This is a genomic window from Halolamina salina (genome assembly GCF_054653455.1).
The window spans coordinates 1024782-1081877 of record NZ_BAAIGE010000002.1; the positions used below are offsets into that span (position 1 = coordinate 1024782).

Consider the following 57096-nt stretch of genomic DNA (forward strand, 5'->3'; position numbering starts at 1 on the left):
GGAGCCGACGCGGATGAACGTGTCCGCGCCGACGCGGGCCAGCTCCTCGACGGCGATCGCCGCCGACGGCGAGCCGATCCCGGTGGAGGTGACGGAGATCGGGGCGCCGTCGTAGCTCCCGGTCGCGGTGCGGTACTCGCGGTGGTGGGCGACCTCCTCGTGGTCGTCCCACAGCGGCGTTACCTTGTCGACCCGCTCGGGGTTGCCGGGGAGCAGGACGCTGTCGGCGACGTCGCCGGGTTCGAGTTCGACGTGGTACTGCATCTCGTCTTCGGCGTCGGACATGCTTTCGCGGTTCTCCGCTGTGGGGCGTAAGGCTGTCGTTCGCTGTCGGGTGTCGTCCACACCCGGGCGAGTCCAGTTCGGACTCCAGCGCGCTTGATTCGACCCACGAGTGTCGGTCTTGAACCGTTACCCGCTATATCGATTTGTCACTATCGAGATCGAACACGTCGATGGAGCGATCGAACGCACGAGCCATCTACTCGGCGAAAACCGGCCGAAAAGGTTAGAGCACGCCCATCGTCTCCAGTCGCTCGGGCAGGTACGTGTCCGTCACGAAGTCCAGCCCTCGGGAGGCGAGCGCCTGCTGTTCGGCCTTCTTCCCGATGTCCAGTTGGAGTTCGATCTGCTCCTCCCAGAACTCCGTCTGGAAGCGCGGGTCCTCGAGTTCGGACTCCAGCGCGTTCACGTCCGAGTCCGACAGCGGGTCAGTCGGCAGGTCGTAGTCGACGATGTCCTGCGGGCGGATCCCCACGTACTGGGCCTCCGGCGTCGCGAGGTACTCCGAGAGGTGGGCAGACTTGATCGAGCCGTACGCCACGGAGCCGTAGATCCGGTAGGACCAGGGGTCACCGTCAGTGAACACCACGACCGGCAGGTCCAGTTCGTCGCGGAGCCGCTTGGTGATCCGCCGGGTCGCGCGCGCGGGCTGCCCCTTGAGGTGGACGATCAGGCAGTTGTACTCGTCGTCGAACCCGTTCTCGATCAGGCGGTCCCGCATCCCACCCGTCTCGACACAGAGCACGAAGTCGATGTCGTGGTCGAGGAACTCGATCGTGTCCGGGTTGTTCGGGATCTGGTAGCCGCCCTCGCCCACGTCGAGCTGGCAGTGGATCTCCCGCTCGCCGCGGCGGGTCTGCTCGCGCAGCTTCAGCGGCCCCATCAGGGTCGCGCCGGACTCCTCGGGGCGCATGTGGAAGTCCTCGCGGGTGACGCCCGTGATGATCTCCAGGTCCTCGACGAGGTTGTTCGACTCGTCCTGCCCGTTGAACTGGGCCTCCTCGTTGTCCCACGACTCCGAGAGGTAGTAGAGCTCTCGCAGCGTCGAGGAGCGGTCCTCGTCCAACTGGTTCGCGAGGAACTCGATGGTGTAGGCGGCCTTCAGCAGCTTCCGGGCGCCACTGACGGAGTTGGCCGAACGGGTGGACTTCCGGTCGCCGTACACCCAGACGCTCTTCTCGGGGTCGTACTCGATGTTGCTCTTCGTCCGGGTGGGCAGCTCCATCCGGGGGATCTCGCCGGCCGCGAACTGGTCGTAGAACTCCGCGGCCAGATCGATCAGCCGTTCCCGCGCCTCAGCGTCGCTCAGGTCTTTCGTGCTCATGCGTTCACCGTGAGTTTCTCGTCGTCGACGCCGTCGACGGTCGCGTCGGCGTCGGCGTCAGTCGGCAGGCTGTACTCCAGTTCGACCGTCTCGCCCGAGTCCACGTCGGGGTTCCAGTTCACGAACCACTCCTCGTCCATCTCGATCGCGTCGACGCCGTCGGGCAGCCCCTCGGGCTCGGCGGAGACGATCTCGGTGATCTCCAGACTCTCGTTCCGGTCGGAGTGGTTCTCGACCACCAACGTCACCGTCTCGCCGTCGCGCTCGCGGTCGACGCCGACGTTGTTCATGATCCGGGCCATCGCCCCCTCGATGTCGGGGTGGTCGCGCCCGGTGACTTCGGCGACCTTCTCGGCCATCTGCGGGAGGATGCGCCCGAGCACGTCCTGTTTCTCCCGGCGCTTGGCCATCGAGCGGCGCTTGTTGAGGTAGGACTTCAGCTCGCGGGCGGCCTCCCGGATCGCGAGCTCGATCTCGTCCTCGATCTCGGGCACCGACGCCAGCGCGTCCTTCGACTCGCTGGTGAACGGGACGTTCGTCGACGCGACGTGGATCGAGATGACCGCCGGCCCGGAGGGCATCCCCGAGCCGCCGGGCTGATCCAGCCCGTAGTTCCGCCAGCCGATGCGTTTGACCACGTTCGTCGTCGCACACGCGCCGCGCTGGTAGACGAGCGGCACGCGGTTCGCGAAGCGCAGTAGTTCGACGCTCCCGTCGGCGGGGATGTCGCCGCCGTAGGCGATCCCGGCCTCGACGACGAACGGGTCGCCGCCGTGGACCTCGGCGTCCCGGGTCGAGGCGGCGTAGAAGTCGGCGTCGTACTCCTTCCGGAGGCCGGCCTCGACCAGCTCCTCGGTGATCGGGGCGAGACAGTCCGTCGGCGGCGAGAGGATGTCCGTCTCCCGCATCGCCTCCAGCAGTTCGGAGGCGGTGTCGCGGTCGCCGGCGATCTCGCTCACGTTCGGCGGGTCGTCCGGGACGGTCTGCATCCGGGACCAGAGCGACTCGACGACGTTCTCGCGGGCGGTGTCGCCGAACGTCTCGTCGTCGTACTCCTCGGTGGTGTCGGCGGCCTCGTCGACGAGCGTCTTCAGGTCGCCGAGGGTGAGCCGCATCCGGTTCGGGCCGTCGTCGTCGCCCAGCGCGACGAAGCGTTCGGCCAGCCGCTCCGATAGCCCGTTGACTGCGGCGTCGTCCTTCCGCGTCGAGGTGGCGTCGTCGACCAGTTCGTACAGCGTCGGGGTGAGTCGGTCGAGGTCGTCGCCCTCGTCGTCGGAGCCGAACCGAGTGAGTTCGCTCCACGCCGCTTCGACGGCGTTCTCCCGGACGGTCGAGCCGAACGTCTTGCCCGTCTCGGTGCCGACCTCGTCGGCGACGGTGCCGACGATCTCGACGAGCCCGGAGTAGGTGGTCCGCTCGCGCTCGGTCAGGCTGTTCGCGATTCGCTCGGCGAACACGTCGGTCGCGTCGGCGCCCTTGTTCGAGACGGCCTCGCGGAGGGCGGTCTCGATGTCAGCTTCCACGTCGGCGGTCGGGGCGCCGTTCCGGGCGGGCCAGCCGAGTTCGCGGCCGAAGTGACGGTCGCGGAAGTTGTCGAGGACGCTGTCGGCGGTCTTCTTCCCGACGCGGGTGAACTCCTCCTGCATGAACCCCGAGAGGGAGTAGGAGTCGGTCGCGTCGAGCATCTTGATCAGCGTCCCGAGTTCGACGCCGTGGGGGTGGGGCCGAATCTCCTTCGTCTCCGCGGGGAGCTGATCGGTCGCACGCTCGAACTTCAGCGGCTCGTCCAGTCCCGGCTCCCGGAGCTCGATCCGTGCGTGGGGGTTGACGACCGCGGTGTGTTTGATGTAGTCGTGGAGCTGGCTCCGGGCGCGCATGTTGGCCTCCATCTCCAGTTCGATGCGCGTGCCGTGGCTGCGGTCCCACGAGGTGGTCTCGGCGGTCCCGATCTCCGGCTCGTTGGTGTCGGTGTCGATGATGAGCTCGAAGTACTCCGCCTCGGTGCTGCCCTGCGTGCGGGAGGTGATCTTCGCGGGCTTGCCGGAGGTGAGTTGGGAGTAGAGCACGGCCGCGGAGATTCCGATCCCCTGCTGCCCGCGGCTCTGCTCGCGCTTGTGGAACCGCGAGCCGTACAGCAGCTTCCCGAACACTTTGGGAAGCTGCTCCTTGGTGATCCCGGGCCCGTTGTCCTCGACCACGAGGCGGTAGTAGTCGCCGACCTCGCGGATCTCGACGTAGATGTCGGGCCGGATGCCGGCCTCCTCGGTCGCGTCGAGGGCGTTGTCGACGGCCTCCTTCACGGCCGTCACCAGCCCCCGGGCGCCCGAGTCGAACCCGAGCATGTGTTTGTTCTTCTCGAAGAACTCGGCGATGGAGATCTCGCGTTGCCCCTCGGCCAACTCCTCGGCCGTGGTGGTTCCCTCGCCGAGTGTCGTCTGCTCCGAGGTCATTCTGTACTCCGGGTACCCGTCCCCCACGTAAAGTCCCTTCCGTAGCTCGGTGAAACTGAAACTCCGGGAGAACGACGCGATTTCGGCGGGCCACGCGCGGCCACGGCCGCGCCGCTCGCGCGCGCCGCGAGAGCGGCGGCGATCGGGCCGTTCGCCCCACCCCCGAACTCAGTTTTCGGCTGCGTCGGATCGGTTTGGGAATCCCCGAAGTTCACTACGCCTGCAGCGAGTTTTCGTTCACGCGCCCCCGCGCGCGTGCGGGTCCTTTATCCGGCGGGGGCGCCTCTCAGAGAGTACGCGCTATGTCAGAAGAGAACGCCGACTACGGCGCGGGCCAGATCCAGGTCCTGGAGGGTCTCCAGGCCGTCCGGAAGCGCCCCGCCATGTACATCGGGTCCACCGACGACCGTGGGCTCCACCATCTCGTCTACGAGGTCGTCGACAACGCCATCGACGAGGCGTTGGCGGGTCACTGCGACCGCATCTCGGTGACGATCCACGACGACGGCTCCGTCTCTGTCACCGACGACGGTCGCGGGATCCCCGTCGACACCCACGAGGAGTACGACCGGCCGGCGCTGGAGGTCATCATGACCGTCCTCCACGCCGGCGGGAAGTTCGACAACAAGTCCTACCAGGTCTCCGGCGGCCTCCACGGCGTCGGCGTGAGCGTGGTGAACGCGCTCGCAAAACGCCTGACCGCCGAGGTCAAACGCGACGGCGCCGTCTGGCGCCACGAGTTCGACCGCGGTGAGCCTCAGGGCGACATCGAACGGGTCCGCGACCTCGAGGAGGACGAGGGGACGGGCACCACGATCCGCTTCTGGCCCGACGAGGAGATCTTCGAGACCACCGAGTTCGAGTTCACGACGCTGGAGAGCCGGCTCCGCGAGCTCGCCTTCCTCAACAGCGGCGTCCACATCGAACTCGCCGACGAACGCGACGACGAGGACCACGAACCGCAGTCGGAGACGTTCCTCTACGAGGGCGGGATCCGCGCGTTCGTGCGGTTCCTCAACGAGACCAAGACGCCCATCCACGACGACGTGATCTACTTCGAGGACGAGGAGGAGGGCGTCCAGGTCGAGGTGGCGCTGCAGGCCACCGAGGAGCTACAGGGGTCGATCCACAGCTTCGCGAACAACATCAACACCCGCGAGGGCGGCACCCACCTCACGGGGTTCAAGACGGCGCTCACCCGCGTCGTCAACGACTACGCCAACGAGCAGGGACTCATCGGCGACGTCGACGGCAACCTCAAGGGCGAGGACGTCCGCGAGGGGCTGACCGCCGTCGTCTCGGTCAAACACCCAGACCCGCAGTTCGAGGGCCAGACCAAGACCAAGCTCGGCAACAGCGAGGTCCGCGGGATCACCGAGAGCACGGTCCACGAGGGGCTGGGCACGTATCTCGAGGAGAACCCCGACACCGCGAAGAAGATCGTCGCGAAGGCCGCCGAGGCCGCGAAGGCTCGACAGGCCGCGAAGAAGGCCGAGGAGCTGACCCGCCGGAAGTCGGCGCTGGAGTCGACGGCGCTGCCGGGGAAGCTCGCGGACTGTCAGAGCCGCGACCCCAGCGAGGCCGAGCTGTTCATCGCGGAGGGTGACTCCGCGGGTGGGAGCGCCAAGCAGGCCCGGGACTCCTCGTTCCAGGCCGTGCTCCCGATCAAGGGGAAGATCCTCAACGTCGAGAAACACCGTCTCGACCGCATCCTCGAGAACGACGAGATCCGCGCGATCATCACCGCCGTCGGCACGGGGATCGGCGAGGAGTTCGACATCGAGGACTGCCGCTACGAGAAGATCATCATGGCGACCGACGCCGACGTCGACGGCGCCCACATCCGGACGCTGCTGCTCACGCTGTTCTACCGGCACATGAAGCCGCTGCTGGAGGCGGGCTACGTGTACGCCACCCAGCCGCCGCTGTACCGCATCCGCTACCGCGGCGAGACGTACGACGTGATGAGCGAGGAGGAGCGGGACCGGGTGATCGAGGAGGTCTGTGACGGCAACCCCACGCAGGTCCAGCGGTTCAAGGGGCTGGGTGAGATGAACCCCGACCAGCTCTGGGAGACGACGATGAACCCGGAGAACCGGGTGCTGAAACAGATCACGCTCGACGACGCCGCCGCCGCGGACAAGATGTTCTCGGTGCTGATGGGCGACGCCGTCGACCCGCGGAAACAGTTCATCAAGGAGCACGCGACCGACGCCGAGTGGGTGGACATATGAGCACGGACACGCCCGACGACGGGGACGAGCCGGCCGACCGGGTCGAGCACGTCCGCGTCGAGGACGAGATGGAGCAGAGCTACATCGACTACGCGATGTCGGTCATCGCGGGCCGCGCCCTCCCGGACGTCCGGGACGGCCTGAAGCCGGTCCACCGGCGCATCCTCTACGCGATGCACGAGGACGGGATCACCTCCGGCTCCGGCCACCGGAAGTCCTCCTCCATCGTCGGGACCACCATGGGGGACTACCACCCCCACGGCGACAGCGCGATCTACGACGCGCTCGCCCGGATGGCACAGGACTTCTCGATGCGCGCGCCGCTGGTCGACGGGCAGGGGAACTTCGGCTCGATCGACGGCGACCCGCCGGCCGCGATGCGCTACACGGAGGCGCGCATGGCGCCGATCGCCGAGGAGCTGCTGGACGACATCGGGAAGGACACCGTCGACTTCTCCAGCAACTACGACGACCGGCTCACGGAGCCGGACGTGCTGCCCGCGGCGTTCCCGAACCTGCTCGTCAACGGTAGCTCGGGGATCGCGGTCGGCATGTCGACGAACGTCCCGCCGCACAACCTCCGGGAGGTCGTCGACGCTACGATCGAGCTGATCGAGAACCCCGAGGCGACCGTCGAGGACCTGATGGAGCACGTCGAGGGGCCGGACTTCCCGACGGGCGCGAACATCGTCGGCCGGAACGGCGTCCACCAGGCGTACAAGACCGGTCGCGGCCGGGTCCGCATCCGCGCGAAGTTCGACGTCGACGAGGAGGAGGGCCGCATCGTCGTCACCGAACTCCCGTTCCAGGAGAACAAGGCCCGCCTGATCGAGCGGATCGCCGACGACGTGAACGAGGGGAAGATCGAGGGGATCCGCGACCTGCGCGACGAGTCCGACCGCGACGGCATCCGCATCGTGATCGAACTCAAGCGCGACGCGATGGCGGAGGTCGTCAAGAACCAGCTGCTCGAGTCCCACCTCGAAACGACGTTCGGCGTGATCAACCTCGCGCTGGTCGACGGCCAGCCGAAGGTGCTCACGCTGAAGGAGACCCTCCAGGAGTACATCAAGCACCGCCGCGAGGTCGTGCGTCGGCGCAGCCAGTACGACCTCGCCGAAGCCGAGGACCGCGCCCACATCCTCGAAGGCCGGCTGAAGGCGCTGGAGAACGCCGAGGACGTGGTCGAGGCGATCCAGAACAGCGAGGACCGCGACGCCGCCAAGGCGATGCTGCAGGAGGAGTGGGGGTTCAGCGAGGAGCAGGCCGCCCACGTCGTCCGGATGCAGCTCGGCTCGCTCACCTCGATGGAGCGCACCTCGATCGAGGAGGAGTACGAGGACGTGCAGGCGACGATCGATCGCCTCGAGACCATCCTCGCCAGCGACGAGGAGCTCGACTCGGTGATCGTCGACGAGCTCGAGGCCGTCGCCGAGGAGTACGGCGACGAGCGCCGCACCGGGTTCATCGAGGACACCGGCACGGTCACCCACGAGGACCTGATCCCCGAGTCCGAGCAGGTCGTCGTGATGACCGAGGACGACTACATCAAGCGGATGGAACTGGAGGAGTTCCGCGCCCAGAACCGCGGCGGGAAAGGGATCATCGGCACCGGGCTGAAGGAGGGCGACTCCGTCGCCTCCGTGTTCGTGGCCAACAGCCACGACTACCTGCTCTGTTTCACCAACCACGGGCAGGTGTACAAGCTGAAGACGTACGAGGTGCCGGAGATGTCCCGGACCGCCCGCGGAAAGTCCGCGGTGAACCTGCTCGATCTGAGCGACGACGAGCAGATCGAGGCCGTCGTCAACACCGACGACATCGACACCGAGGGCGACGAGGAGGAACAGCAGTTCCTCACGATGGTGACCCGCGGCGGCTACATCAAGCGCAGCGGCGTCTCGGAGTTCCAGAACATCCTCTCGACGGGGATCCGCGCGATCAACCTCGAGGACGGCGACGCGCTCGCCGACGTGGAGGTCACGGACGGCTCGCAGGACGTCGTGATCGCCACCCGCGAGGGGATGTCGATCCGCTTCGACGAGACGGAGGCCCGCGCGATGGGTCGGACCGCCCGCGGCGTCCGCGGGGTCGACCTCGAGGGCGACGACGAGGTCGCCGCCGTCGCCGGCATCGACGAGGACCGCTCCTCGTGGCTGCTCACCGTGACCGAGAACGGCTACGGCAAGCGCTCGGACCTCGACGCCTACCGCGTCCAGTCCCGCAACGGGAAGGGGCTGATCGACATCAAGACCAACGACCGCAACGGCCGCGTCACCGCGCTGGACGCGGTCGGGCCGGGCGATCACCTCGTGACGATGAGCGAGGACGGGCAGATCATGCGCTGCCCCGTGGAGGACCTCTCGATCGTCGGCCGGAACACGATGGGTGTGACGGTGATGGATCTCGAGGACGGCGACCGCGTGGCCGCCGTCGACGTGATCGACGCCGACCGGATCGCGGACGACGAGTAAGCGCTCCGCGCTCTCCCCGTTTTTCGAACGTTCCGCCGCGTCCAGCGTCTCCAGACATCCCACAATTTGCAGAATCCCTCGACTGCGTGGGCCGTCCGTCGGCCGCGGCGGTCACACAAAGCCTATCTCCCGGCCATCGGAGGGAGAACCATGCCTGGAGCCATCGTCAGTCGGGGCGAACGGGTGTCGCTCCGGACCGTCGAGGAGGAGGACTGCGCGTTCTGTCAGCGCGCGTCGGCCAACCCAGATATTCGGATCCCGATCGGGAACCCCCTGCGGAGCCGGGCCGAGCTCGGCGACGTGGCCGAGTCGGAGGGGGATCAGTTCCTCGTCTGTCTGGACGACGCCGGACCGGGATCGCCTGAGGAGTCGGCGGTCACCCGGCTCGGCTGGGTCGGCGTCGAGGACATGAGCTACCGCCGGCCGGAGCTCTCCTACTGGCTCGCGCCCGAGTACCACGGCGAGGGGTACGGCAGCGAGGCGGTGGGGCTCGCGGTCGACTACACGTTCGCGACGTACGACCACCCGGCCGTGGGCGCGATCGCGTACGACTTCAACGACGCCTCGCGGGGGCTGCTGGAGTCGCTCGGCTTCGAGCAGGAGGGACGCGTCCGCCGGGACCGGTTCATCGACGGCGAGTACGTCGACACGATCCACTACGGGCTGTTGCGGGAGGAGTGGCGGGAGTAGCCAGATTGCAGACGCGAGCGAACGGACGTGAGCGAGCGGGCCGAGGAGCGACCGCAGGGGGTGACGAGGCTTTCGCCAGCGAGGCGCCTTTGGCGCCGAGCGCAGGGGAAGGCCGTCGAGTAAGTTACTTCCCCGCTCCCCCAAAACGCCCGACGTATGGAAACGAGCGAGGGGTTCGACGAGGTCGTCCACGAGCCGGATCGGGAGTTCGTGGAGTCGACCAACGTCTGGCAGTTCATGCAGGCGTACGGCATCGACGACTACGAGGAGCTGATCGAGCGCACCACGACCGAGATCGAGGGCGAGCCGGCGTCGGGCGTCGACTGGTTCTGGGACGAGATGCCCGACTACCTCGACGTGGAGTTCTACGAGGAGTACGACACCGTCCGTGACGACAGCGACGGGCCGCAGTTCACCGACTGGTATCCCGGCGGCGAGATCAACATCGCCCACAACACGCTGGACCGGTACGCCGAGGCCGACGCTCCCGAGCGCAACAAGGTCGCCTGCATCTGGGAGGGCGAGGACGGCGAGGTCGACGAGCGGACGTTCCACGACCTCTACCGGCAGGCAAACCGCGTCGCGAACTACCTCGAGGAGGCCGGGATCGAGACCGGCGACACCGTCGGCCTCTACATGCCGATGGTGCCGGAGGTGATCTCGATTCTCTACGGCTGTTTCAAGGTCGGCGCGATCGCGGTGCCGATCTTCTCCGGCTTCGGCGTCGAGGCGACCGCGACCCGCATCGACGACGCCGAGCCCTCGGTGCTGTTCACCGGCGATGGCTTCTACCGCCGCGGGAACCCCATCCGGCTGAAGGAAGGCGCCGACGAGGCGATCGAGCAGGCCGGCCACATCGAGAACGTGGTCGTGTTCGACCGGCTCGGCGATCGTGAGAACCCCGACGTCGAGGTTCCGTGGAACGACGACCGCGACGAGTGGTGGGGCGACACCGTCGCCGAGCAGGACGGCGAGTACGACACCAAGTCGCTGCCGTCGGATCAGGAGTCGATGCTGCTGTACTCCTCCGGCACCACGGGCGAGCCGAAGGGGATCGTCCACACCCACGCCGGCGTGCTGATCCAATGTGCGAAGGAGATCCACTTCGGCTTCGACCAGAAGGCGTCCGACCGCTTCTTCTGGGTCAGCGACATCGGCTGGATGATGGGACCGTGGACGCTGATCGGGAACCACCACTTCGCGGGCACGACGTTCATGTACGAGGGCGCGCCCGACCACCCGCACCCGGGGCGGTTCTGGGAGATGATCGAGGAACACGGGATCACCACGTTCGGCGTCTCCCCGACCGCGATCCGCGCGCTTCGCAAGCACGGCGACGACGTGGTCGAGCAGTACGATCTCTCCAGTCTCCGACTGCTCGGCTCGACCGGCGAGCCGTGGGACCCCGAGTCGTGGATGTGGTACTACGAGCAGGTCGGCGGCGGCGAGGCGCCGATCATCAACATCTCCGGCGGCACCGAGATCTGTGGCTGTTTCCTGATGCCGCTGCCGATCAACGACCTCAAGCCCGGCACGCTGGGCGGCCCGGGGCTGGGGATGGACATCGACATCGTCGACAACGACGGCAACTCCGTCAAGGAGGACCACGAGCGCGGCTACCTCGTCGCGCGTGACTCCTGTCCGTCGATGACCAAGAGCCTCTGGTCGGGCGACGAGCGCTACCTCGAGGAGTACTGGTCGACGTGGGACGATCTCTGGGACCACGGCGACTTCGCCCAGAAGGACGAGGAGGGGTTCTGGTTCCTCCACGGCCGCGCCGACGACGCGCTCAACGTCGCCGGCCGGAAGGTCGGTCCCGCCGAGATCGAGGGCGTGCTCGTGGAACACGACGACGTGAATCAAGCCGCTGCGGTGGGTGTCCCCGACGACACCACCGGCACCGCGGTCGTGACCTACGTCATCCCCGAGGAGGGCGTCGAGCCGAGCGACGAACTCGCCGAGGAGCTACGGGCGCTGGTGGGCGAGGAGCACGGCAAGCCGTTCCGCCCCCGCGAGGTGCTGTTCGTCGATGAGTTCCCGAAGACGCAGTCCGGCAAGGTGATCCGCCGCGCGATCGAGGCGGCGTACAAAGGGGAGGACCCCGGCGACCTCTCCTCGATGGAGAACCCCGAGGCGTTCGACGAACTGCAAGACGCGTCGTAGCGGCCGACCCGCTCGTTTTCACGGCCAGTCGTCGGTGGCTGTTCGCCTCACCGACACCGTCAGTCGTCGCCGACTGCTCGTCACGGCGACACCGTCAGTCGTCGCCGACTGCTCGTCACGGCGACACCGTCAGTCGTCGCCGACTGCTCGTCACGGCGACACCGTCAGTCGTCGGCGGGTGAGGCACTCGCCCCCTCACCGCCCCAGACGCCGCTCGCGAAGTCGACCGCCCCGTTCCACTTGGCGACGACCGTGGTCACCGCGAGGTCGCCGGAGATGTTGGTCATCGTGCGCAGTCGATCGAGGATCGGGTCGACGCCGGCGACGAACCCGACCACTTCCAGCGGCAGCCCCAACTGGGTCAGCACCAGCGTCAGCATGATCAGCCCCGTCCCCGGGACGCCCGCGGCGCCGATGCTTGCGAGCACTGCGACGACGACGACCGTGAACTGTTCGGGCAGCGTCAGCGAGACGCCGACCAAGTTCGCGGCGAAGATTGCCGCAACTCCTTGGTACAGCGCGGTGCCGTCCATGTTGATCGTCGCGCCCAGCGGGAGCGAGAAGCTGTAGACGCTCTCGTCGATCTTGAGGTTCTCGTCGGCGTCGTTCATCGTCACCGGCAGCGTCCCCGACGAGGAGCGGATCGACAGCGCGGTGATCAGCGCCTCGCGGCCGCCGCGCAGGAACTTGATCGGCGACTGACCGGAGAGCAGCATCACCAGCCCGGCCAGGTGGACGACGGCGATGTGCAGGCTCACGGCGAGCAGCAGCGTCAGGATCAGCAGCGCGAACGGGACGATCGCGTCGACGCCCGCCTGCCCGAACACGGACGCCATCAGCGCGAACACGCCGAGCACGCCGTACTCCATCACACCCCAGACGACCTTGAACATCGCTTCGGCGCCGGCCTCCGCGAGGTTGTAGAAGCTCTCGATCCCCTCGCTGACCTGCTCGGAGACGCCCTCGGACTCCTCGACGACCGCCAGCGCGTAGCCGAACACGATGACGAAGAAGATGACCGGGAGGATGTCGCCCTCGGCCATCGCGCCGATCGGGTTCGAGGGGACGATCCCCAGGATCACTTCGACGATGTCGGGCGCCTCGGCCTCCATCGCCTCGCCGCCGGTCAGTTCGAGGTTCTCGCCGGGGTTGATGAGGTTCGCCACCAGCAGCCCGAAGGCGACGGCGAGCCCGGACGTGACGGCGTACAGTCCCACGACCTGCCCACCGATCCGACCGAGCTTGCTCGGTGTCAGCCGTCTCGCCCCCATCAGCAGCGTGAACACGATGATGGGGACGATCAGCATGCTCAGCATCTGGACGAACAGGTCCCCCAGCGGCTGGAGCCGTGTCGCGGGCTGTCCGACCGCGAGCCCGACGATCGAGCCGAGGAGGAACGCCGCCCCGATGCGATACACGATCGGTACCGACCGATACCGGGACCAGTATCTGCCAACTGTACTCATGTTCCGCCGCTTCTTCCGGGCACCCGGACTTAAACCATCGCCCGGTGGCGACCACGGCCGCTAGCTCCGTCGGGTCGATCCGCCGCCGGTCAGTCCCGGGAAAGCACGATCTCGCTCGGTTCGACGGTCGCCGACTCTGGGGCGTTGCCCGCTGCGACCGCGAGATCGCCGGCTGGCTCTGTTGCCGTCCTCCCCGGCTCGGCGAGCACGACACAGCCGCCGACCAGCAGCGGCGCGAGCACGCCGGCGACGACGGCGGCCGGGTCGGCGAGCGACGCCCGGAGCACCACGCGACTGTCGGCGTCGAGGCCGCGGAGGTCGGCCACCTCCGCGGCGGCCGCGAGCGCGTCGCCGTGGCTCACCGTCCGGTCACCGTCGACGAGCAGCGGCGTCCCGGGATCGATCTCGGTCGGGGGGAATGCGGGGTTCTCGCTCCAGACGGACTCCTCCCAGTCGATCGTTTCGGCGTCGGCCGCCTCGCCGCCGAACACGGCGAGCTTGGTGCCCGGTCCCGGGTCGTAGGCGGCCTCCTCGGCGGCGGGGACGAGCAGCAGTCGGTCGCCGGCGTCGCTGCCGGCGGCGGGGTCGAACCGCGTCGCGGCGCCGAGCTGTGCGGCGCCGAGGAAGGCGAGAAGCGGCGGCAGGTCGGGAACGGGGGCGACGGCGACCGTTCGCCCCTCGCCGACGCCGTGGTAGCGCAGGACGTTGCCCGCCTTGTACGCGTTCGTAATCAGCTCGTGATAGCTCCGCTCGCGCCCGTCGACGACGAGCGCCGGTCGGTCGCTCCGGCGGTCGCGGCCGAGCAGGTCGCCGACTACGTCCATGGTGGGGGGAAGCGGCCCGGAGTGACAAGGCTCCGGCGGTCGACGGCTCGGGACGGGCAGCGTCCCCGTCGCGACGGGGCGAGTCGGCGGCGCTACGGCGCGCCGGCGATCACCATCCGGGAGTCGTCTTCCTCGAACAGGAGCATCCGGGAGTCATCGGCGTCGACGCGGACGGCGTCGCCGGGTTCCATGTCGACGGTGTCGTCCTCGACGGTGAGCTTCGCCGACCCCGCGAGCAGGACGTACACCTCCTCCTGCCCGTCGCTCTCGTGGGCGTGCTCCATCCCCTCCCAGCCGGCGTCGGCCTCGACGACGGTGACGCCGAGGTTCTCGCAGTTGAGCGCGTCCCGGAGGAAGTACATCCCGGGCGCTTTCGGTTCGACGTCGTCGTAGCTGACGGTGTCGTGGCTCATGCGGGTGGATCGTCGGCCGCTGCCGTGAAAAATCGCGCGGCGCTCAGAGCGAGCTCCGGAGCTTCTCGAAGAAGCCGCGGTCCACGTCGACCTCCTCGCCGCCGGCCTCGGCGAACTGTTCGAGCGCTTCGCGCTGCTCCTCGTTGAGTTCCTCGGGCGTGACGATCTGTACGTCGACGTAGAGGTCGCCCTGCCCGCGCCCGCGCAGGCGAGGCATCCCCTTGCCCCGGAGGCGGAACCGCTCGCCGGACTGCGTGCCGGCGGGGATATCGAGTTCGACGGGACCGTCGAGCGTGGGCACCTCGACGGTCGCACCGAAGGTGGCCTGCGGGAACGAGATGGCGTGTCGGTGCTCCAGATCGGCGCCGTCGCGCTCGAACTCGGGATGGTCCTCGACCTCGACCTCGATCAGCAGGTCGCCCTTGGGGCCGCCGTTCTCGCCGGGCGCGCCCTCGCGGTTCATCCGGAGGCTCTGCCCGCTCTGGATGCCGGCGGGCACGTCGACCTGCAGGGTGGCCTCCTGCCGGACGACGCCGTCGCCCGAACAGGTCGCGCAGTCCTCGGAGTACAGTTCGCCCTCGCCGCCACAGCGCCGGCAGGTCTGGGTCTGCTGGACGCGCCCGAGCGGGGTCTGCTGGACCTGCGTGACCTGCCCCTGACCGTTACACTCCGGGCAGGTCTCCACGTCGGCGTCGGCGGGGTGGCCGGCGCCGTCGCAGTCGGGGCACTCCTCGGGGCGCTCGATGGTGAACTCCTTGCTGACGCCCTCGTAGGCCTCTTCGAGCGTGATCGACATGCCGGTGCGGATGTCCCGCCCGGCCTGCGGGCGGTTGCCGCCGCCGCCACGGCCGCCCCCGCGGCCGCCGCCGAAGAACTGCTCGAAGATGTCCTCGAAGCCGCCACCGCCGCCGGCGCCGCCGAACGGGCCGCCGCCCATGCCGCCAGCGCCGCCGGCACCCTGATCGAAGCCGCCGCGCTTCTCGGCCTGCTCGAAGCGCTCGTGGCCCATCCGGTCGTACGCCTGGCGCTTCTCCTCGTCGGTGAGCACCTCCTTGGCCTTCTTCGCCTTGCGGAACTTCTCCTCGGCGTCGGGGTCGTCGCTTACGTCCGGGTGGTACTGGGAAGCCTTCTTGCGGAACGCCTGCTGGATCTCGTCCTCGTCGGCGTCCCGGGAGACTCCCAGCACCTCGTAGAAGTCCTCGCTCATTCGTTATCGGGGATAACTGGCTCGGCCTATTTGAATCGCGTGGCTCGCGGGTCACGGCCGAGCGCGAGCGGGCGTCCCCGGTTACCCACCAGCGCCGAACTGCTCGACTGCGGCGGGGACCGATTCGGGAGCAACGGCGAGGTTCTCGCCGTTCAGTCGCTCGATATCCACCGTTCCCGTTTCGCGGTACGTGTTGCCGACGACGACCTTCGCGGGGATGCCCAGCAGGCCGCTCTCGGCGAACCGCTCGCCGACCGACTGCTTGCCGTCGAACAGGAGGCAGTCCTCACCGATCGCGTCGTGGATCTCGGCGGCAACCTCCTCGACCTCCCCGTCGCCGATGGGGATAACTGCCGCTCGGTAGGGCGCGACCGACCCCCACTCGGTGACGGGCCAGCGACAGGCCGATTCCTCCGAGTCGGCGTCGACGCCGCCGTCGGCGCCGCCCTCCATCACCAGCGTCTGGACGATCCGGCCGACGCCGAGCCCGTAGCTCCCCATCCACACCTGTTGGAGCCGGCCGTCGGCGTCGTCGACGGTGAATCCCATGGAGTCGGAGTAGCGCGTCCCGAGTTCGAACACGTGTCCGACTTCGACGCCGCCGCTGGCGCGGAGTCGGCCGCCGCAGTCGGGGCAGTCGTCGCCGGCAGCGAACTCGCCGTATCGGGGCGACTCGTCGCTCAGGCCGAACCGGCAGTCCTCGGCGGTACAGGCCAGCAGGTCGCAGGTCCCGTCCCGGACGGGCGCGAGGAACTCCTCCGAGCGCTCGCCGCCCATCACGCTGTTCGCGGCGTCGGCGACGACGAACTCGAGGCCGAGGTCGGCGAGGATGCGCTCGTACGCCGCCCGGATCTCGCGGTACCCCTCGCGCAGCGACGCCTCGTCGGCGTGGAACGAGTAGGCGTCCTTCATCGTGAACTCCTTGCAGCGCAGCAGGCCCGCCCGGGCGTGGTCGTCCCGGAACTTCGCGCCGACTTGGTACAGCGTCAGGGGGAGTTCGTCGTAGGAGCGCACCACGCCGTCGAGCAGGTGGACCATCCCCTCCTCGTGGCTGGGTGCGAGACACAGCTCCCGGCCGTCGCGGTCCTCGAGAGTAAACATCTCGCCCTCGAAGGCGCCCCAGCGGCCGCTCTGTGCCCAGCGCTCTCGGCCCTGCAGGCCGGGGAGGGCGACCTCCTGCCCGCCGACGGTACGCATCCCCGCCCGGATTCGGTCGACGACTTTCTCCCGGATGCGCTGTCCGGCGGGCGTGAGCGCCCAGCGGCCGCTACCGAACTCCCGGATCAGCCCCGCACGCACGAGGAGTTCGGTCGCCTCCGTCCCCTCGCCGCGGCGATCGCGGCTCGCGGGGAGAAAGAGGTCACTGCGACGCATGGGCCACCTCGCTCGCTACGGACTGCTGGAGAAATCGCTGTTCGTTACCGCCGTCGCGGAACGCGTCCACGGGCCGTGCTGAACCCGCGGAACTCGCGTGTCGAAGACATCGACTGATCCGTGTGGCGGCCGTGTGAAAAATCTACTTCCCTCGTGCGATTCGGTGACACCCTCCGCGCAGCGATGGATTGATCGCCCCCCGACCGGGCCTCGAACTCTGGTCCGGCGCGCTCGATCCGGAGTCGAATCTCTTCGATGCCCCCGTCCCCCCGTACAGGCCGCACGAGCGCATAACCGACGCGCTCGAACGTGCGGGATCAACTGCATGACCGTGCCGCTGGAGCGTCGGTGAGTGGATAGTCTAGATCGTCGAAAAAGGTCGGTCGGTTTGGTTCAGAAAGCTCCCGTCGGTCGCTTTCTGAAATTACGAGGGACTTCGCTCCGCTCGTCCCTCGAATCGACGACTCAGACTCGTCCTTTCAGTCCTCGTCTTCGTCGTCGACGTCCTCGAAGTCGGCGTCGACGTACTCGTCGTCACCGCCGGGCTCGCCGCCCATGCCGCCGGGGCCGGCGCCGCCCATGCCGCCCGGACCGCCCGCGGCACCCGCACCGGCGCCGCCGGCGCCCGCCTGGGCCTGCTCCTGGTACATCTGCTTGCCGATCTCCTGCAGCTCCTCGCTGAGCTCCTCGGCCGCCTCGTTCAGCTCGTCGGCGGTGGCGTCCTCGTCGTCGAGGACGTCCTGCACGTCGTCGATCGCGGCCTCGATCTCCTCGATCGTCGCGTCGTCGACGTTCTCCTCGTTCTCGTCGATCAGCGTCTCGGCGCGCTGGATCGCGCCCTCGGCCTCGTTGCGGGCCTCGATGCGCTCGCGGCGCTGCTGGTCCTCCTCGGCGTGCTGCTCGGCCTCCTGCTGCATCTGCTCGATCTCCTCGTCGGAGAGGCCGGCGCCGCCCTCGATGGTGATCGACTCGGCGTTGCCCGAGCCCTGATCCTCGGCCTCGACGTTGACGATCCCGTTCTCGTCGATGTTGAACGTCACCTCGATCTGGGGCGTTCCGGCCGGCGCCGGCGGGATGCCGGTCAGCTGGAACTCGCCGAGTAGCTCGTTCTCCTCGGCGATCTCGCGCTCGCCCTGGAACACCCGGACCTGCACGGAGGTCTGGTTGTCAGCGGCGGTGGTGAACACCTTCGACTCCTCGGTCGGGATCGTGGTGTTCTTCTCGATCAGGCGCTCGAACAGGCCGCCCTTGACCTCGATCCCCAGCGAGAGCGGGGTCACGTCGAGCAGTACGAGGTCGTCGACGTCGCCGGAGAGCACGCCGCCCTGGATCGCCGCGCCCAGCGCGACCGCCTCGTCGGGGTTGACGTTCTTTTTGGGCTCCTGCCCGACGAGCTCCTCGACCTGCTCGTGGACCTGCGGCATCCGGGTCGACCCGCCGACGAGGATGACCTCGTCGATGTCGTTCTTGGTGTAGCCGGCGTCTTCGAGCGCCTGCTCGGTCGGCTCGGTGGTCCGCTCGATCAGGTCGTTGGTCAGCGACTCGAACGTCGCGCGCGTGATCGACTGTTCGAGGTGGACGGGGCCGGAGTCGGTCGCGGTGATGAACGGGAGGTTGACCGTGGTCTCCTTCTTGTTCGAGAGCTCGATCTTGGCCTCCTCGGCGGCGTCCTTGAGCCGCTGGAGCGCCTGCCGGTCCTCGCGGAGGTCGATCCCGTGCTCGTTCTCGAACTCGTCGGCGAGGTGGTCCATCAGCGCCTCGTCCCAGTCGTCGCCGCCGAGGTCGTTGTCCCCGTTGGTCGCGACGACCTCGTAGACGCCGCCGCCGAGGTCGAGGATCGACACGTCGAACGTCCCGCCGCCGAGGTCGTAGACGAGCACCGTCTGGTCGGAGTCGTCGTCGAGCCCGTACGCCATCGACGCCGCCGTCGGCTCGTTGACGATTCGTTCGACCTCGAAGCCGGCGATCTCGCCGGCGTCCTTGGTCGCCTGTCGCTGCTTGTCGTTGAAGTACGCGGGGACCGTGATGACCGCCTTCTCGACTTCGTCGCCGAGGTACTCCTCGGCGTCGCGCTTGAGCTTCTGGAGGATCATCGCCGAGATCTGCTCGGGCGTGTACTCCTCGCCGTCGGCCTCGACGGTGTACTCCTCCTCGCCCATGTGGCGCTTGATGGAGGCGATCGTGTCGTCGGGGTTCTGGATCGCCTGGTTCTTGGCGGGCTTGCCGACCAGGCGCTCGCCGTCGTCGGAGAACGCGACGACCGACGGCGTGGTCCGGTCACCCTCGCTGTTGACGATGATCTCGGGGTCACCACCCTCCATGACGGCCATGGCGGAGTTGGTGGTACCGAGGTCGATTCCGAGGATCTTGTTGCTCGCCATTCTTACTCGTGTATTCCGGGCTGAATCGGTTAAAGGTTGCTTTCACGACCGCAGAGTACCCCTACGCTTGCCTGCGGTTCTCTAAGCCGCTGTCGGGGTGTGAAGAAGGATTTATCCCGAAGCGTCGTCCGACCGCTACTCCTCGCTGACCGTGACCTGTGCGGTCCGGATTACCTTCTCGCCCATCTCGTAGCCGGGGCGGTAGAGTTCCTCGATTGTGCCGGCGGGGCGGTCGCTCTCGACGCGCATCAGCACCTCGTGGCGCTCGGGGTCTGGCTCCTCGCCGGGTTCGGGCTCGATCCGCTCGACGCCCTCGTCCGCGAGCACGCTGTCCAGTTCGCGGAGCGTCCCCTCGACGCCCTCGCGGATGCCCGTGTCCTCGTCCTGCTCCAGCGCGCGAGCGAGGTTGTCCCGGACCGGGAGCAGGTCCTCGACCAGGCTCTCGGTCGCGCGGGCCTGCTGCTGTTCGAGCTTCTTCTGCTGGCGCTTTTTGAAGTTCTGGAAGTCGGCCTGCTTCCGGGTCAGCTTCCCCTCCAAGTCGTCGATGCGCTCCTCGTAGTCGGCGCGGTCCTCCCGGAGTTCCTCGGCCAGTTCCTCGTCGTACTCGGCGACGCGCTCGATCAGCGACCGGTCGAGCTCCTCGCCGGTCTCCTCCGGCGCGTCAGCCTCGCTCTCTCCGTCGGCGTCGGTCGGCTCCTCGGCTGCCGCGTCGGCCTCGTCGGTCATACCCGGAGGAAGCGCCGCCGTGGGTTTAAGCGTTGCAAAAGCGCCCCGCGATCCCGTGTCGCTCCCCCGATCAGTCGCCGCCGGTGAGTTCGTCGAGCATGAACACCGCCTCGGGCTTCGAGAGCGGGTCGTTCGCGTTGCCACAGTGGGGCGACTGCACGCAGGACGGGCAGCCGTCGGCGCAGTCGCAGTCGTCGATCAGACGGGCGGTCCGGGCCATCAGTTCCTCGATCCGGTCGTAGCCCCGACGGGTCAGGCCGACGCCGCCCGGGTGGCCGTCGTAGACGAAGATCGTCGGCTGATCAGTGTGGCCGTGGTACGGCGTCGACAGCCCGCCGATGTCTGCCCGGTCACAGAGCAGGTACAGCGGGAACAGCGAGATGACGCCGTGTTCGGCGGCGTGGATGCCGCCGTTGAAGCCGTACTCGGGATCGCCGTCCTCGGCGGCCATCGCGCGCATCTCGACCTCCACGTCCTCCGGAACCGTCCAGTAGAGCGCTTTCGTCCGGAGCGTCGTCTCCGGGAGGTCGAGCGACTCCCGACCCATCGTTTCGCCGGATGCGGCGTCCCGACGCTCGAAGCCGGTGATCCGCTCGGTGACGGAGACGTCCGCGAACCGGACCGCCGTGTCGGGCCGGGCCGACAGCGACTTCTCCCGCAGGTCCTCGTGGACGGTCACGTCCTTCTCGGTCAGGACCTGCGTGTGGTAGTCCGCCCACGTCGGCTGGAGGCGGGCGGTGTCACGGTCGAGATCCAACTCCGTGACCTCGTAGCGCTGACCCTGGTGGTGGTAGATCGCCCCCGGGTGTGCGTCCCGGAGCGCGTCCGAGAACGACAGGGAGGCGATCACGTCGCCCGAGCGGGAGTCCCGGAGGTCGACCTCGCGGTCGTCGATCGTCCGGAGGTTCATGCTGTGCTGGGGGCTCTCGTCGCCGTCGTGAGTCCAGCGGAGCCCGTTCCCCGTCTCGCGGCGCTCTAACACGCCGGCCTCCTCCAGGTCGCCGACCACGTCGGGGAATGGCTCGCCGAAGTGTCGCCGGTCGTCCCGGGAGAGCCAGTTCTCGGCGGCCGCCGAGGCGACGTGGTCGGGCATGATCGCCTCGTTCTCGGGGTCGCTGATGGCGTCCTCCGGCTCGCCCTCGAAGAACGTCTCGGGGTTGCCCATCAGGTACTGGTCCAACTGGTCCTCGCCGGCGACCATCACCACGAGCGCGGGGTCGTCACCCCGGCCCGCCCGCCCGGCCTGCTGGAACGCCGCCATCCGGGTGCCCGGGTAGCCGTCGATTATCACCGCGTCCAGCCCGCCCACGTCGACGCCGAGTTCGAGCGCGTTCGTGCTCCACACCCCGCGGAGGTCGCCGCTATGGAGTCGGTTCTCCAACTCCCGCCGGCGGTCGTCGGTCAGCGACCCCTGGTACGCCTGTACCTTCCCGGCGAGCTCTGTCGACCCGCGGCTCCGGAGTTCCTTCGCGGACTCCGCTGCGTAGCGCTCGGCGGTCTGGCGGCTCCGCGTGAACACGAGCGTCTGCTGGCCCGCCTCCACGAGGTCGGTGAACAGTCGCATTGATTCGACGTGGCTGGAGCGCCGCCGCCCGGTGTCGCGGTCCTGTTCGTACTCGGGGGGGTTCCAGAGCACCCAGTCCCGCGGCCCCGTCGCCGAGGCGTCGTCGTCGACGAGCGTGAACCCCGAGGGATCGCGCCCGGTGACCGTCGCCGCGTGTTCGACGGGGTTACCGATCGTCGCCGAACAGCAGACGTAGGTGGGGTCGGCGTCGTACCGTTCACAGATCCGGTTCAGCCGTCGGAGCAGCAGCGCGACCTGCGAGCCGAACACGCCGCGGTAGCTGTGGACCTCGTCGATCACGACCAACTCGAGCGAGGAGAAGAACCACTCCCAGAGCCGGTGGGCGTGGGGGAGCAGCGCGTAGTGGACCATGTCGGGGTTCGAGAGCAGCACTGTGGGCCGCCGGTCCCGGACGTCGCGCTTCTCGGACTTCGAGAGCCGGCCGGTGTACTGATCGACGGAGACACGGGAACCGAAGCCGAGATCGCGGGCCAGCTCCGAGAGCGTCTCCAGCTGGTCCGACACGAGCGCGTTCTGCGGGCCGAGGTAGAGCGTTCGGCCGCCGTGGTCCATCGCGCGCTCGAACGCGGGGACGGTGTACGCGAGGCTCTTCCCGCTGGCGGTCTCGGTCGCGATCGCGGCGTCGTTGCCGTTCCTGACCGCCTCGATCGCGTCGCGCTGGTGCCGGAACGGTCGCTCGATCCCCCGGTCGGCGAGCGCGCTCTCGAGGCGCGGTTCGAGGTCGAGATCCGCGAACGTGGGCTCCCGGGCCGACACCCGCCGATGGGCGGCCACCTGCTCGGCGTAGTACGGGCGCTCCCGGAGCCAGTCGAGCGGGTCGTGCACGCGCCCGCTCGGCGCCCGCGAGCCATGACGGTTCTGGTCCCGGTCGCTTTTGACCGCCGGCGCCGATGTGGGTGTATGGACGGCGGCACGTACACGCTCGTCTTCTCGCTGCCGAGCGCCGCCGATATCGAGGTCGGCGCGCTCGGCGAACACCGCTTCCCGGCGGGCGGCTACTGCTACACCGGGAGCGCGCTGGGAAGCGGCGGCTTCTCCCGGATCGACCGCCACCGTCGCGTCGCCGCCGGCGAGCACGACGTGCACCACTGGCACGTCGACTACTTCGGCGGCCACCCGGAGACGGAACTGGTCGCCGTCGAGCGTACGCGCGGGCGGGACTGCGAATGTGCGGTCGCGCGAACGCTCGGGAACGGGCCTGTTCCCGGCTTCGGTGCCTCCGACTGCGACTGTGAGACACATCTTGCGCGGTTCGAGAGTCCCAAGACCGCGGTCAATCGGGCCGAGGCCGTCCACGATCGCGACTGACCCGCGACGACGAGAGGTGGTGACGCTTAATCCCCCACGGCACCACTGGCTGAGCATGTTCGAACCGATGCCCTACCTGGAGTGGATCGCGGGCCGGCCGGAGGCGGCCGACCACGATCTCGGATCGAGCGACCTCCGGACGTACCGGTCCGACGGATCGGTGACCCCGGCGCCGCTCGCGGGGCTTCCGGATCCGGAGGATCCGCCGCCGCTGTCGGCCTCGATCGCCGCGGAGTACGGCGTCGACGAATCGTCGGTGCTCGTGACCGCAGGCGCGACCCACGCCAACTTCCTCGCCGCCGCCTCGGCGCTGTCGCTGGCCGAGGGCGACCGGATCGTCGTCGAGGATCCCGGCTACGACCCGCTCGTCCACACGCCGGCCGGCATCGGCGGGACGGTTGAACGCTTCGAGCGACCCGCCCGATCGGGCTACCCGCTGCTCCCGAGCGAGATCGCGTCGGCCGTCTCCGGGCAGACGGCGTTGGTCACCGTCACGAACCGCCACAACCCCACGGGTCGGCTCACTCCGCGGGAGGAACTGGCGTCGGTCGCGGCGGCCGTCACCGACGCGAACAGCCGGCTGCTCGTCGACGAGGTCTACGGCCCGTACACTGCCGAGAACGACGCCGAAGGAGCGTTCGGCGGCGTCACGGCGGCGGGGCTTCCCAACACGATCGTGACAGGCTCGTTCACGAAGTTCCACGGGCTCGGCGGGCTCCAAGTCGGCTGGCTGATCGCCGACGAGTCGTTCGTCGAGCGCGCCCGGGAGGTGTTCATGCACGTCCCTTCGGTCGCGGAACCGAGCCGCGCGCTCGCTCGTCGCTTCTTCGCCCACCGGGACGAGCTGGTCGCGGAGTCCCGCGAACATCTCCGCCGGAATCACGAGCTACTCTCGTCGTTCATCGAGGATCGGTCGGATCTCGACGGCGAGATCGCCGCCGGCTGCACGTACGGCTTCGTCAAACACGAGCGCGCCGACGGCGACGAGCTCGCCGAGGCGGCGTGGGACGCCGGGGTACTGGTCGTGCCGGGGCGGTTCTTCGACGCGCCGTCGGGGGTCCGGATCTCGGCCGGTCGGAGTCCCGAGGCGATCGAAGCGGGGCTGGACACGCTCGGCGAGGTGCTCGACGAGCTCTGAGGGATCTCGCCGACGCTGGCGAACAGGTGGCAGTTCGTCGGCGAGGCAGGTGCCACGCTCCCGCTGCTGCCCCGCCGCGGTGGTCAGGTCACGGGGAGCGTGGTCCCGTTCTCGTACTTGAACGTCGGGGTCAGTCGGCGTCGACAGCCGCCGCGAGCGTCTCGATCGGGTGGGGCGGCTCCGAATCGGCGCCCGGTCGATCCTCGAGCTGGGTTCGACAGGACGCCCCCGGCGCGACGACTTCGTCGCCGTCGGCGGCGTCGATCTGGTCGAACAGAATCCGGCCGATCGCTTTGCTCATCGAGAAGTGTTCGGCCTCGTAGCCGAAGCTGCCGGCCATCCCACAGCAGGTGGAGTCCAGCGGGTCGACCTCGAAGCCGGCACGTCGGAGCACGCCAACCGCGTGGTGATCCTTCTTGCTCGCTTTCTGGTGGCAGTGGCCGTGGTAGACGAGCGATCCCCCGCCAGCCGCGTCGAGGCCGTCGTCGAGCCGGAACGCGTCGAGATACTCGAAGACGCCGTAGGTGGCGTTCGAGACGGTCGCCACGTCGTCCCCGGCCAACAGATCGTGGTAGTCCGACTGGAGCATCACCGCGTCGGAGGGCTCGACCACGACCACGTCCCAGCCGTCGGCGACTCTCGGGGCGAGCGCGTCGACGTTCTCGCGGGCGCGCTCCCGGGCCTCGTCGACGAACCCCTTCGAGAGCGGCGGCCGACCGCTGGCGCCCGCCTCCTCGGCCAGTTCGACGTGGACGCCGGCCGCTTCGAGCACTCGAACCGCCGCCTTCCCCTGTTCGGGAGCGTTGTAGTTCGTGTGCGTGTCCGGAAGAATCAGCGCCCGGTGTTCGGCCTCGCTTTCGGGGACCGTTGGCTCTCGGTCGGCCATCCAGTCCGCGAAGCTCTCGCGGTGGAACGTCGGCAGGCTCCGCTCGGCCGCGATACCGACGGTCTTCTCCAGCGCCCAGCGGGCGCCCGGGAGTTTCGTGGCGACGTTCGACAGCGGCGCGAGCCGGCTGCCGATCCGCGAGAGGGCGTCGACGTTGGCGAACAGCTTCTCACGCAGGCCGGCGCCCTCGCGCTCGTGCCGGGCGTGCTCGATCTCGGTCTTCATCTTCGCCATGTCCACCTCGCTCGGGCAGTCCTTCGAACAGCCCTTACAGCCGATACAGAGGTCGAGCACCTCGTTCTCGAACTCCTCGGTGAAGATCTCCTCCTCGGGGAGCTCGCCGCTCATCGCCTGCCGGAGCAGGTTCGCCCGGCCGCGGGTGGCCTGTATCTCCTCGTCGGCCGCGCGGTAGGTCGGGCACATCACCCCGCCGGTGGTCTCCTGCCCGCCGCGACAGCCGCCGCAGCCGTGACAGAGCTCCGCCATCCCCTGAAACCCGTTGTCGTTCTCCCAGCGGAGTTCGGGGTCGAAGCCGGCGTCGAACTCGTACTCGGGATCGAACCGGAGATTTTCGGTCATCTCGACGGCGTCGGCGCGTTCGGGCAGTGATCCGGGCCGTTGCTCGTCGGGCGCGTAGCCACAGACCTGTCCCGGGTTCAGCAGCCAGTCGGGATCGAACGCCGCCTTGAGGTCGCGGAACGCCTCCCAGAGATCCTGCCCGTACAGCTTCCGGTTCCACTGCGTTCTGGCGCGGCCGTCGCCGTGTTCGCCGGAGACGCTGCCGCCGAGATCGACGACGATGTCGCTGACCGCGTCGGCGATGGACTCGAAGCGCTCGACGCCCGCCTCGGTCTTGGTGCCGATCAGCGGCCGGACGTGGAGCACGCCCGGGCCGGCGTGGGCGTAGAACGAGGCGAACGTGTCGTGGTCCGCGAGCACCTGCTGGAACCGCCGGGTGTACTCGGGGAGCTTCTCGGGCGGCACCGCACAGTCCTCGATGAACGAGAGGTGTTTCTCGTCGGTCGTCCTGGAGAGCAGGATCGGCATCCCCGCCTTGCGCATCTTCCAGAACCGCTCCCGGGTGGCCTCGTCGTGGGCCTCCATCGCCGCGTGAGCACGGACGGGGTCGCCGGCGCTCAGCGGCTGCTCGTTCGGCTCCGCCGCGGTGTCAGTCCCTGGCCGGCGGTCGGCGAGCAGGTCGGCGACCTTCCGCCGCCCCTCGTCGTCGCTCCCGGCGTAGAACTCCACGAGCAGCGCCGAGTCGGTCCCCTCGGGCAGCATCCCCACCACGTCGCCGAACTCCTGTGTGTCCCGTGCGAGGTCGAGCAGCGTGTCGTCCATCACCTCGACGGCCGCGGGGTCGTGTTCGAGCACCGAGCTCACGTCTTCCATCGCCGAGAGCAGGTCGTCGTACGCCAGCAGCGCGACGGCTTTCGTCTCGGGGATCGGTTCGAGCGAGACGGTCGCTTCCGTGACGATCGCGAGCGTCCCCTCGCTGCCCGCGAGCAGGCGCGCGAGGTTGACCGTCGCGTCCTCGTCGACCTCGCCGTCTACCGTCGCTTCCTCGACCAGCACGTCGAGGTTGTACCCCGAGACGTTCCGCTTGAGTTCGGGGTAGCGCTCGCGCACCTCGTCGGCGTGGTCGTCGAGCACGTCGACGACGCCCGCCGCGATGCGGGCCTCGACGTCACCGTCGGGGTCCGCTCGCTGCCGCAGGTCGCCGACGCGCTCCTCGCCGAGTTCGGTCACGGTGCCGTCGGCGAGCACGGCCTCGCAGGACTCGACGTACGCGTCGGTCTTGCCGTACTTCAGCGAGTGGGAGCCGGTGGAGTTGTTGCCGATCGCGCCGCCGAGGGCGGACTTGTCGCGCCACGCGGGGTCGGGCGCGAACTTCAGCCCGTGCGGTTCGCAGGCGGCGTTGAGTTCGGCGACGATCGCGCCGGATTCGGCGGTCGCGGTCGCCGCCTCGGGGTCGATATCGTTGATCGCGTCCATCTCGGCGGTGAAGTCGAGCACGACCGCCTCGTTGACGGTCTGCCCGGCGAGGCTGGTGCCGCCGCCCCGAGGGAGGACGGGGATCCCGCGTTCGCTACAGTACTCGACGACGGCGGCCACGTCCGCGGTCGACTCGGGAAACACGACCCCGATCGGCGTGACCTCGTACGCCGAGGCGTCGGTCGCGTAGAGCTGTCGGGAGTAGCTGTCGAAGCGCACGTCGCCGTCGACGAGCGACTCCAGATCGTCGACCAGCCCCGGCCGGGCCACCTCGCCGCCGCGGTAGTCGAAGTCGCCGTCTGCCGCCGGATCCGGGTCCGCTGCCATGGGACGATGTTACGCGAGTATCGGGAAAAGTACACCTCCTCCGGTGGACGTTGCGGGTGACGCGGTACGGGGGCCGGAAAAGGTTTCACGCACGCGAGTGATTCACGTACCGATGTCCGAGTCAAAAGCCACGTTCGAACTGTACGAGGACGACGCCGGGCAGTACCGCTGGCGGCTCCGCCACGACAACGGCAACATCGTCGCCGACAGCGGCGAGGGGTACGCGAGCAAGCAGAAGGCCCGACAGGGGATCGAGAGCGTGAAGGACAACGCGGTCGACGCCGACATCGAGGTCCAGGACTGAGTCCGGATCGGTGCCCCTTTTTTCGCTGCCACGCGAGGTCGGCGTATGAGCTACGAGACCACCGTCGGCGTGCGTTTCCGTGACATCGACGCGATGGGCCACGTCAACAACGCGGTGTACGCCAGCTACGCCGAGCAGGCTCGGGTCGACTACTTCGCGGACGTGCTCGACACCGACCTCTCGGCGGTCTCCTCGGTGCTCGCCCGGATCGAGATCGACTACCACCGCCCGATCGAACTCGACGACGGTCCCGTCACCGTCGCGGTCGACGTGCCCAGCCTCGGCGAGTCCAGCCTCCCGATGAGCTACGAGATCAGCGACGCCGACGGGAACCTCGCGGCGAGCGTCGAGAGCGTGCAGGTGGCGTACGACCGCGACGCCGAGGAGTCGATCCCGCTCCCCGAGGCGTGGCGCGAGGCGATCGAGTCCTACCACGACCTGTAGGCCGACGGTTTATCGGGCCGGCCCCCGATTGACGACCGTGTACAGCGCCCGTGACCGCGTCGAACAGGAGGAGTGGCTCGCGGAGATGAACCGCGCAGCCGACAGCCTCGAACTCGGCGCCGACGCCAAGTCGACCGCCGAGGACCTGTTCCTGAGCAACGTCCCCGAGAGCGAGCGCTCCAAGCCCGCGGTCGCGGCCGCCGCGCTCTACGCGGCCGCGCTGCTGTCCGGCGAGGAACGAGCACAGACCGAGGTCGCCGACGCGATGGACGTCTCGCGGCTCTCGGTCCAGCAGCGCTGGAAACCGCTGTTGGAGGAAGCGGGCTTCCGCCCGCCGACGTGGTAGCTACTCGGCGTCGCCGGTCGAGGCGGACTCGGCGTCGCAGGTAGAAGCCGACTCGACGCCTTCGGGCGGGAACTTCCCGCGGCCCTCGCGCTCGGGCGTGAGGTTGCCGTGGCGGTCGATCTCGCCGCTGACGATCCGCGTCGAGGAGATGCGATCGCCGTCCTCCGCGGTGACGTGGTCGACGACCTCGATGTCCAGCGGCTCGTGACCCCGCTCTCCGCGGATCTCGTTGATCCGCTCGCCGCCCTCTCGGGTCTCCGGCGAGACGATCAGGACGTCGAACTGCGGTTCGGTCGCGATGCCGGTCGGCTCCTCTAACTCCCGGATCTCGAACTCGCGGTCGTACTCCTCGGCCAGCGGCTCGAGCTCTTCCTCGAGGTCTTCCTTCCGCTCCGACCAGGGACGGACGTACCGATCGACGTGGCGTGTCTCCGGGGCGAGCGCGTCCGACGTGAGGCCGACGGTCAGATCGCCGAGTTCGAACGCTCGGCGAAACAGCTTCCGGTGACCGTCGTGAACGGGGTCGAACGTCCCCCCGATGGCGACCTGCATACCCCGGGGGTCGGGCCGCCGACGGTTAAAGCGCGGTCATTCGCTCTCGGCGGCGTCGGCCGAGTCGCTCGCGTCCGCGTCGCTGACGCCGCCGGTCGTCCCGTCGTCGGCGTCGCTGACCGAGATCGTCACGGGGCCGTCGTCGTCGCCAGTCTCGCCGCGGTCGAGCCGCTCGTCGAGGTTGAACACGGCGTTGAGCTGGCTCTGGACCTGCCCGACCGCGCCGGAGACGAGCTCGCTGGGCGAGATCGCCTCGTACTCGTAGGGGTTGTTGCCGGCGCCCTCGCTCTCCCGTTTCCCGCGGGAGACCGTCTCCTCCTCGTGGAGTTCGGCGAGCGCCTCGCGGACGGTACTCGGATAGAGTCCGGTCCCCTCGGCGACCTCCTCGCTGGTGCTGCCGGGGTGCTGTCGCAGGTAGACGTAGATCCGGGCTCGCGTCTCGGTGTCGAGCAGCCACGCCAGCAGATCGACGACGCCCTGATCGAACTCGCCGATCGCCTTGTCGGCGCCCTCCTCGATCCGTTCCCGCGCCGAGCTGATCTCGCCGTCGTCGGTTTCGGAGTCCTGGGGCATGTGTGTTCACTCGAAGGTCAGAACTCTGCGCCCAAAAACGTTTGCTGCGGGACGCGGTACCGGGTCGGCGTCGACTGGGACCGACGGGGTTGAAAAGATGCCGCGAACGGGGATTACTCCAACTCGACTTCGATCTCGTTTTCGGTCACGTGGAGGTAGGCGATGTACTTCCGCCCGTCCGTGTCGTAGTCGATGACGCCCGTGGAGGCCGTCTTGTCGAGCTGTGAGCCCGAACTCTTCAGGTCGGCGCTGAGGGTAAAATCGTCGCCCATCAGTGCGACGTAGTGGTTCGAGAGCTGGTCGATCGTGGTCGAGTCGCCGGTCTCGAACGTTCGCGGCTCGTTGGGGGCGTCGTCGTGGCCGAACGTGACGTTCTGGCTCCCCTGGTACTCCAGACTCTGGCTGGAGGTGAAGTCGAGCACGAGCGTCCCGTCGTCGCCGTTACAGTCCAGCCGGATCGGCCCGCTCGATCCGGGGACGCTCGAGTTCTTCCACTCCTGACTCGCGGAGCTGTTCGCGTAGGTGACCGTCACCGACAGCGGGCCGACGCCCTGCTTGCAGCCTTTCGAGGTCACGATGTTGTACGTGAGCGTCTTCGAGCCCGACGTGACGGTGAAATCGACCTCCTGATTGTTGAACGAGTTCCCGTTCCCCTCCGTCTCCAGCGTCACGTTGAAGTCCGAGAGCGTGTGTCCCGGGGCTTTCCCGCGGGCGGTGACCCCGTCCTCGCCGAGCACTTCGAGCATCTCGAACTTCCCGATCGTGTCGGGGGTGACCAGCTCGACGGTCGCGCGCTGGCTGTCGTGGTCGACGGTCACCTCGCCGCTGGTCCGGCTCCGGAAGAACTCGGCCCAGCCCTCGTAGAACCGGCTCTGGACGGTGACGGTGACGTTCCCGGCCGTGATCGGGTTGTCGTACGCCGTCCCGTCGGGGTACGACGCGGAGCTGTTGGGGAACACCCGCCGGGAGTCGTTCGCCTGCGTGACGACGCCGGTCGTCCGACCCGACGCCTGCCCCTCGGTGGTCACCCTGATCGCGGGCAGCGTGAGCGTCGCGCGCCGGTAGTTGAACTCCGGCGGGGAGCGCATCACGCTGCCGTTGCCGCGGCGCTCCCAGACGCCGCCACCCTGATAGGCGATCTCCGTGTCGCCGTTCCGGTAGCTCACGGAGCCGAGCGAAGCGTTGTAGATCTGCTCCTCGTTCCCGGAGCCGGTGGCGTTGTGGTGGACGACCCGGATCCAGCCCGAGTCGTTCTCGGCGACGAACTCGCCGTCGCCGGAGGGGCCGAGATCGACGCGCTGGGAGCTGCTCTCCCCGAGAGCGACGATCGCGGCCTTGGAGTCGAACTGCGTGAGCGCGTGGCCGGCCTGTGAGGTCGTCGCCGTCCGCTCGGCGTCGGCGAACGCCTGCGAGCCGATGCCGACGACGGCGCCGGTGCCGATGATGGTGATACCGAGCAGCAACACCACCCCGACGACGCTCGAAACCCCACGGTCGGTCTCCGATACCATCACTGTCGACTACAACCTCCACGGGGATATGTCCTCCTCCCACGGGAAACGTGGCTGACAGGTCCAGTCATGCGACTCCATCCTCCTCCGTGACTTCGATCGGGTTCCCGTCGGGACCGTAGATCGTCCCGGTGGCGCCGCTGAGGGTGACGTACCGGAGCGTCCCGTCGCTGCCGTCGACGTACACCACTTCCAGCCTGTCGTCGCCGACGAAGTCGATAGCGGCGACGAACGTCGGCGCCGCGCCGCCCGTCAGGGCGGTCACCGTGCTGCTGCCATCGGTGTGGCGCAGTAGTTTGACGTTGTCGCTCCCGCCGACGAACGGGACGCGGTCGGGCTCGCCGTTGGCGAACTGCCTCGGCGCCCCGACGCCGATCCCGACGGCCGTACCGACGTTCGTTCCGGTGTCGACGGTGGTGTTGTCGTCGATGTACCTGATCCGTTGGGACGTCCCGACGTACACGAGGTCGGCGTCGCCGTCGTCGTTGATGTCGCCCACGCCGGCGATGGCGTTGGCCTCGACGCCACTGCCGCCGACGGTCACCTTCTCCGGACCGCTGCCGGGGCTGACACGGTAGATCGTCGCTTCGTCGTTGCCGCCGGTGTCCGAGCGGTTCATGTAGAACACGCTCGTCTCGCCGCGCCACTCACCCACCCCGACCACCGTGCCGTAGCTGTTCTGCTGCGGGCTGTACGCCGCGTCCCCGCCGGTCAGCGTCTGGACCTGGCCGTTCGAGTCGACCAGCTTGAGCTCGTTCGAGGCGGTGACGTAGGGGACCTCCTCGACGCCGTCGTCGTCGAAATCGACCTGTTTCGGGCCGATGGCGTTGGCCTCGACCCCGTAGTCGGTGATCTCGCCGTCGGGGTGCACCGTCGACAGGTTCCCCGTGTCGGCGTCGACGTAGACCACCGCTTCGGGGGTTCTCGGTCCCTCGATCTCCCGTTTCCCGCCCACGACGAGCTCGCGGTCCTCGTCGCCGTCGGTGTCGTGGTAGCTGACGGTCACCGGGCCGCCGGGGACGGTCCGGTTCGCGACCCGGTGTTCGGTCCGGAAGCTGACGTTCCTGCTCACATCGACGTTCTCCGCGGTGACGACGATCGTGGCCAGCGCGGGCTGGTCGTCCGGGGTCGGGCGGTTCACCACCCTGATCGAGTACCCCCCGCCAGCGCCCACGTCGCTGGGGAGCCAGACGCTCAGGCGGACGGTCCCGTTTCGCATCGTCCCGGCGAGCCGGTCGGCATCCTCGAACCCGGCAGCGAGCTGTTGGCCGGTCACGGTCAGTTCGTCGGTGACGACCGCGCGCTGTTGGTTCTCGACCAGCGTCCCGCCGGCGGTCAACAGCCCCGCGATCAGGACCGCCGTGATCGACAGCGTGAGCGTGTAGCCGAGCGCCGTCGAGACGCCGCGGCGGTCCGCGGCGATCGAGGCGTCAGGCTCCGGCGCCGGGGCGTCCTCACGCATCGGCCTCACCCGGCGCGACCCGGAACTCCGACTGGTAATAGACGTTCGACGTCCGGTACGTCACCTCGAGTTCGGCGCTGTACAGCGTCCGCGTGGCGGTCGGTTCGCCGGTGCCGTCGGCGCCGGTCTCGAGGCGGTCCAGCGGTCGGTCGACCACGACGGCGTAGGTGCCGACGACCTGTTCGTTCCCGTCGGCGTCGAGCGCGTCGACGTAGCTGATCGTGTACGCCCCGGAGAGGTTACCGAAGAAGCGCAGTTCGGGGCAGTCCTCACCACCGAGCGTGCCGGCTGTGAGGTCGACCACCGCCCGGTCGTCGGCACCGGGGGCGACCGTACAACTGTTCGTGTTGCCGGCGGGATCTTCGACGGTGACCGACACGTTGTTGGAGCCGCTCTGGTGGAGGTAGGCGGCCCACTCGTCGCTGCTGTCGTTGAACGTCACCCGGAAGGAGTCGTTGACGACGGGCGTGTCCGTCGACGCGAGCGAGTCCTGCGTGACGTTCAGGCGGAACGCCCGGGCTCGGCTGTCGTTCGCGACCGTCCACGTCGTCGCGTTGCCGTCGCTCGTGAAGTTCCGGTCGCTGGACTGGGCGATCCGGGTTCCGCGCGTCGAGTCGCGCAGGTCCAGGCTTCCGTCGGCCAGCGACACCACCGCGTGGGTGCTGGCGGCTTGGCTCCAGTCGCCGACAGTGTCGCTGAAGTTCTCGCGGAGCTGCGTGTACGTGGCGCTTCCGCCGCCGTCGATATCCCCGACGGTCGTCCGCGCCATCGCGGTCGCCTCGTTCTCGTACTCGATCGCCTCGCCCGTGCCCGGGCCGGGGTCGCGGGTGGCGACGTTGCCGGTGTAGATGGCGGCGTTGAGCAGCACCGCGAGCGTCACGAATATGATCGCGAGGGCGAGCGCGCCGACGAGCATCAGTTGCCCGCGGTCGTCTACATCCGCCATACGACCACCTCCACCTCCAGCACGTTGTACACCGGGCCGTCCGGGTCGGCGTCGTACCCCAGATACGTGCTGTTCGACATCGACGTGTTCTCCAGCGTCGTGGCCGCGGGCTCGGCCCGCTGGGCCGACTCGTTGATGCGGTGGAGCACGTCGTCGTCGTACACCGTGAACGACCGGGTGGCCGTCGAGGCGTGATCCGAGGGCGAGCCCAGATCGACCAGTAGCTCGGAGTCGCGGCTGCCCTCGCCCGTGAGGTAGAACACCTTCACGTTGAACGCGATGTTGCGCTCGCGGAGCGTCCGGTTGAGCGCCACCCCGAACCCCGTCGGCGGGCCACCCCCGTGGAACCCTCCCGCTTCGGCGCCGTCGAAGTGACCGTCCTCGTCCCAGCTGAGCAGCGTCGGCACGACCGAGCCCGTCTCGGCTTCGGCCGCCAGTATCCCCTCCGCGAGCTTTGCCTGTTGGTTCTCGATGTGCTGGCTGGACGTGCTGCCGGTGAGCGGGGTGACCGCCGTGACCTGCAGCGCGAACACGATGCTGGCCAACAGCAACATCCCCGCGGTGATCGCCTCCAGCGTGCGGGCCTGTCCGCGGTCGCTCACCACGCACGCACCTCCAGCCAGTAGTTCTCGCCGTCGATGGAGACGATCCGCCGGGCGGTCGTGACCGAGACGCTGCGCGGCGGGTCGCGCCCGGCTTGGTGCGTCCCGAGCGCCGCGGTGTCGGTCGTGTTCTCGATCCGGATCTGGACCGACTGCCCGGAGTCGAGACCGAACATCCCCTGTAGCGTGGTCGCGTTCGTGTCGAACCGACAGCCGTCGGCCGCCGGATCGGTGCCGTTCAGCTGCTCGAAGAACGCGACCGTACAGTCGCGGTCGAGCACGTACGGCTCCTCGGGCGTCCCCAGACGCTCGGTCGCCAGCGAGGTGGCGACCCGGTCGGCGACCTGCGTGTCGCCGGCGCCGAGAAACGGCGAGAACATCCCCGGGATCGTGGCCACGACGAACGTGACCGCCACGAGGAAGATCCCCACGCCGATGGCGTAGTCGAGCACGGTCTGGCCACGCCCGTCGTCGACGAACTCCCGGCGGCTCATACGACCACCACCCAGACCGCCAGCGCCAGCGTCTGCAGGATCACGACGAACTTCACTCCCGAGATGATCTGGGCGTCGCGGATGTACCCCGAGATGATCCCCGAGAGGACCGCCTGCAGCGTCACCGCGTGGAAGAACAGCAGCGAGAGCAGCTGGGTGTCGATGCTGGCGCCGAAGCTTATCCCGCTGCCGCCCGCGGAGCCGCCACCGCCGCTCCCACCCATCGACGCCATCGTGTCGAGGAACTGGACCTTCAGGATCGCCATCACCGCGAGCAGGGTGAGGTAGGTCATCAGGATGATCGCGACCTGCATCCGGGTGCGGGACTTGCGCTCGCGCTCGATGTCGTCCTGGTTCTCGGAGGACTGGGCCGCGGTCGACAGCACGTCGGTGATCTGACTCGACGCCTCCTGTGCCTCGGAAATCAGCTTGATCGTCCGGGCCAGCCGCGGGATGTGGTACTTGTTGTTGAACTCGACCATCGCCTCCCGCAGGCTCATCCCGTAGTTCACCTTCGCGTACATCACCTCGAACTCGTCGGCCAGCTTGCCCGTCGACGTGTCCGAGACCGTCTGGATCGACTCCAGCAGCGTCTGCCCGGTGTCGTTGGCCGAGGAGAGCTTCCGGAGGTTCTCCGAGAGCTTCCCGGTGATCGATCGCCGGGTGAGCCCGTTCCACTCGTAGAACACCGACAGCGGGAGGAGCACCATGTACGAGGGGATGTAGTACCACGCGAACGTCCCCCAGATCGGGTTCGAGATCATCCCGTCCCACGCCGTCGGCACCGCGCCGTTGATGAACAGGACGCCCACCACCGCGGCCGCCGTCGGCAGCGTGAGCGCCAGCGTGAACAGGGGGTTGTCCCGGAAGAAGATGTGCGGCGCCGACAGTAGCTGTCTCGTCTTGTAGTTCCCCTCGCGGGACTTGATGCGGTTGAACACGCTGAACCGTCCCGTGAACGCCTCGATCAGGCCGAGGTGGATCAGCCCCTCCCGCTGGCTGGCTTCGAGGCGCTCGCTCCCGTCCTGCGGCGAGAGGTAGCCGTCGCCGGGTTCGTCCTGTTTCACCGTCGAGATCATCACGAGGAACCCGACCCCCGTCAGCGGGATCAGCGCGTAGACGGTGCCGTAGATGAGCATCTCTCGGCCGCTGCCCATCATGCTCATGACCACGAGAATGATGATCAGCAAAAGCGGGAACAGCGACAGCGTCATGTACATCTCGCCGAACAGCTCCAGGGTCTCCAGCGTGGTCTCCTGCTCCTGTTTGGCGGTGCGCATGTGCTTCTCCTTCTTGTCGTAGAGGAACTGCTCCATGTCACCCCCGGAGTTGATGATCGAGAGCATGTCCGTGAGGAACTGCGAGAGTTCGTCGCTGGGGGTCTCCATCGACTGCTTGCGCACCGCGTTCCGGTAGTCGGTGCCGAAGTACTCCGTCTCGTTGACGATGCTCTGGAACTCCTTTGCGACCTCGCCGTACGTGTCGTCGGCCTCGGCCATCGACTCGAGGATCTCCAGTTGGTTCAGCCCCCCGACCGACAGCGCGTACATGTAGGAGACGGAGTCGGAGAGCAGCATGTTGATCTCCCGCTTGCGTCCGGACGCTCGGGAGTAGGGGATCGCCGCCAGCGTCCCGAACCCCATCCCGAACCCGATGCTCCCGAACACGAGTCCCGACAGCAGGATCGCGATCGGGACCGTCGCGGACTTGAGCATCGCGGCGGTTTGGGCGCTCCCGACGGGGATGCCGAGGCTGAGCGACTCCGGGGTCACCAGCCCGAACTCGAAGATCGCCCAGCCGAGCAGGCTGCCGAAGCCCCAGAGCAGGCCGCCGACGAGCACCCCGACCGCGAGCGCCCGGGAGAGGTAGAGCTCGACCGCCTGATTCATCCGGGCCTCGGTCAGCTTCTCCTCGACGTTGCCGACGAAGTCCCCCTCCGTGTCGAACAGGAGGCGGTACAGCGGGTAGAACGCGTCCGCCAGCGTTCCCCAGTCTTCGTCGCGGCCGTCGCCGAGTTCCAGACTCATCTACTCCTCTCCCTCCTCGTCGTCGGAGCTTTTGAACAGGTCGTCCGGGTCGTCGTCCGACGAGGTCTGGAACAGGTCGCTCGGGTCGTCTCCATCGGACGGGCTTTTGAACAGGTCGTCGATGTCGTCGGGTTCGTCGTCCTGATCTTCGTCGTCCTGATCGTCGTCATCCCGTTCGTCGTCGTTGTCGTTCGATTCGTCGTCCAACTCACCGAGGTCGTCGTCCGACTCCTCGGGCTCGTCGAGACCGGCACCCAGACCGTCGGGGTCGTCACCCAGATTGTCAGGCTCGTCGTCCAAACTGTCCGAGCGGCCGTCCGGACCCCCATTCAGACCGTCGGAGTCGTCGGTCAGTTCGTCGTCCGGACTGTCGGGGTCGTCCTCCGGATCGTCATTCTGACCGCCGAGGCCGTCGTCCAACTCACGGGGGCCGTCGAACTCGTCGCCCGGATTCTCGTCCAGATCGTCGCTCCCGTCGTCTTGACCGTCGCCCAGTTCGACGGGTTCGTCGTCTCGACCCTCGTCGGGTTCGTCGAACCCGCCGTCCAGATCCTCATCCGGCTCACCGGGTTCGTCGTCCAGCCCGCCGAGCCCGTCGTCTCGACCCTCGTCCAGTTCGTCGGGTTCGTCGGGTTCATCGGTGAGTTCGCCGGCTTCGTCGTCCAGACCGTCGTCGACCTTACCGGATCCGTCGTCGGAGGAGCCGAACGGCTCCGGCTCCGGACGGACGGTCAGATCGCTCGGGTCGTCCCATCCGGCGTCGTCCTCGTCCCACTGGATCGGCGGCTCGTCGTCCTCCTTGTCGGGATCGTCGTCGAGATCGTCGTCAAGGTCGTCGGGATCTTCGCCCCACTGGATTGCCGGCTCGTCGTCCTCGTCATCGGGATCGTCGCCGTCCTCGTCGCCGTCCTCGTCCCACTGGATCGGCGGCTCCTCGGGACCCTCGATCCCGCCGCCCTCGGGCTGATCGCCGGCTGGTTCGCTCGCGCCGGTCGGCGCTTCGTCGCTCCCGCCCCCGGCGTCCCGCTCGTCGCCGGGCTCTCGGTCGATCCGAGCAGGCTCGGAGTCGCCTCCGGCGGCGTCGGCGGTCTCGTCGTCGCCCGGTTCGAGCTCCGGCGTCGGGTCGTCGTCCGCTTCCTCCGCTTCCCCGTCCACGTCGTCCAGCGCCGCCCGCCCTTCGGGCTCGTCGAGTTCGACTCCCCCCTCCACCCCCGGCAGTTCGCCGGCGGCGTCCGGCGTCGCTTCCACGTTGCCCTGTGGCTGGCTCTCGACCAGCGCGTCGGCGACGGCGTCGGGGTTCTCACCGCGGTACTTCTCGAACAGCCGGTCCTCGGCCTCCTCGAGGATCCCCGCGGTCTCTTCGAGGATCTCGTCGTTGGGGTCCGGGCGGGGGACCATCTCCTCCTTCTCGGGATCGATGTCGATCAGCACGGACTCCATCTCCCGGAGGTCTTCGAGGGAGGCCTCGAGCTGGTCGTTTGCCATCAGCGAGAGGATCGTCTCGGGGTCGTTGATGAACGCCTGGAACGTCGCCGCCACCTGCGTGTACGTGTTGAGTCCCTCGTGGATCAGGTAGGCCAGCACCGTCTGCCGCTTGAAGATTTCGTCGTCGAGCCGCTGGCGGTCCCACCCGCGGTCGAACATGATCTCGTCCAGCGTGTTCGAGTCGCCCATCTTCAGGAACTCGTCCGTCTCGGCCTGCCACTGGTAGACGTCCTGAACGTTGATCTCGTCGTTCTCGGCGTCGTAGTGGTTGATCTCCGTGAGGGACTTGTTCCGGCGGACCTTGTGGCCCTGCACCCGGGTGGAGGTCTGGATCGAGACGAGGTCCAGCGCCGTGAACATCGTCTTCGAGACGTTGATCGGCTCGGTGGTGAACCGCTTGAGCACCTCGCCCACGTTGTCGGCGTGGAACGTCGTGTACGTGGTGTGGCCCGTGGACATGACCTGGAACAGCGTTCGCCCCTCCTCCCCGCGGATCTCGCCCATCACGATGTAGTCGGGGCGCTGGCGGAGCGCGGCCTCCAGCAGGTCGAACTCGTCGACGTCGCCCTTGTCGTCGTCGGAGAACGAGGGGCGCGTGACCGAGGCGATCCAGTTGCGCTGGGGAAGCTCGACCTCGCGGGTGTCCTCGATCGAGACAATCTTCGTGTTCGACGGAATGAACAGCGAGACGGCGTTCAGGCTGGTGGTCTTCCCGGAGGCCGTCCCGCCGGCGAAGATCAGCGACTTGTGGTTCTCGATACATAGCCAGAGGAACGCCATCTGGTCGAGGCTGAACGTCTGCCAGTTGATGAGGTCCACCGGCGTGAACGGCACGTCCTTGAACTGGCGGATGGTGTAGTTGGTCCCGTGGTCGGAGACCTCCCTCCCCAGCGTGAGCTGGGCACGGGAGCCGTCCGGGAGCGTCGCGTCGACCTGCGGGCGGCGCTTGGAGATACCCTTCCCCGAGCGCTGTGCCAGCTTCACGACGAAGTCGTCGAGCTCGTCCTCGCCGTGGTAGACGTTGGTGATGATCTGCTCGTAGTCGGAGTGATAGACGAAGACGGGGGAGTTGTAGCCGTCACACGAGATGTCCTCGACGTTGATGTCGTGTTTGATCCCGTCGATGCGCTCGTAGCCGATGAAGTCCCGTTCGAGGAAGTACAGCAGCTTCTCGACCTGATACTCGTTGAGCGTGTCCTCGTCCTCCTCGAGCAGCGCGGGCTCGGGTCGGACCTCGATCCCCTCCAGCTGCCGGACGCCCTCGACCGGCTCCTCGTAGCCCAGCAGGTCGACGACGCGGCCGGAGATGCCGCGGCTCGGGTCGAGGCCGAACGCGTCGGCGACGCGGTTGCCAAGCCCGCCGCGCTCGCCCGGCTCGTCCGGATCATCGTAGAGGTCGTAGCGCTTGAGCAGCTCCCGCGTCCGGCTCTCGATCACCGACCGCCGGTGGTCCTCGTCGCCCGCGGTGCCGCCCTCGTCCTCGTACTTGATCGACGCCCGGAGCTTGTCGGTCAGGTAGTCGCTGAGCTCGTCCTCGATCTGGGTGAGGTGAGGCTCGACTACGTAGTATTTGATCTCGTTCTCCTTCGTGGAGTGGAAGATCACCACGTAGGAGTAGGGTTTGTTCACCCAGTAGCGGTCCCGCTCCCGAAAGTGCTGTTTCTTCGCCAGCGGGACGGTCTTCTCCAAGTCGTAGCGGTTGGCGACGGTCGTCCGTCCCTGCGTGTCCGAGAAGAACGCGTCCTCGTCGATCTCCTCGTCCACGTCGACGGTGCGCTCGTCGACCAACTCCTTGAGCTCCTCGCCCGCCCGCTTACAGTCGGCCATCGTCTGGTCGATGGTCTCGGCGGGGAAGCCAAGCGCCGTCCCGGGGTCGAACTCGACCGGCTCACCGTCGCTGTCGGTCGGCGCCTCCCCCTCATCGTCGTAGAAATACTCGCGCTTGTAGTCCTCCCAGCCGTAGATGTCCTTGATGACCGGCGTCTCGTCGTAGCCGATCAGCTCCGAGTAGTCGGTGATGTCCGCCGCGACCCGGCCGGCGGCGCCGATCCGGGCCTCGATCTCCCACGGCGGGAACCCCAGATACTCCTCGGGGTCCACGTCGGTCCGTTCCCAGTCCTCGGGCGTGAGTTCCCGCTCCTCTTCGCCCCAGCGCTCGCTGCCCGGCGTCTCGTCGAACCGCCGGTAGAGCGCTCTCGCCGCCTCGCTCTCACCGTGCTCCCGAAGGAAATCGTCCCACGTGTACGAGCCGACGACGGCGTCCGGAGCCGTCCCGGTCCCCTCCCCGGGTTCGACCCCGTCGTCCACGTCTCCATCGAGTGGGCTCGGGGTCGAGTCCCCCTCGTCGGTAGCCATTGACTACTTGGACAACAAACTCCGCACGCAAAAACTCTCCCCCCGGAGTATCAACACGGAGAACTGCAACGACGAAGCTCTTTGGGGTTCCGGTCCCCCACTCCGCCCATGCGCGACCTCGACGAGACGGACCTGCGGATCATCGAACTGCTGGCCGCGGACGCCCGCCGGCCGTACAGCGAGATCGGCGACGACGTGGGACTCTCGGGACCGGCGGTGTCCGACCGCGTCCAGCGACTGCGGGACTCCGGCGTGCTGGAGCGGTTCACGGTCGACGTGGACCGCTCGCAGCTCCGGGCCGGCGTGCCGGTGTTCGTCCGCCTCGTCGTCGACGACGGGCTGGCCGAACTCCGGGAGCGCGTCTCGGCGGCGAGCGCGGTCGAGCACCTGTTCGTCACCGCCGACGAGGAGCTGCTGTTCTCCGCCCGCGCGGAGGCAAACGGCGTGCGCGACTGGCTGACCGATCTCGTCGGCGACGCCGACGTGCGCGACCGCGAGGTGCGCGTGCTCGACGAGATGGAGTGGAGTCCCGCGCTGGGCGGTGTCGAGTTCGCGCTGACGTGTGACGAGTGCGGCAACACCGTCGACAGCGAGGGGGAGACCGAGCGCCTCGGCGGCGACGTGTACCACTTCTGCTGTCCCTCCTGTCGCTCGCGGTTCGTGGAGCGCTACGAACGGATGGAGGAAGGGGCGGAGTGATCGTGGTTGGGTCGTTGATTAGGTGATTTTCGGCTTTTCGTGGTTCGGAGTTACTGTAACAGCGACAGCGCCTCGATCGTTGGCACCTTGTGACCGCACCGCCCCGCACCGCCCTCACTGCTCGCGGCTCAATTCGTTCGCCGCTCGCTTCGAGCCGATTTGCATCGCCTTCGGCGAGTTTTTCCCGCCTCGCTTCCTCCCCAGCCGGCTCGCTCCCGTCGGTCGCTCGTCCTCCGAGAGAGCAAGCTCTCTCGTAGCACTCCCGTTCGCCAATAGAAAATCGCCGATTTCTGATGCCGGATCTCGTGTCCGACACACTGCGGTCGCAAGCGGCCTACGGACGAGATACTCACCGAACATCTTCTCGGTAGGGATCAGCCGGATACCGGCAGCACTAATTGCCAGAGGCCGACCAACAAACAGCATGATCATACGCATCTGGCACGGATGGACGACGCCCGAGAACGCTGAGGAGTACGAACGGCTCGTCGTCGAAGAGAACTACGAAACTATCGCCGAACGAACCGGCGACGGATACCGTGGGTTCGAGATAGCTCGCCGTGAACAGGACGGCGACGAAATCAAGTACGTCACCATTACGCGGTTCGACTCGTGGGAGGCCGTCGAAGAGTTCGGCGGTGAGAACCCCGAAGAAGCATACGTCCCGCCGAAAGCTCGGGAACTGCTCACCGATTACGACGAACGAGTGGAGCACTACGAGGTGCGGGACGGCGAAGAAATCTGAGGGGCTGACTGCGAACCGCCGAATCAGTTCCGGGTGAGGGCGATATAGCCGACAGACTCGCGGTGTGTTCGACGAGAGAGTCGACACCGCTGAGACCCACGGCGAGGGTGACCACCTCCAACTCTCCGACGAACGCGCGGGGTTCGGCACCGTCTCCGTCGGGTTCGAAGGAAACCGCACCGTCGTAGTCCCCGATCTATCGGGCCGCGAGACCGTGTTGCGGGTGGCTTTCGATCCCGGAATAGTTGCCCGCGGTGACCGAGTCGTGGTCGGAGAGAAACGCAGCAATCTTCGTTGCGGTGCGCTCGGTGTCGGTCCAGCTACCGGCCTACTTCCCGAACTCCTCCGGCTGAATGCGGGAGAGCCGCATCGCGTTCCCCGTCACGCCCAGCGTCATCCCGGCGTCGCCGATCAGCACCGCGGCCCAGATCGGCACCAGCCCGAACGGGACCGCCAGCGCGAGCCCCGCCTTCACCGCGAGACTGGTCCAGATGTTCTGCCGGATCACGCCGTTGGCGTCGCCCGAGAGCTCGTAGAGGTACGGCAGCCGCGAGAGGTCGTCGCCCATCAGCGCGATGTCGGCGGTCTCGATCGCGGTGTCTGTCCCCGCCGCGCCCATCGCGACGCCGACGGTCGCCGTCGCGAGCGCGGGCGCGTCGTTGATCCCGTCGCCGACCATCGCGACGCCGCCGTACGCCTCGTCGAGCTCCTGTACCGCGTCGACCTTGTCCTCCGGGAGCAGTTCGGCGCGGTACTCGTCGACGCCCACCTTCTCGGCGATCGCGCGGGCGGTCCGTTCGTTGTCGCCAGTCAGCATCACGACGTGCTCGATGCCCAGTTCGTGCAGCCGGGCGACCGCGCGCTGTGCCTCCGGCCGCACATCGTCGGCGACGGCGATCACGCCCTCGATCTCCTCGTCGGTCCCGACGAGTACGACGGTCTTTCCCTCCGACTGGAGGTCGGGGACGACCGTCTCCAGCAGGTCTACGCAGTCGTTGCGCTCACAGAGCTGCTGGCTCTTCTTGGTGACCATCCCCCCGTCGGTCGCGGCGTGGACGTGGTTCAGGTCGAAGCCCAGTTCCTCGAACAGCCCCGGCTTTCCGGCGTAGTGGGTCCGGCCGTCGAGATCCGCCCGGACGCCCTTCCCGGTGATGCTCTCGAACTCCTCGACCCGGCGGTCGTCGACGCCGCGCTCGTCGGCGCGCTCGACGATCGCCTCGCCGATGGGGTGTTCCGACCGGGACTCCAGCCCCTTCGCACACCGAAGTACGTCAGCCTCGGTGTGGTCCCCGAGCGGGACCACGTCGGTGACGCGCAGTTCGCCGACCGTGAGCGTCCCCGTCTTGTCCAGCGCGACGGCGTCGACCGCGCCCATCGCTTCGAGGTGGTTCCCGCCCTTGATCAGCACGCCGTTTTTCGCGCCACTTGTGATCCCCGAGACCACGGAGACGGGCGTGGAGATGACGAACGCGCAGGGACAGGCGAGCACCAGCAACGTCAGCCCGTAGACGATCGCCTGCGTCGTGGAGACGCCGAGCAGCGAGGGCGACGCCAGCGTCACCAGCACCGCGAAGACGACCACGACCGGCGTGTAGTAGCCCGCGAAGCGCTCGACGAACTGCTCGCGTTCGGTCTTGTTCGACTGGGCGTCCTCCACCATCTCGATGATCCGGGAGAGCGTGTTGTCGCCGGCCGCGGAGGTGACCTGTACCTCCAGATACCCCTGTTCGTTGACCGTCCCGGCGTACACCTCGTCGCCGGGCGTCTTGTCGACGGGCACGCTCTCGCCGGTGATCGGCGCCTGATTCACGGCGCTCTCGCCGTCGATCACCTCGCCGTCGAGGGGGATCTTCTCCCCCGGCTTCACGACGACCACGTCGCCGACCTCGACCTCGTCGACCGGGACGGTCACTGTCTCGCCGTCGCGTCGGACCGTCGCCTCGTCGGGCGAGAGATCCATCAGCTCCTGCAGCGAGCTCCGCGCCTTGTCCATCGAGTACCGCTCCAGCAGTTCGGCGACGCTGAACAGGAACGCCAGCGTCGCGGCCTCCATGTACAGCGCCTCGCCGAAGCCGAGGCTGACGGCGACGGCGCCGCCGATCGCGAGGCTCATCAGCAGATCGATGTCGAGGTTGCGGTTCCGCAGCGAGTAGTAGCCGCCGCGGACGATCTCCTGCCCGCCGGCGACGACTGCGGCGAGGAACAGGACGTCCGCGGCCGACAGCGTCACTCCCCCGGCGGCGAGGAGTTCGGGGTTCACTCCCGGGAGGAGGAACTCCAGCAGCAGGCCGAGCGCGGTGAACACGCCGCTGATCCACGTCTTGATCGCCCGGCGGCTCCGCCAGACGCTTCCGACCTCGGCGACGCCGCCGTCGTCGCCGTCGGCGGTCGACTCCGTCACCTCGTAGCCGGCGTTCTCGACCGCCCGCGTGATCGCCTCGGCGGTAGTCTGCTCCCGGTTGAAGGTGACGGTGATCTTCCCCGTCGTGGGCTGGGTCTGATAGGCGGTGACGCCGTCGACGGCGCCGACCGCGTTCTCGACCTTGCCGGCACAGGAGGCACAGTCCATCTCCGGGGCGGTGAACGTCTCCGTCGTCTCGCCGACGCCGGACTCGACCGCGTAGCCCGCCTGCTCGATCCGGTCGGCCACGTCCTCGGGACTCGTCTTCTCGGGGTCGTAATTCACGGTAACCGTGCCGGTGGTGATCTGCGGGTCCACGCCGTCGACGGCGTCGAGTTCGCGGACGCTACTCTCGACTTTCCCGGCACAGGACGGGCAGTCCATCTCCGGGACGTCGAGTTCGAGTGACTCCCCGCCGTCGGGCGGCGCCCGCGGGTCGTCTGAGTCGTCGGCGGTCATATCCGAGCGTAGTCGCTCGTCGGTTAATAATCCCGCTGCTAAATAGACGGGTCAGTATGCGCTACTTTGGTAAATGGCCTCCTTTGGGTTATTAAGAATCGGTCGGCGTGGCGGTCGCGACGGCTCGGCGATGTCTATCGAGGTTGGCGTCGACACCGGCGGTGAACATAGTGGGATTCGAACCACGGTCGGACGTGCTCGCTCGCGGTCGCTCGTTCCGCGCGACCTCCCTGTTTCGGAACCCCACCGAGCCGTTTTCACGGCTCACTTCGTTCGCCGGAAAACGGGCGTGGTGGGATTCGAACCCACGATCGAGGAGTTAGGAACCCCTCGCCTTGTCCGCTAGGCCACACGCCCTACTGGCCGCTACCGGCCCGGGGGGCAAAAGAACCCGCTTCGGCGTTAGTTGCTGGACGTCTCTGTCTCGGTCGCCGTCTCCTCCTCGTCCTCGGTGTCCGAGGTCGTCGAGGAGGTGGTGTCGTCCGAGTCCGGCCCTTCCTTCATCTCTTCGAGCTCCTGGTTCAGCTCCTGTCGGCCCTTCTGGAACTCACCCATCGCCTGCCCGGTCGACCGAGCCAGCTTCGGGATCTTGTTCGCCCCGAACAGGAGCACGAGCACGAGGAGGATGATGACGAGTTCGGGCCCCCCGGGGATCGGTACTTGAAGCGGCGCAGTCTGGAACATCTCTATGCGGATGTACCCCACTCCCGACTATAGGCCTTTTGGAAATCGGGGGGAGCGCTTTTCCCGACGAGGGCGTACGGTACTCCATGGACGACACCACCCCGCCGGCGGTCGGCGACGACGCGCCGGGGTTCACCGCGCCCGTCGCCGACGGCGACGGCATCACGCCCCGATCGCTCGATGCGTACCTCGACGGAACGCCGACCGTACTGGCCTTCTTCCCCGCTGCGTTCTCCGGCACCTGCACCGAGGAGTTCTGTACGTTCCGGGACCGACTCGGCCCGCTGGCCAGCGACGCGGCGACGGTGCTCGGGATCAGTACCGACCTCCCGTGGGCGCTCGCCGAGTTCCGCGATGCAGAGTCGTTGCCGTTCCCGCTCGTCGCCGACAACGACGGCGTGATCTGTGCCGACTACGGCGTCCGGACGCGCTACGAACGTCTCGGCATCGACGGCGTCGCCCGCCGATCGGTGTTCGTCCTCGACGCCGACGGCGTCGTCACGTACCGCTGGCTCGCCGACGAACCCGGGAACGAACCGGACTACGCGGCGGTCGAGGAGGCAGTCCGGGACGCCGCGGAGGGCTGACCACCCGACGACCTTTTTCCGTCGGCTCCGTGAGACGAAGCGTATGGCCACGGATGTCTCCGATCACGAGTACGACCCGCAGGAGGAGCACGCCTTCCCGGACGACCGACTCAACGAGGTGCTCCCGGCGCTGGTCGAGGACCCCGAGGTCGTCGCCTACCTCGAGGCCCAGAACGTCAACGCGGTCACGCGGAAGGGGTACAACGACCACGGCAGCAAGCACATCGAGATCGTCCGGAACCGCGCGCTCCGGCTGTACGACCTGCTGAAGGCCGGCGGCGTGGAGTTCAACGGCGCCAGCGATCAGGGGCTAGACGAGGCCGACGAGCCGGTGATCGTCGCACTCGCGGCGACGCTGCACGACGTTGGCCACGTCGTCCACCGCGACGAGCACGCCTACTACTCGATCCCGCTGGCGGCGGACTTACTCGACCGCTTCCTCGACCAGTTCTACGACACGCCCGAGAAGGTGCGCGTGAAGGCGGAGGTGCTCCACGCGATCCTCTGTCACCATACCGCGGAGACGCCGCTGACACGGGAGGCGGGCGTGATTCGGGTCGCCGACGCGCTCGACATGGAGCGCGGCCGCTCGCGCATCCCCTACGAGGAGGGCGGCCGGGGGATCAACACCCTCTCCAGTCAGGCGATCCGGGAAGTGACGCTCCAGCCGGGCAACGGGACGCCGGTGCTCGTCGAGATCGAGATGATCAACGCCGCCGGGGTCTACCAGGTCGACAACCTCCTCAAGGACAAGCTCCGCGACTCGATGCTCGAGGACGACGTCCGCATCGTCGCCGTCAACACCAAGGGCGACGACGATCTGGTCGAGCGGATCGAACTGTAGGCGGCTCAGTCGTCAGAGGTGGTGCCCGCCGACTGGCGCTGTTGCTGGACCGACGGTCCCGTCGGCGTCGACCGTTCGCTCTCCTCGTTGTCGCTCTCGGTGAGGATCGGGAACTCGCGCTCGAACTCGATCAGCATCCCGAGCATCGCGACCGCACACAGCACCGCTGTCGGGAGTCCGACGAGGATCGTGAACGACTGGAGCACGGGCATGCCGCCGGCGAGGCTGAGCGCGATGGTGAGCAGCACCATCATCAGCCCCCAGACCAGCCGATTGATCGTCGACGGCGACTCCTCGCCGCCGGCGGCCATCATCGCGATGCTCAGCGTCGAGGAGTCGAGCGTGGTGATGAGGAAGCTCACCACCAGCAGCAGCAAGGCCGCCGAGAACACGGCCGGGTAGGGGAGTAGCTGCTCGAACAGCGCGAAGCCGACGGCCTCCAGCCCCGAGGACTCGTAGACGCCCAGCAGGTCCGCGGCGCCGGACGTCTGGAGCAGCAGCGCGGAGCCGCCGGTGGCGGCGTACCACGGCACCGTCAGCGCGAACGAGCCGAACAGCCCGGCGAACACCAACTCACGCAGGGTTCGCCCCTTCGAGATCCGCGCCATGAAGATGCCGATCATCGGCGCGAACGTGAGCCACCACGGCCAGAAAAAGAGCGTCCACGAGCCGAGCCAGGCCGTGGCCTCACCGTTGGGCGCGAAGAAGAGGCTCATCCCGACGAAGTCGGTCGCGTAGCCCGTGAGCGCCTGCGTCGTGAGGTTGACCAGCGTCGTCGCCTGCCCGAACGCGAACATCGCCGCCATCAGCCCGATCAGCAGGACGACGTTGAGGTCGGCGAACCGCTTGATCCCCTTCTGGATGCCGGCGATCACCGACAGCAGGAACAGCACCCCCACGAGGAGGATCAGCCCGATCCGGCCGAGTTGGCCAAGGCCGACCCCCCACTTGAACGAGAGGCCGGACGCGAACTGGCTGATCCCCAGCCCGAAGGAGACGGTGATCCCGCTGACGGTGACGACGACCGCCAACGCGTCGACCAGTTTCCCGAGCGGGCCGTCGACGTTGTCGACGCCGACGAACGGCGCGAGGATCACCGCCGGCCGGAACGGCGCGCCCTTCCGGTAGACGTAGTAGGAGATGGCGACCGCGAACACGAGATACGTGGCCCACGCGGACAGCCCGTAGTGGTAGATGGCGTACTGCAGCGCGTCGGCCATCCGCGCCCAGGTGCCGGCCGAGGCGTCGAAGTACGGCGGGCGCGTGCCGTAGTGGATCAGCGGCTCGACCGGTCCCCAGAACTCCAGCCCGCCCGAGGAGAGCCCCGCGGTGAACGTCATCACGAGGTACTGCCAGAACGTGAACTCCGGCTCCGTGTCGGGACCGCCCAACTTGATCCGCCCCCACGGGCCGATCATCACGTAGACGACGAAGACGAAGGCGAGGAACACGACCCAGAGGTAGAGCCACCCCAGGTTCCCGACGATGAACTCGTTCGCCGTCGCCAGCGCCGCGGCGACCGTGTCGGCGAACGCGACGACGGCGACGATGATCCCCAGCAGCGCGGCCACCGACAGCGAGAAGACGGCCACGTCGGATTTCTCCCGGAACGATTCGACTGCACCGACGACTTGCGACGGTACACTCACGAGTGTGGAAGGAGGGTCCGAACCACAGCCTGTCGTTCGACACCGTTCGCCGACGCGATCGTCTCAGATTCGTGCGAATTCACGCGGATTGCGTGCATCCGGCCGGTGTCCAGTGAAGTGAGAGGGATGTATCTGTTGAAGCGGGACAATCTCCTCGGAAATCTGATCGATCCGTGCGTCGCCCGTTCCTCCCGGAAAAGGCTGCGGCGATGGATTCCTTTATGCGTCGGTGTCGTGTTCGGTCCGACGAAACGTGGCCCGTTTCGGCAACTCCGTCGCACTGCTCCGGAACCGGGAGTTCCTCTCGCTCGCCGGCACCGCGTTCGCCCGGAGTCAGGCGTACTCGACCATCATCATCGCGCTCGCGCTGTACGCCGACGCGTTCGGCACCTCCGGGTTCATCGAGGGGCTGTGGGGGACCGCGTTCGCGTCGGTCCAACTGCTGATCGTCCTCCCGCTGGGGCGGAAGATCGACACCGGGAACGCCAAACACTGGCTGCTCGGCGGCCTGCTGATCAACGTCCTGGTGTTCGTGGGGTACATGTTCATCGGCGACCCGATCAACGCCGAGATCGTCGCCCTTCTCGAGAGCGTCGGCGCCGGCGCGCTCTGGACGACCAACGGCTCGCTTCAGGTCGTCCTCGTCCGGATGCTGCAGGGGATCGGCGCCAGCATCCTCTGGATCACTGGCTCGACGGTCGTCGGGCAGATCTCCCCCGACGACGAGAGCGGCCGCTGGCTCGGTTCGTACAATCAGGTCGCGGCGTTCTCCTCGCTGGCGGGCGATCTGGTCGGCGGCCTGCTGCTCTCGATGTACGACCCGCTCCAGTCGCGGGTCGTGTTCATCGTGCTCGCGGCGGTCACGATGGTCGCGTTCGTCCTCGTCTACGCCGAACTGCGTGACAACCCCGGCGGCGGCGTCGACAACCCCGAGGCGCAGTCGGGGATCGGAACGATCAAGAAGCTGCTGAAGCTGCCGATGCTGCGCTCGCTGGTGCTGTTCCGACTCTCCTTCTCGGTCGGGAAGATGGCGGTGATCATCTTCCTCCCCATCCTCGCCCGCACGGAGTTCGGGATCGACGCGTTCGCGATCGGCTGGATCCTCGCCGGCGGGAAGCTCACCAAGTCGCTCTTCCAGGGGTACGTCGGCGACCTCACCGACCAGATCGGCGACCGCGCGAAGTTCGTCGCCGCCGGCGCGCTGGTGTACGGCTTCGGGATCGCGCTGATCCCCCTGTCGCTGCCCGCCGAGGAGACGATGGGGCGGTTCTACCTCGGCTACTTCGGCCACGGACAGGAGCTCGGCGGCGGCTTCGTCGTGCTGTTTCTGGCCTACGCGATACTGGGCATCGGCGACTCGATACGCCTGCCGGCGAGTATGGCGCTGTTCGTCGAGGAGGGCGAGAAGTACGACTCGGTCGCGAGCGCGATGTCGCTGCGCTCGATCTCTTGGAAAATCGGCCAGACAGCCGGCCCGCTCGGCGTCGGACTGATCAAGGACTTCCTCGGCACCGTGCAGGCGTTCCTCACCGCGTCGGCGTTCGTGGTGTTCGCGACGGGCGTGTTCTGGTTCACCCACACGATGTCGGGAGACACCGAGAGCGTGGTTGAGGGAAGCTAACTATCGGCCTCTATAGGTCCGAAAGCTCGTCCTCGATCGATTCCAGCACATCCGAATCCTCCTCGTTCGGTTCATCGTTTCCGTCATCCCCGTCGTTACTCCTCGTCGACAATCCCTCCTCGAGGACCTCTACTTTGAACTCGTTGCGCTCGGCGGCCAGCCGGAACGTCGGCACCGTCCGGTACTCCACCTCGACCACGTTCTTCCGGCGGAGGCTCCCCAGCGCGTCCCGCACCTCCTCGACATCGGGATCGATACCGAACTCCTCCCGGAGCTTCCCGAGTACGCTCACGACGCTCTCGGAGCGCTCCTCGGGTCCCGCGAGCACGTCGAGCACCTGCGCGTGGAGTTCGGGAACCCTGATCCGGTCCGGAACCCCGCCCTCCTCCTCGGGGGGGACGCTGGGCTCGACGTCGACGAGATCGACGCCCTCGGCGGTCGCCCGGATTAGGCTGTCGTCGTCGCGGTAGTAGTAGTCGCTCAGCTCCGATTCGAGGTACTGGTGGACGTCGCTCCCCGACTCCATCCCCCAGCGGTCCTGTAACTCTTTGTTCTTGGTCGGCTGGAGGGTCACGATGTCGGCGAGGCGCTCTCTGGCCTCGTCGCTCAGACTCATCGGCCGTGGCTGGGGGGCGGGGGCGTATGGCTATTCCGGTCCCGGCGGGGCGCGAGCCGGAACCGCGCCAGCTAAGCCCGCGAGCCCGCTACGGACGGCCGTGCGAAACGTCACCGACCGGGTGTCAAACCCCTTCGGGATGGAGCCGCCCTGTGACCGCTTCGTCCCCGGCTACGGCGACGCAAACGCCGACTTCCACGTGATCGGCGACCATCCCGGCGTCCACGGCGGCGCCGACACCGGCGTCCCGTTCACGGGTACGGCGGCGGCCGAACGCCTCCAAGACGCCCTCCGAGAGGCGGGGCTGCTCCACACCGTCGGCGGCGAACCCGAGATCGATCGGACGTTCCTCTCGTACCTCCACATGTGCGTCCCGGCGGACGACGCCACACCGACCGAGACCGAGTACACGGAGATGGAGCGGTACTTCGACGCCGAACTCCGCGCGATCGCCGCCCACGTCCTGCTGCCGGTCGGCGAACGCGCGACCCGCCACGTCGTCGAGACGTTCACCGCCCGCGCCCACCGGACCGAGATCGAGATGGAGAACCTCCACGGGCAGGAGATCCTGGGCAGCGGCTGGCTGGTGCTCCCGATCGAGGACCCGGCCGATTGGGAGGGAGACGAGGCCGAACGGCTCGTCGAAGCGCTCGGAGAACTCCAGTCGACCGATTACCGGCGAGAGAGCGACCTCGGGCGGTTCCTCCCCGGCGGGGAGAGCTACTACGTCCGATAGCGCGACTCACCGCGTCGCGAGCAGGTACCGCCCCACGTCGACGAGGAATCCACCGGCGCTGAACAGCGGCAGCACGATCAGGCCCAGCAGCGCCCCCCACGTCGGGATCGCGACGACGGGCCAGACTGCGAGACAGAGCGCCGGCGCGATCGAGGGAACGGCGTACACCCACGCGGCGCCGCGCCCGAACCGCCCGACGGTCGTCAGCACGACCAGCGGGAGCAGCACCGTCCCGGCGAGGAGCATAAGCCCAAGCGTCGGCGTGCCGGCGGTCGCCGTCCGCACCGCCCCGAGGACGTACTCGGTGGGGGAGTCCAGCGGGAACGTCCCGAGGAGCGTCGTGACCGGGGACGCCGCCACGTCGCCGAGGAACGACCGCATCGCCGCCCGGCGCGGGAGCGCGTACGCGCCGAGGCCGCCCACATAGAGGAGGAGCGAGAGCACGACGACGCCGTACCACCGCTTCAGCCCCCGCCGGCGACGGACCCCCTCCGGCACCGAGGCGTCGGCCGTCGCCGTCCGCGTCGAGCTGGCGGCGGCATCCCAACTGTCCCGATCCGTCCCGGCGCCCTCCTCGCTGCGACCGGTCGAGGACTGCTCTGTCGTCGTTTCGGTAGCCGACGAACTGCCGTCGGTCGTCGACGTGCCGCTTCCCGTACTGCCGTAGCCACCGGTCGATTCAGTCGAGGCGGTCGAGCCGCGGGATCGCTCGCTCGTGGCGGTGTCGGTCGACGTATCCGCGGCGCTGCCCGTCGTCGACTTCGCCGCCCCGTCCATCGGTTCGGAGGTGGCCGGACCGCTATCCGTCGATCCGTCGTCAGTAGTTGTATCGTCGGGGAGGTCCTCGTCGGGGAACACTGACACCGGCGGGAGACTGTCGAGGTGTTTCTCGACGTACTCGTGGTGGCCGAGCCGGTCGTACGTCTTGCGCTCGGCAGGGTCCGAGAGCACGTCGTGGGCCGTCTTGACGAGTTTAAACTGCGCCTCGCCTTCGGGGTGTTCGTTCACGTCCGGGTGATACTTTCGGACACGCTCCCGGTACGCGCGCTTCAGTTCCTCGGCGGCGGCGTCGTCGGGGACGCCGAGAACGTCGTAGAGGTCCGCCGGCATGGCTCCCGATACGCCCAGTCCGTGTTTGAATCTACCGCCCTCCGTTCGCCACGGTCGCGGACGCCGCCGTAGGAAGTGGGAACCCTCTTTGGTGACGGCTGAACAGTTCCGCTATGGAACGGATCCGTCTCGGGAACACCGTCTTCGAAGGGGAGAACAACGTCTACCTCCTGCAGGGCGAGGAGACCGTGCTCGTCGACGCCGGGGTCGCCACCGAGCCGACGCGTGAGGAGTTCGTGGACGGGCTGGCGTCGTTCGGGGTCACGCCCGCGGACGTCGACCGCGTGTTCCTGACCCACTGGCACTACGACCACGCCGGGCTGGCGGGGATGATTCAGGACGCTGGCGGGGCGACCGTCCACGCCCACGAGGCGGACGCCGGACTGATTTCGGGGGAGGAGCCGTCCCTGATGGAGGACCGATCCCTCCAACAGGAGACGTTCGAGGCGTGGCAGATCCCGGACGGCCCGCGCGAGGAGCTGATCTCCTTCCTCGGCGGCCACGCCGAACTCGCCGGCGACGACGTCGACGTGACGCCGTTCACGGGCGGCGATCGGTTCGACGTGAACGGGATCGAACTCGAGGCGGTCCACCTCCCCGGCCACTCGGCCGGGCTCTCCGCGTTCGCGTTCGAGGAGAACGGCGAGCGACAGGCGTTCGTCGGGGACGCGATCCTCCCGAAGTACACGCCGAACGTCGGCGGCGCCGACGTGCGGGTGGAGGCGCCGCTCGCGAAGTACGTCGAGAGCCTCGTCGAGATCGTCGATCGGGACTGGGACCGTGCGCTCCCCGGCCACCGTGACCCGATCGAGGACCCGGTAGGACGCGCGCGAGAAATCCTCGGCCACCACCGCGAGCGGACGGAGAACGTGATCGACGTGCTCGACCGCCACGGCGCGTGTGACGCCTGGACCGTGAGCCACCACCTGTTCGGCGAACTGGAGACTATCCACATCCTCCACGGGCCGGGCGAGGCGTTCGCGCACCTCGACCACCTCGAACGCCACGGGATCGTCGAACAGGAGGCGACCGACTACCGTCTCGTGGTCGACGAGCCGAACGTCGAGGAGCTATTCCCCGAGCAGTAGCTCGCGGCCGGCGCCGGCCGCTCCCGAGCGCGGCTTCCCGCCCGCCGCGCACACGAGTGGTGCCCTTTTCAGTCCGACGCCCCGAGTACGTCTATGAGCGAATCCGACTATCAGGTCGCCGTCGTCGGCGGCGGCCCGGCGGGGTTGACGACCGCCCTCTACACGACACGGCTCGGCCACGATACGGTGTTGATCGACCGCGGCGGCGGCCGCGCGGCGATGATGCAGGACACCCACAACGTCATCGGGATCACCGAGGAAACCTCCGGGAACGAACTGCTGCAGACCGCGAAGGCGCAGGTCGAGTCCTACGGCGCCGACACCGTCCGGGGGATGGTCTCCGACATCGACGGCTCGGCAGGCAGCTTCGAACTCGCCGTCGGCGAGGAGATGTACACCGCCGAGCGGGTGGTGCTCGCGACGGGGTTCGCCGACGAGCGCCCGGAGCCGCCGCTCCCCCGGACGGGGCGGGGCCTCCACTACTGTCTGCACTGTGACGCCTACATGTTCGTCGACGAACCGGTGTACGTGATGGGGACCGGCGAGAGCGCGGCCCACGTCGCGATGATCATGCTCAACTTCACCGACGAGGTGGACCTGCTGCTCCGCGGGGACGAGCCGGAGTGGAGCGAGGAGACCGACCGCCAGCTCCGGGCCCACCCGGTCGACGTGGTCGAGACCGACATCTCGGGGATGAACACCGGCGAGGACGGCTGGCTGGAGTCGTTCGAGTTCGAGGACGGCACCGTCCGGGAGTACCGCGGCGGCTTCCCGATGTACGGCTCGGACTACAACGCCGACCTCGCGGACGCGCTGGGGCTGGAGCGCACCGACGACGGTAACGTCGCGGTCGACGACCACGGCCGAAGCTCCGTCGACGGCGTGTTCGCGGTGGGCGACCTCACGCCCGGCCACAACCAAGTCCCCGTCGCGATGGGCGAGGGCGCGAAGGCGGGCATCGCGCTGCACTACGAGCTCCGGACGTTCCCCAAGTCGCTCGACGAGATCGACGGCGAGCAGGTCGATCCGGCGTCGACGCCGGCGATCTCCGACGAACTCCGCGAGGCTGCCCGACGCCGCGAGGCGGTCGAGCCGACGGCTGCCGACGACTAGCTGACAGGCGGTGCTGGGCGTCGCCGACGGACACACCGCGCTCCCGCTCCCCCGTCGGCGTCGACGGTCAGCGCACGGGCCGGGTGGTCCTGGCATCGTACTTGAAGGATCGGGCCGAAGGGGAACGCCCTTATTTCTGCGTGTGGTTACTCCGACTGCGCACCGATGGTCTAGTGGCAGGACCTGAGCCTTCCAAGCTCATGGCCCGGGTTCAAATCCCGGTCGGTGCATACCGAACGTTCTCCTGCGGTTTCTCTGGTTCGCGCGGAGACTCGGGCGTCGCTGTCAACTCTGCGGACCCGTCTGTCGATCGACGAGAGCAGCTCTACGGCAGTTCACGTGAACGAAAACGGGTAGCTCACCGCCAATCCCCGTGAAGGGGACGAATCATCGCTGCAGGGCCGCCCCGGCAGCCGCGCCGACGAACAAGCCGGCGGCAGCCGTCGGGAACGTGGCCGCGAACATCACGGCCAGCGGCAGGGCGGCAAGCAGCAGCGTCGTTTCGAACGTTGGCGGGCGGCGATGCGTCGGATACTCCTGGGTCTGCGTCGGTGGGTGCATAGTCTGTGGAGGGTCGAGTCGGCGTCAGTAGAGCGATACGAGCCACGTCGCCGTGTCCGAGCGCACGAAAGCGGGATTCGGAATCGGGACGGGGCCGTCGGGGACGAACTGCGTCAGATCGTCCGCGGGACGGCGGGAACGACGACGCGGGAAACCCCGGCTCGGAGGCCGAGGCCACCGACCGGCAACCGGTCGAGCGGTCGGCCCCCCTTGGCCGGGAGAAGCGTGTTCACGGGAGTGAGTAGTTGCACGTCGTCGTCACCTCGACTGTGAGTAGCGTATCCAGCGGTAAAAGCCTCTTCAGGGTGTGATAGCGTACAGCACGTTCGTATCCCTTGTACCGGCGCTGGGCAGCAGCCGGCCCCGGACTGGCACGGCGGAAACGGTGGACCGGGAGGTACAGGTCCGTAGAGTTCCTGAGAGGCTGTATGACCAAGACCGTCGACGAGCTACGCAACGAGATCCGCGTTGAAGTCGGCCGACACGAACGGCTCGTCTCCTCCGGGTTCACGAAGGAAGCCTTGGCTGCCATCTGTGACTCGCTGGACGCGGACGTGGAGACGGACGACATCCCCGGGAAGGACGTGATGCGGCGGGCGATCAGCGAGACAGTCGACGGAGTCGACGAAAGCCGCGACCAGAGCACCGGGTTCCGGAAGTCGGAACTCGAAGCCATCGCCGGCGAACTCGACGGCCGGTGAGCGGTCCCGTTCGCGTCCACTGATTCGCTCCGTTCGACAGTCAGTGCCGGCCGCTGGCACAGGATGCGACAGCCGAAGAACTAACTCGCCGCCGCGTCACCACACGTCCGATGGAGGGGAAGAACCGCTTCGTCCAGGACACCGAGGTCCTGATCTACCGGCTCAACCACGGCAACGTCGACGAAGCGAAGCGGCTCGTCGAACAGATCTGCCTCGTCGCCGAGTCCTTGGCGCAGGATCTGGAGGACGGCGAGCACAAGCAGTTCCTGCGCGGGACGAGCGAACTGATGGCCCGGTTCCGGAAGCAGATAATCGACCTCGAAGACGAGGGGGCCTCCGACGCGGAGATCGCCGAGACCGTCCTCGAGGCGATGGACGAGCACTTCAGCCGCGACGTGACCGAGTTCTCGCTCGAACTCGGAACCGACGACGACGCCGTCGACGCCGAGAGCACGATCGACCGGCTCGTCGAGGAGAACGAGTGGCTCAGAGAGGAACTGGAGCGGGCCGAGGCGGACTACATGGAGCTGTACGACCAGATCGCGGCCGATCCCGAGCGGCAGCGGTGACGCCTCCGTGGTTCTGCGAGCGCCGCGAGCGTGAACCTTAGCGCTCCCGGGCGCGCTCGCGTCGGCGTTCCAGAAGCTGCTGCACGCCCTGCCCCGGCCCGCCGTCGATCGGCCAGCCGTTCGTCCGCCACTGCGGCGGCTCCGGCTCGAACGAACCACAGCGGCGCCCACACTCCGCCTCGCTCTGGCAGCGACCCTTCGCGGCACAGGTCGGCACTGTCCCGCGGCCGGCGCGTGCGAGCTCGAACCACCGGCAGTCGGGCCGGGTCGTCTCGGCGAACGAGCGCCAGCCCTTACCGTAGGCTCGCTCCGCGATCAGCCGTCGTCGCCGCGCCTTCTCGGCGGCGTCGAATCGCCCGCTGTCGCTCTCCGGGTCGAGCGTCGACGGGAGCCAGTCCACCGTCGCTGCGTCGCCGTGGGTGCCGTCCGAGAAGTCGAACGTGAGCACGCCCGCCTCGACGGGGAACTGTCGCAGCAGCGCCGGCTCCACCCGTTCGCCCGTCCGACCCGTCGCCAGCCACACCTCGTCGGCCAGCGCGGTGTCCACGTCGTGTTCGAGTTGGTC

Annotated in this window: 45 protein-coding genes, 2 tRNA genes and 3 pseudogenes (2 of these 50 running past the window's edge); 20 read left to right on the top strand and 30 right to left on the bottom strand. The window is 68.0% G+C overall.

Going from position 1 to position 57096, the window contains the following annotated elements; genetic code table 11:
- The 3 genes from ACYQZ5_RS05875 to ACYQZ5_RS05885 form a co-directional block, all read right to left on the bottom strand.
- Positions 1-285 carry the beginning of a nucleoside phosphorylase gene (locus tag ACYQZ5_RS05875; RefSeq protein ID WP_379730773.1) on the bottom strand. Its footprint begins 525 nt before the window's first position, so 285 of the gene's 810 nt are visible here — the first part of the coding sequence; the start codon lies at positions 283-285; its stop codon lies off the left edge, out of view.
- Positions 286-508: 223 nt separating this feature from the next.
- Complete coding sequence (locus ACYQZ5_RS05880) at positions 509-1606, bottom strand: DNA topoisomerase IV subunit A (RefSeq protein ID WP_379730774.1); 1098 nt, start codon at positions 1604-1606, stop codon at positions 509-511.
- Complete coding sequence (locus tag ACYQZ5_RS05885; protein ID WP_379730775.1) at positions 1603-4056, bottom strand: DNA topoisomerase VI subunit B; 2454 nt, start codon at positions 4054-4056, stop codon at positions 1603-1605. The genes ACYQZ5_RS05880 and ACYQZ5_RS05885 overlap by 4 nt, the downstream gene beginning before the upstream one ends.
- A gap of 302 nt (positions 4057-4358) precedes the next feature.
- Here ACYQZ5_RS05885 and gyrB point away from each other — a divergent pair, with 302 nt between their 5' ends.
- The 4 genes from gyrB (at position 4359) to ACYQZ5_RS05905 (ending at position 11617) form a co-directional block, all read left to right on the top strand.
- The gene (gyrB, locus tag ACYQZ5_RS05890; protein ID WP_379730776.1) at positions 4359-6290 is read left to right on the top strand and encodes a DNA topoisomerase (ATP-hydrolyzing) subunit B; all 1932 of its coding nucleotides are present in this window, start codon (positions 4359-4361) and stop codon (positions 6288-6290) included.
- On the top strand, positions 6287-8764 hold the full coding sequence (gene gyrA / locus ACYQZ5_RS05895; RefSeq protein ID WP_379730777.1) for a DNA gyrase subunit A: 2478 nt from the start codon (positions 6287-6289) through the stop codon (positions 8762-8764). Before gyrB ends, gyrA begins: the two co-directional genes overlap by 4 nt.
- A 150-nt stretch (positions 8765-8914) precedes the next feature.
- On the top strand, positions 8915-9454 hold the full coding sequence (locus tag ACYQZ5_RS05900; RefSeq protein WP_379730778.1) for a GNAT family N-acetyltransferase: 540 nt from the start codon (positions 8915-8917) through the stop codon (positions 9452-9454).
- Between the two features lie 156 nt (positions 9455-9610).
- Entirely contained in the window at positions 9611-11617 is a 2007-nt protein-coding gene (locus ACYQZ5_RS05905) for an AMP-binding protein (RefSeq protein ID WP_379730779.1), read from the top strand.
- A gap of 164 nt (positions 11618-11781) precedes the next feature.
- Here the strand turns inward: ACYQZ5_RS05905 and ACYQZ5_RS05910 are convergent, their stop codons facing one another.
- The 8 genes from ACYQZ5_RS05910 to ACYQZ5_RS05945 all read right to left on the bottom strand — a co-directional run bounded on the left by ACYQZ5_RS05910 (position 11782) and on the right by ACYQZ5_RS05945 (position 22418).
- A complete protein-coding gene (locus ACYQZ5_RS05910; RefSeq protein WP_379817982.1) occupies positions 11782-13083 on the bottom strand; it encodes a dicarboxylate/amino acid:cation symporter in 1302 nt (433 codons plus the stop codon).
- Positions 13084-13172: 89 nt separating this feature from the next.
- Positions 13173-13907 carry a hypothetical protein gene (locus ACYQZ5_RS05915; protein ID WP_459845483.1) on the bottom strand — a complete coding sequence of 245 codons (735 nt, stop codon included), beginning with the start codon at positions 13905-13907 and terminating at the stop codon, positions 13173-13175.
- 92 nt (positions 13908-13999) lie between these two features.
- Entirely contained in the window at positions 14000-14320 is a 321-nt protein-coding gene (locus ACYQZ5_RS05920; RefSeq protein WP_379732777.1) for a cupin domain-containing protein, read from the bottom strand.
- Between the two features lie 43 nt (positions 14321-14363).
- Positions 14364-15527 (bottom strand): molecular chaperone DnaJ, encoded by a 1164-nt coding sequence (gene dnaJ, locus ACYQZ5_RS05925; RefSeq protein WP_459845485.1) that lies wholly within the window; start codon positions 15525-15527, stop codon positions 14364-14366.
- 81 nt (positions 15528-15608) lie between these two features.
- Positions 15609-16901: an aminoacyl--tRNA ligase-related protein gene (locus ACYQZ5_RS05930; RefSeq protein WP_379732528.1), complete on the bottom strand. Its 1293-nt coding sequence runs from the start codon at positions 16899-16901 to the stop codon at positions 15609-15611.
- Positions 16902-17380: 479 nt separating this feature from the next.
- Positions 17381-19282 carry a molecular chaperone DnaK gene (dnaK, locus tag ACYQZ5_RS05935; protein ID WP_459845487.1) on the bottom strand — a complete coding sequence of 634 codons (1902 nt, stop codon included), beginning with the start codon at positions 19280-19282 and terminating at the stop codon, positions 17381-17383.
- A 135-nt stretch (positions 19283-19417) separates the two neighbouring features.
- A complete protein-coding gene (locus ACYQZ5_RS05940; RefSeq protein WP_379730713.1) occupies positions 19418-20008 on the bottom strand; it encodes a nucleotide exchange factor GrpE in 591 nt (196 codons plus the stop codon).
- A 70-nt stretch (positions 20009-20078) separates the two neighbouring features.
- Positions 20079-22418 (bottom strand): DEAD/DEAH box helicase, encoded by a 2340-nt coding sequence (locus ACYQZ5_RS05945; protein ID WP_459845490.1) that lies wholly within the window; start codon positions 22416-22418, stop codon positions 20079-20081.
- Between the two features lie 24 nt (positions 22419-22442).
- Here ACYQZ5_RS05945 and ACYQZ5_RS05950 point away from each other — a divergent pair, with 24 nt between their 5' ends.
- A complete protein-coding gene (locus ACYQZ5_RS05950) occupies positions 22443-22901 on the top strand; it encodes a GIY-YIG nuclease family protein (protein ID WP_379730699.1) in 459 nt (152 codons plus the stop codon).
- Between the two features lie 55 nt (positions 22902-22956).
- The gene (locus tag ACYQZ5_RS05955) at positions 22957-24039 is read left to right on the top strand and encodes a pyridoxal phosphate-dependent aminotransferase (protein ID WP_459845492.1); all 1083 of its coding nucleotides are present in this window, start codon (positions 22957-22959) and stop codon (positions 24037-24039) included.
- A gap of 130 nt (positions 24040-24169) precedes the next feature.
- Here ACYQZ5_RS05955 and ACYQZ5_RS05960 read toward each other — a convergent pair whose 3' ends face one another.
- Positions 24170-27247 carry an FAD-binding and (Fe-S)-binding domain-containing protein gene (locus ACYQZ5_RS05960; RefSeq protein WP_379730697.1) on the bottom strand — a complete coding sequence of 1026 codons (3078 nt, stop codon included), beginning with the start codon at positions 27245-27247 and terminating at the stop codon, positions 24170-24172.
- A 112-nt stretch (positions 27248-27359) separates the two neighbouring features.
- Here ACYQZ5_RS05960 and ACYQZ5_RS05965 point away from each other — a divergent pair.
- The 3 genes and pseudogenes from ACYQZ5_RS05965 to ACYQZ5_RS05975 form a co-directional block, all read left to right on the top strand.
- Positions 27360-27551, top strand: a pseudogene (locus tag ACYQZ5_RS05965) (HVO_2922 family protein); the annotation flags it as partial.
- Positions 27552-27596: 45 nt separating this feature from the next.
- The gene (locus tag ACYQZ5_RS05970) at positions 27597-27995 is read left to right on the top strand and encodes an acyl-CoA thioesterase (RefSeq protein WP_379730696.1); all 399 of its coding nucleotides are present in this window, start codon (positions 27597-27599) and stop codon (positions 27993-27995) included.
- 37 nt (positions 27996-28032) lie between these two features.
- Positions 28033-28341, top strand: a complete 309-nt coding sequence (locus tag ACYQZ5_RS05975) for a transcription initiation factor IIB family protein (RefSeq protein WP_379730695.1) — start codon at positions 28033-28035, stop codon at positions 28339-28341.
- On the opposite strand, the gene ACYQZ5_RS05980 is transcribed toward ACYQZ5_RS05975, so the two are convergent.
- The 9 genes from ACYQZ5_RS05980 to ACYQZ5_RS06020 all read right to left on the bottom strand — a co-directional run bounded on the left by ACYQZ5_RS05980 (position 28342) and on the right by ACYQZ5_RS06020 (position 40348).
- The gene (locus ACYQZ5_RS05980) at positions 28342-28893 is read right to left on the bottom strand and encodes a phosphopantetheine adenylyltransferase (RefSeq protein WP_379730694.1); all 552 of its coding nucleotides are present in this window, start codon (positions 28891-28893) and stop codon (positions 28342-28344) included.
- Positions 28894-28929: 36 nt separating this feature from the next.
- A complete protein-coding gene (locus tag ACYQZ5_RS05985; protein WP_379730693.1) occupies positions 28930-29466 on the bottom strand; it encodes a helix-turn-helix domain-containing protein in 537 nt (178 codons plus the stop codon).
- A gap of 113 nt (positions 29467-29579) precedes the next feature.
- Positions 29580-30977 (bottom strand): DUF7289 family protein, encoded by a 1398-nt coding sequence (locus tag ACYQZ5_RS05990; protein WP_379730692.1) that lies wholly within the window; start codon positions 30975-30977, stop codon positions 29580-29582.
- A 67-nt stretch (positions 30978-31044) separates the two neighbouring features.
- On the bottom strand, positions 31045-32439 hold the full coding sequence (locus tag ACYQZ5_RS05995; protein ID WP_379730691.1) for a DUF7266 family protein: 1395 nt from the start codon (positions 32437-32439) through the stop codon (positions 31045-31047).
- The gene (locus ACYQZ5_RS06000) at positions 32432-33385 is read right to left on the bottom strand and encodes a DUF7261 family protein (protein WP_379730690.1); all 954 of its coding nucleotides are present in this window, start codon (positions 33383-33385) and stop codon (positions 32432-32434) included. Before ACYQZ5_RS06000 ends, ACYQZ5_RS05995 begins: the two co-directional genes overlap by 8 nt.
- On the bottom strand, positions 33373-33987 hold the full coding sequence (locus ACYQZ5_RS06005) for a DUF7288 family protein (RefSeq protein WP_379730689.1): 615 nt from the start codon (positions 33985-33987) through the stop codon (positions 33373-33375). The genes ACYQZ5_RS06000 and ACYQZ5_RS06005 overlap by 13 nt, the downstream gene beginning before the upstream one ends.
- Positions 33984-34481 carry a DUF7287 family protein gene (locus tag ACYQZ5_RS06010; RefSeq protein WP_379730688.1) on the bottom strand — a complete coding sequence of 166 codons (498 nt, stop codon included), beginning with the start codon at positions 34479-34481 and terminating at the stop codon, positions 33984-33986. Before ACYQZ5_RS06010 ends, ACYQZ5_RS06005 begins: the two co-directional genes overlap by 4 nt.
- Complete coding sequence (locus ACYQZ5_RS06015; protein ID WP_379730687.1) at positions 34478-36508, bottom strand: type II secretion system F family protein; 2031 nt, start codon at positions 36506-36508, stop codon at positions 34478-34480. The genes ACYQZ5_RS06010 and ACYQZ5_RS06015 overlap by 4 nt, the downstream gene beginning before the upstream one ends.
- Positions 36509-40348, bottom strand: a complete 3840-nt coding sequence (locus ACYQZ5_RS06020; protein WP_459845497.1) for a type II/IV secretion system ATPase subunit — start codon at positions 40346-40348, stop codon at positions 36509-36511.
- A gap of 108 nt (positions 40349-40456) precedes the next feature.
- Here ACYQZ5_RS06020 and ACYQZ5_RS06025 point away from each other — a divergent pair, with 108 nt between their 5' ends.
- Together ACYQZ5_RS06025 and ACYQZ5_RS06030 are read left to right on the top strand one after the other, a co-directional pair.
- Complete coding sequence (locus ACYQZ5_RS06025) at positions 40457-41047, top strand: AsnC family transcriptional regulator (protein ID WP_379730742.1); 591 nt, start codon at positions 40457-40459, stop codon at positions 41045-41047.
- A 424-nt stretch (positions 41048-41471) separates the two neighbouring features.
- On the top strand, positions 41472-41792 hold the full coding sequence (locus tag ACYQZ5_RS06030) for an antibiotic biosynthesis monooxygenase family protein (RefSeq protein ID WP_379730741.1): 321 nt from the start codon (positions 41472-41474) through the stop codon (positions 41790-41792).
- A 196-nt stretch (positions 41793-41988) separates the two neighbouring features.
- Here the strand turns inward: ACYQZ5_RS06030 and ACYQZ5_RS06035 are convergent.
- The 4 genes and pseudogenes from ACYQZ5_RS06035 to ACYQZ5_RS06050 form a co-directional block, all read right to left on the bottom strand.
- Positions 41989-42090: pseudogene (locus tag ACYQZ5_RS06035) on the bottom strand (hypothetical protein); the annotation flags it as partial.
- 30 nt (positions 42091-42120) lie between these two features.
- On the bottom strand, positions 42121-44652 hold the full coding sequence (locus tag ACYQZ5_RS06040) for a heavy metal translocating P-type ATPase (protein WP_379730740.1): 2532 nt from the start codon (positions 44650-44652) through the stop codon (positions 42121-42123).
- Positions 44653-44936: 284 nt separating this feature from the next.
- Positions 44937-45009 (bottom strand) — tRNA-Arg (locus ACYQZ5_RS06045).
- 45 nt (positions 45010-45054) lie between these two features.
- Positions 45055-45336, bottom strand: a complete 282-nt coding sequence (locus ACYQZ5_RS06050) for a Sec-independent protein translocase subunit TatA/TatB (RefSeq protein WP_379730739.1) — start codon at positions 45334-45336, stop codon at positions 45055-45057.
- Between the two features lie 86 nt (positions 45337-45422).
- Here ACYQZ5_RS06050 and ACYQZ5_RS06055 point away from each other — a divergent pair, with 86 nt between their 5' ends.
- Entirely contained in the window at positions 45423-45923 is a 501-nt protein-coding gene (locus ACYQZ5_RS06055; protein ID WP_379730738.1) for a redoxin domain-containing protein, read from the top strand.
- 43 nt (positions 45924-45966) lie between these two features.
- Positions 45967-46767 carry an HD domain-containing protein gene (locus ACYQZ5_RS06060; RefSeq protein ID WP_379730737.1) on the top strand — a complete coding sequence of 267 codons (801 nt, stop codon included), beginning with the start codon at positions 45967-45969 and terminating at the stop codon, positions 46765-46767.
- Between the two features lie 5 nt (positions 46768-46772).
- Here ACYQZ5_RS06060 and ACYQZ5_RS06065 read toward each other — a convergent pair whose 3' ends face one another.
- Complete coding sequence (locus ACYQZ5_RS06065) at positions 46773-48416, bottom strand: BCCT family transporter (RefSeq protein WP_379730736.1); 1644 nt, start codon at positions 48414-48416, stop codon at positions 46773-46775.
- A 253-nt stretch (positions 48417-48669) separates the two neighbouring features.
- Between ACYQZ5_RS06065 and ACYQZ5_RS06070 the strand changes: the two genes are divergently transcribed.
- Positions 48670-50037 carry an MFS transporter gene (locus tag ACYQZ5_RS06070; protein WP_379730735.1) on the top strand — a complete coding sequence of 456 codons (1368 nt, stop codon included), beginning with the start codon at positions 48670-48672 and terminating at the stop codon, positions 50035-50037.
- 121 nt (positions 50038-50158) lie between these two features.
- Here the strand turns inward: ACYQZ5_RS06070 and ACYQZ5_RS06075 are convergent.
- Positions 50159-50653: pseudogene (locus ACYQZ5_RS06075) on the bottom strand (DUF5797 family protein); the annotation flags it as partial.
- Between the two features lie 100 nt (positions 50654-50753).
- Between ACYQZ5_RS06075 and ACYQZ5_RS06080 the strand changes: the two are divergent.
- Positions 50754-51389: a uracil-DNA glycosylase family protein gene (locus ACYQZ5_RS06080; RefSeq protein ID WP_379730734.1), complete on the top strand. Its 636-nt coding sequence runs from the start codon at positions 50754-50756 to the stop codon at positions 51387-51389.
- Positions 51390-51395: 6 nt separating this feature from the next.
- On the opposite strand, the gene ACYQZ5_RS06085 is transcribed toward ACYQZ5_RS06080, so the two are convergent.
- The gene (locus ACYQZ5_RS06085; protein ID WP_459845502.1) at positions 51396-52499 is read right to left on the bottom strand and encodes a DnaJ domain-containing protein; all 1104 of its coding nucleotides are present in this window, start codon (positions 52497-52499) and stop codon (positions 51396-51398) included.
- A gap of 113 nt (positions 52500-52612) precedes the next feature.
- Between ACYQZ5_RS06085 and ACYQZ5_RS06090 the strand changes: the two genes are divergently transcribed.
- From ACYQZ5_RS06090 to ACYQZ5_RS06100, 3 genes are all read left to right on the top strand, one after another.
- On the top strand, positions 52613-53587 hold the full coding sequence (locus ACYQZ5_RS06090) for an MBL fold metallo-hydrolase (protein WP_379731772.1): 975 nt from the start codon (positions 52613-52615) through the stop codon (positions 53585-53587).
- A 93-nt stretch (positions 53588-53680) separates the two neighbouring features.
- A complete protein-coding gene (locus ACYQZ5_RS06095; protein WP_379731771.1) occupies positions 53681-54700 on the top strand; it encodes an NAD(P)/FAD-dependent oxidoreductase in 1020 nt (339 codons plus the stop codon).
- Positions 54701-54859: 159 nt separating this feature from the next.
- Positions 54860-54930: transfer RNA gene (locus ACYQZ5_RS06100), tRNA-Gly, on the top strand.
- Positions 54931-55087: 157 nt separating this feature from the next.
- Here the strand turns inward: ACYQZ5_RS06100 and ACYQZ5_RS06105 are convergent.
- Positions 55088-55261 (bottom strand): hypothetical protein, encoded by a 174-nt coding sequence (locus tag ACYQZ5_RS06105; protein WP_379731770.1) that lies wholly within the window; start codon positions 55259-55261, stop codon positions 55088-55090.
- Positions 55262-55689: 428 nt separating this feature from the next.
- Between ACYQZ5_RS06105 and ACYQZ5_RS06110 the strand changes: the two genes are divergently transcribed.
- Together ACYQZ5_RS06110 and ACYQZ5_RS06115 are read left to right on the top strand one after the other, a co-directional pair.
- Positions 55690-55962: a hypothetical protein gene (locus ACYQZ5_RS06110; RefSeq protein WP_379731769.1), complete on the top strand. Its 273-nt coding sequence runs from the start codon at positions 55690-55692 to the stop codon at positions 55960-55962.
- A 110-nt stretch (positions 55963-56072) separates the two neighbouring features.
- Positions 56073-56531 (top strand): hypothetical protein, encoded by a 459-nt coding sequence (locus tag ACYQZ5_RS06115; RefSeq protein ID WP_379731768.1) that lies wholly within the window; start codon positions 56073-56075, stop codon positions 56529-56531.
- Between the two features lie 37 nt (positions 56532-56568).
- On the opposite strand, the gene ACYQZ5_RS06120 is transcribed toward ACYQZ5_RS06115, so the two are convergent.
- Positions 56569-57096 carry the 3' portion of a DUF5787 family protein gene (locus tag ACYQZ5_RS06120; protein WP_379817679.1) on the bottom strand. 498 nt of this gene lie beyond the right edge of the window, so 528 of the gene's 1026 nt are visible here — the last part of the coding sequence; the start codon falls outside the window, past its right edge — the gene reads right to left on this strand; the stop codon is at positions 56569-56571.

What these genes read in the sequence shown, in the direction of transcription:
- ACYQZ5_RS05885 (WP_379730775.1), bottom strand. Translation starts at nt 4,056, where the DNA reads ATGACCTCGGAGCAGACGACACTCGGCGAGGGAACCACCACGGCCGAG.
- dnaJ (WP_459845485.1), bottom strand. Translation starts at nt 15,527, where the DNA reads ATGAGCGAGGACTTCTACGAGGTGCTGGGAGTCTCCCGGGACGCCGAC.
- ACYQZ5_RS05930 (WP_379732528.1), bottom strand. Translation starts at nt 16,901, where the DNA reads ATGCGTCGCAGTGACCTCTTTCTCCCCGCGAGCCGCGATCGCCGCGGC.
- ACYQZ5_RS06095 (WP_379731771.1), top strand. Translation starts at nt 53,681, where the DNA reads ATGAGCGAATCCGACTATCAGGTCGCCGTCGTCGGCGGCGGCCCGGCG.
- ACYQZ5_RS06000 (WP_379730690.1), bottom strand. Translation starts at nt 33,385, where the DNA reads ATGGCGGATGTAGACGACCGCGGGCAACTGATGCTCGTCGGCGCGCTC.
- ACYQZ5_RS05995 (WP_379730691.1), bottom strand. Translation starts at nt 32,439, where the DNA reads ATGCGTGAGGACGCCCCGGCGCCGGAGCCTGACGCCTCGATCGCCGCG.
- ACYQZ5_RS05950 (WP_379730699.1), top strand. Translation starts at nt 22,443, where the DNA reads ATGACGGTTCTGGTCCCGGTCGCTTTTGACCGCCGGCGCCGATGTGGG.
- ACYQZ5_RS06030 (WP_379730741.1), top strand. Translation starts at nt 41,472, where the DNA reads ATGATCATACGCATCTGGCACGGATGGACGACGCCCGAGAACGCTGAG.
- ACYQZ5_RS06090 (WP_379731772.1), top strand. Translation starts at nt 52,613, where the DNA reads ATGGAACGGATCCGTCTCGGGAACACCGTCTTCGAAGGGGAGAACAAC.
- ACYQZ5_RS06115 (WP_379731768.1), top strand. Translation starts at nt 56,073, where the DNA reads ATGGAGGGGAAGAACCGCTTCGTCCAGGACACCGAGGTCCTGATCTAC.
- ACYQZ5_RS05940 (WP_379730713.1), bottom strand. Translation starts at nt 20,008, where the DNA reads ATGACCGACGAGGCCGACGCGGCAGCCGAGGAGCCGACCGACGCCGAC.
- ACYQZ5_RS05910 (WP_379817982.1), bottom strand. Translation starts at nt 13,083, where the DNA reads ATGAGTACAGTTGGCAGATACTGGTCCCGGTATCGGTCGGTACCGATC.
- ACYQZ5_RS05920 (WP_379732777.1), bottom strand. Translation starts at nt 14,320, where the DNA reads ATGAGCCACGACACCGTCAGCTACGACGACGTCGAACCGAAAGCGCCC.
- ACYQZ5_RS05900 (WP_379730778.1), top strand. Translation starts at nt 8,915, where the DNA reads ATGCCTGGAGCCATCGTCAGTCGGGGCGAACGGGTGTCGCTCCGGACC.
- ACYQZ5_RS06085 (WP_459845502.1), bottom strand. Translation starts at nt 52,499, where the DNA reads ATGCCGGCGGACCTCTACGACGTTCTCGGCGTCCCCGACGACGCCGCC.
- ACYQZ5_RS05970 (WP_379730696.1), top strand. Translation starts at nt 27,597, where the DNA reads ATGAGCTACGAGACCACCGTCGGCGTGCGTTTCCGTGACATCGACGCG.
- ACYQZ5_RS05955 (WP_459845492.1), top strand. Translation starts at nt 22,957, where the DNA reads ATGTTCGAACCGATGCCCTACCTGGAGTGGATCGCGGGCCGGCCGGAG.
- ACYQZ5_RS06110 (WP_379731769.1), top strand. Translation starts at nt 55,690, where the DNA reads ATGACCAAGACCGTCGACGAGCTACGCAACGAGATCCGCGTTGAAGTC.
- gyrB (WP_379730776.1), top strand. Translation starts at nt 4,359, where the DNA reads ATGTCAGAAGAGAACGCCGACTACGGCGCGGGCCAGATCCAGGTCCTG.
- ACYQZ5_RS06025 (WP_379730742.1), top strand. Translation starts at nt 40,457, where the DNA reads ATGCGCGACCTCGACGAGACGGACCTGCGGATCATCGAACTGCTGGCC.
- ACYQZ5_RS06010 (WP_379730688.1), bottom strand. Translation starts at nt 34,481, where the DNA reads ATGAGCCGCCGGGAGTTCGTCGACGACGGGCGTGGCCAGACCGTGCTC.
- ACYQZ5_RS05985 (WP_379730693.1), bottom strand. Translation starts at nt 29,466, where the DNA reads ATGCCCCAGGACTCCGAAACCGACGACGGCGAGATCAGCTCGGCGCGG.
- ACYQZ5_RS06020 (WP_459845497.1), bottom strand. Translation starts at nt 40,348, where the DNA reads ATGGCTACCGACGAGGGGGACTCGACCCCGAGCCCACTCGATGGAGAC.
- dnaK (WP_459845487.1), bottom strand. Translation starts at nt 19,282, where the DNA reads ATGGCGAGCAACAAGATCCTCGGAATCGACCTCGGTACCACCAACTCC.
- gyrA (WP_379730777.1), top strand. Translation starts at nt 6,287, where the DNA reads ATGAGCACGGACACGCCCGACGACGGGGACGAGCCGGCCGACCGGGTC.
- ACYQZ5_RS06050 (WP_379730739.1), bottom strand. Translation starts at nt 45,336, where the DNA reads ATGTTCCAGACTGCGCCGCTTCAAGTACCGATCCCCGGGGGGCCCGAA.
- ACYQZ5_RS05980 (WP_379730694.1), bottom strand. Translation starts at nt 28,893, where the DNA reads ATGCAGGTCGCCATCGGGGGGACGTTCGACCCCGTTCACGACGGTCAC.
- ACYQZ5_RS06105 (WP_379731770.1), bottom strand. Translation starts at nt 55,261, where the DNA reads ATGCACCCACCGACGCAGACCCAGGAGTATCCGACGCATCGCCGCCCG.
- ACYQZ5_RS06015 (WP_379730687.1), bottom strand. Translation starts at nt 36,508, where the DNA reads ATGAGTCTGGAACTCGGCGACGGCCGCGACGAAGACTGGGGAACGCTG.
- ACYQZ5_RS05880 (WP_379730774.1), bottom strand. Translation starts at nt 1,606, where the DNA reads ATGAGCACGAAAGACCTGAGCGACGCTGAGGCGCGGGAACGGCTGATC.
- ACYQZ5_RS05960 (WP_379730697.1), bottom strand. Translation starts at nt 27,247, where the DNA reads ATGGCAGCGGACCCGGATCCGGCGGCAGACGGCGACTTCGACTACCGC.
- ACYQZ5_RS06060 (WP_379730737.1), top strand. Translation starts at nt 45,967, where the DNA reads ATGGCCACGGATGTCTCCGATCACGAGTACGACCCGCAGGAGGAGCAC.
- ACYQZ5_RS06055 (WP_379730738.1), top strand. Translation starts at nt 45,423, where the DNA reads ATGGACGACACCACCCCGCCGGCGGTCGGCGACGACGCGCCGGGGTTC.
- ACYQZ5_RS05905 (WP_379730779.1), top strand. Translation starts at nt 9,611, where the DNA reads ATGGAAACGAGCGAGGGGTTCGACGAGGTCGTCCACGAGCCGGATCGG.
- ACYQZ5_RS06040 (WP_379730740.1), bottom strand. Translation starts at nt 44,652, where the DNA reads ATGACCGCCGACGACTCAGACGACCCGCGGGCGCCGCCCGACGGCGGG.
- ACYQZ5_RS05915 (WP_459845483.1), bottom strand. Translation starts at nt 13,907, where the DNA reads ATGGACGTAGTCGGCGACCTGCTCGGCCGCGACCGCCGGAGCGACCGA.
- ACYQZ5_RS05990 (WP_379730692.1), bottom strand. Translation starts at nt 30,977, where the DNA reads ATGGTATCGGAGACCGACCGTGGGGTTTCGAGCGTCGTCGGGGTGGTG.